Consider the following 57019-nt stretch of genomic DNA (forward strand, 5'->3'; position numbering starts at 1 on the left):
TAAAAAGATACGCAAAGCTACCTAGACTAGTCTCACCCAGTCCAGACCGCCAATCATCGCCCCTAAGAGCAACAACCGCGCCGCCAGCATATCCCTTCCAGATACTCTCATATTCTCTTGTCAAAGACCCGCCGGAGCAGCATCGCCGTCCGGTGAAGGGGCTTTTACGGATATAAGCCCCCCCTGTCAACGCTCCACTAAAAACGCCAAAAAGACAGAGAATTCAGCCATAAAACAGCAGTTCCATTCCCTATCCGAACCAAAAAACCGGAAGAAAAATGAAAAATAAATGAAAAAAGGAGGGGTAAGCCCCTCCTTTCTCCTGATCCGGTATGGATAGCCGTTATCAGTCGGCATCCACCTCGGTGCCATTGATGGTCAGGTGGTCGTCCCTGGCATCGACCGTAACCGTTTCCCCATCATGAATGGTGCCTTCCAGCAGCAGTCCGGCCAGCGGATTCTGCAAGGCGCGCTGGATCACGCGCTTGAGTGGACGGGCGCCATACACGGGGTCGTAGCCTTCGTTCGCCAGCCATTCCTCTCCCCCCTTGTCCAGACGGAGCTGGATGTTGCGCTCGGCCAGCAGCTTGCGCAGGCGCCCGATCTGGATTTCCACGATCTTGCCCATATCCGCCTTCTGCAGGCGGGAGAACAGGATGATCTCATCCAGACGGTTGAGAAACTCGGGCCGGAAGTGATTGCGCACGACCTGCATGACTTCGGGACGCACGGTCTCGACCGCTTCCCCATCCGGCAGATGGGCCAGCACTTCGGAGCCAAGGTTGCTGGTCAGCACGATCAGGGTATTGCGGAAGTCAACCGTCCGCCCCTGCCCGTCCGTCAGGCGGCCATCATCCAGCACCTGCAGAAGGATGTTGAAGACATCTTCATGCGCCTTCTCCACCTCATCGAACAGGATGACCTGATAGGGACGCCGGCGCACGGCCTCGGTCAGCACGCCACCTTCCTCATAGCCGACATAACCCGGAGGCGCGCCAACCAGACGGGAGACCGCATGCTTCTCCATGAACTCGCTCATGTCGATACGCAGCAGGGCTTTTTCGTCATCGAACAGGAAGCGGGCCAGCGCCTTGCACAGTTCCGTCTTGCCCACACCCGTCGGACCCAGGAACAGGAACGAACCGATAGGACGGTTGGGGTCCTGCAATCCGGCGCGGGCACGACGTACGGCGTTGGACACCGCTTTCAGCGCCGGTTCCTGACCCACCACGCTCTTGCGCAGTTCATCTTCCATGCGCAGCAGCTTGGCGCGTTCGCCTTCCAGCATCCGGTCCACCGGCACACCAGTCCAGCGCGACACGACAGCGGCGATACCCTGATCGGTCACGGTGTCGCTGACCATGCCGTCGCCCTTGCTGATCTGGTCCGCTTCTTCCTGCGCCTTGGCAATCTGGGCCTGAAGCTGCGGCAGGCGGCTGTACATCAGCTCCGATGCCCGGGCCAGATCACCCTTGCGCTGGGCAATCTCGATATCCGAGCGAATCTGGTCCATCTCTTCCTGCAGCTTCTGCACCGCGTTGACGCGATCCTTTTCCGCATGCCACGCCGCTGTCAGCGCATCGGACTTTTCCTGCAGTTCGGACAGTTCGGCTTCCAGCTTGCCCAGCCGTTCCCTGCTGGCCGCATCGTCTTCCTTGCGGATGGCTTCGCGTTCGATCTTGAGCTGGATCAGACGGCGGTCCAGTTCATCAAGTTCTTCGGGCTTGCTGTCGATCTGCATGCGCAGGCGGCTTGCGGCCTCATCCACAAGGTCGATGGCCTTGTCGGGCAGGAAACGGTCGGTGATGTAGCGGTTGGACAGGGTCGCCGCCGCCACCAGCGCGCCGTCGGAAATACGGATACCATGATGGAGTTCGTATTTCTCCTTGATGCCACGCAGGATGGAGATGGTGTCAGCCACCGTCGGCTCACCGACGTAGACCGGCTGGAACCGCCGGGCGAGGGCCGCATCCTTCTCGATATACTTGCGGTATTCATCCAGCGTGGTCGCACCGATGCAGTGCAGCACGCCGCGCGCCAGTTCGGGCTTGATGAGGTTGGATGCATCCATCGCGCCATCGCTACGCCCGGCACCGACCAGCGTGTGCATTTCATCAATAAAGAGGATGATCTGACCTTCGGCGGATTCGATTTCCTTCAGGACGGCTTTCAGCCGTTCCTCGAATTCACCACGGAATTTCGCACCAGCGACCAGCGCGCCCATGTCGAGGGAGAGCAGCTTCTTGTTTTTCAGCGCCTCCGGCACGTCGCCGTTGACGATACGCTGGGCCAGCCCTTCGACAATGGCGGTCTTGCCCACGCCCGGTTCACCAATCAGGACGGGATTGTTCTTGCTGCGGCGGGCGAGGACCTGAATGGCGCGACGGATTTCCTCGTCACGGCCGATCACCGGGTCCAGCTTGCCCTGCAGGGCAACTTCCGTCACATCGCGCGCATATTTCTTCAGCGCGTCGAAATTGGCTTCTGCGTTTTCACTTGTCACTGTGCGTCCCTTGCGGATGGCTGCAATCGCCTTGTCCAGCGCCTGCGGTGTGGCGCCCCCGCCCCGCATGGCCTGCCCCGCCGGCGTTTCGGACGCGGCGATGGCGGCCAGCAGGCGGTCCTGCGCCACGAATTCATCACCAGCCTTCTGGGCACCCTGTTCGGCGGCATCAAGCACGCGTACAAGATCGCCCGTTGCGGTCGGCTGGCCCGCACCGCTGCCCTGCACCTTCGGCAGCTTGGCAAGGGCGGCGTCATTTGCAGCCGTAATGGCGGGAACCTGCCCCCCCGCCGCACGGATAAGGGAAGCGGCAGCCCCCTGTTCATCATCCAGCAGGGCCTTGAGCAGATGTTCCGGCGTTAACTGCTGGTTGTAATCCCGCATCGCAATGGTCTGCGCAGCCTGCAGGAAACCGCGTGAGCGTTCCGTAAATTTCTCGATATTCATAAGTTCCTCGTCCCTTTCAATCAGGCGACATAACTGGTTGTGCCATGGTGCCGTCCCTCAACAGGCAACGGCATGGCGCTGGATTTCAGATGGGATCACCCGGATGTTATTACAAGATGCCAGAAGCTGATTCCCCCCCCATCCGACTGTCCCGCGCCGTTAACGGCTGACCCTTCCATAATGATGACAGGTGACCATTAGCACCGTGTTGGCAACCTTGATTCAGGTCAAGGGTGGCCTGCCGTGTCGGCGCAACGGCCATTCGCCCTACGCTGGCACCCGCCTGCCCCGACCGGGCACAGGCGGGAAACCGCACGGATCAGCCCTTTTTGGCGACAGCAGGCCCCAGCAGCAGCAGATCCGCCGCCGAGAGGCGATCCGAGGCCGTGCTGGCCTGATGCCAGTAGGGATAGATGAGCGGCGGCGCGCTGGCGGCATCAAGGCGGCTGATTTCCTCCGCCGTCAGGTCCAGTGATGCGGCCTTGAGGTTATCGGTCAGTTGCGCCTCGGTCCGCGCACCGATCACGACCGATGTAATGGCGGGACGCTGGGCCACCCACGCCAGCGCCACCTGCGCTGCGGAAATGTCCCGGGCTTCGGCAATGCTGACCAGCACTTCCACCACATCATACAGTTTTTCAATGTCATGAACCGGCGGCTCGCCCCAGTTCTCGATCTGCCGCGTGCCCGTAGGCTGCGGCTTGCCGCGCCGGTACTTGCCTGAGAGCAGCCCGCCCGCCAGCGGGCTCCATACCTGCACGCCAATGCCCTGATCGACTGCCAGGGGCAGCAGTTCGTATTCCGCGTCGCGTGCCTGCAGGGAATAATAGATCTGCTGGGACACCGGGGCGATCAGCCGGTTGCGTTCCGCCGTGCCCAGCGCCTTCATCAGGTGCCATGCGGAAAAGTTGGAAACCCCCGCATACCGGATCTTGCCCGCGCGCGTCAGGGTATCGAGTGCTTCCAGCGTTTCATCAAGGGGGGTCTGACCATCCCATTCATGCAGGTAGTACAGGTCGATATGGTCACGACCCAGACGTTTCAGGCTGGCTTCGCACGCGCTGACCAGATGGTAGCGCGACAGACCGGCGTCATTCGCCCCGGTGCCCATACGGAACCGGGCCTTGGTAGTGACCATGATGTCATCGCTACGCCCCTTGAGGGCAGCGCCGAGAATTTCTTCCGAAACACCGGTTGAATAGATATCGGCGGTATCGAACATGTTGATCCCGGCATCGATGCACAGGTCGATCTGACGGCGGGCGCCGGCAAGGTCGGTATTGCCGGTCTTGGCGAAATCGCCCTTGCCCCCGAATGTCATCGTGCCCAGCGTGAATGCCGAGATCCGCAGGCCGGAACGGCCAAGCTGACGATAATGCATGTCTTGCAATCCTTCTGCGCGAAGCGGCGTGCAAAGCCGCACACCCTCATGCCAACTATGGGCGTGCGGGCAGGGAGATGATAATCACCTTTACCCGGAAGCAGCTTGCACGAAGGAAATCAAATATATGCGTGACATCACCGAAATGGCGGTATTTGTCACCATTGTACGCCATGGCAGCCTGTCCGCCGCGGGGCGGGAACTGGGTCTGGCCACATCCGTCATAAGCGACCGGCTGGCGCGGCTGGAACGCCGCATGGGCACGCGCCTGCTGGTGCGCACCACGCGCCGCCATGCGCTGACGGCGGCGGGACAGCTTTACTACCACGAAGCCTGCGCCATTGTGGAAGCGACCGCACGGATGGAAGCCCGCACCCGCGCCATGGCCACGACACCGGCGGGGGAACTGCGGGTCACGGCCCCCATTCCGTTCGGGCGATGGTGGCTGACACCATTCATGACGCAGTTCGCCCATCGTCATCCCGATATCCGTATCAGCCTGACGCTGGAAGACAGGGTTGCGGATATCGTGGGCGAAGGCTTTGACATCGCCATCCGCGCGACCCCCGCCCTTGATACGATGCTGACCGGGCGGCGCATCATGGAAACACGGCGCGTGATCGTGGGCAGCCCCGCCTATCTGGCGCGCAAGGGGGTTCCGACGCATCCTTCGGAACTGGAAAACCATGACTGCCTGAGCCATGGCCCCACCCCCCACCTGCATACGCAGTGGCGGCTGGGGCGCGGCGCGCAGGTCCGCACGGAACGGGTGCGCGCGCGCCTGGCCTCCACCGATTCCGAAATGCCGGTGCACTGGGCGCTGGCCGGTCTGGGTCTGGTCCAGAAATCCCTGTGGGAAGTGGAAGGCTACGTGGCCGGGGGGCTGTTACAACCCGTCATGGAGGAATGGGAGCCGGAGCCCATATCCTTTTTCGCCATCCATCCGGTCAGTACGGCCCATTCGTGCAAGATCGCGCTGTTCATTGATGAACTGGCGCGCCATCCCGCCCCGACCGTGGCGGCACGTGTGCCGCATCCGGCCTAACCGGTATAGGTGACGTTAAGTTCGCCCACGCCCGCGCAGACACCATGCATCACATCGCCCCGCCTGACCGGCCCCACACCCGATGGCGTGCCCGTCATGATCAGGTCGCCCGGTTCAAGGGATACAAAGCGGCTGAGGCAGGAAATGATTTCCGCCACAGACCATATCAGGTCCGACAGGTCGCCTTTCTGCCGCAGTTCCCCATTGACCGTAAGCGTGATGGCGCCGGTGGCGGGATGGCCGCAGGCTGATACGGGCACGATGGGCGAAATGGGACAGGACTGGTCAAACCCCTTGGCCAGCGACCACGGGCGGCCTGCCTTCTTGGCCACGGCCTGAAGGTCGCGGCGCGTCATGTCGAACCCCACGGCATAGCCGTAAATATGGGAAAGGGCTTCTTCCTCTGCAATGTCATGCCCTGACCGCCCGATCGCGGCGACGAGTTCCACCTCATGATGCAGGTCGGACGTGCTGACGGGAAACGGCAGCAGTCCCCCCTGCGGCACCACGGCATCGCCCGGCTTGGAAAAGAAGAAGGGCTCGGAACGTTCGGGATTGCTGCCCATCTCACGCGCATGGGCGGCATAGTTCTGCCCCACACACCATATCCGCCGGACGGGAAAGGCACCTGCCGTCCCCTTCACGGGTACCACGGGCTGGGGACTGGGGGGAAACACGTAATCCGTCACGGTACGGCGCTCCTGCAATGCTGTCGGGCGCGCATGGTGGCACCCGTCAGGGGGTGTGTCACGGCAAATGCAGGGAAATACGGGCAAAGCGGACATAAAAAAAACGCCAGCCGGGACAGCCCGGCTGGCGCTGGAAAAAGGCGGGGCCGAAACCCTGCCCCCTGTGGCGTAGATCAGTTGCGGGACTTGTCGACCAGCTTGTTCTTGCCGATCCACGACATCATGCCGCGCAGCTTCTCGCCCACCTTTTCGATCTGGTGTTCGTTGTTGCGCGCACGGGTCGCCTTGAAGCCGATGTTGCCGGACTGGTTTTCCAGGATGAAGTTGCGCACGAAGGTGCCGTCCTGGATGTCGGTCAGGATCTTCTTCATCTCGACCTTGGTTTCCGGCGTGATCACGCGCGGGCCGGACACGTATTCACCATACTCCGCCGTGTTGGAGATGGAGTAGTTCATGTTCGCGATGCCGCCTTCATAGATCAGGTCGACGATCAGCTTCATTTCGTGCAGGCATTCGAAATACGCCATTTCCGGCGCGTAGCCCGCTTCGACCAGCGTTTCGAAACCGGCGCGGATCAGTTCGACCAGACCACCGCACAGGACAGCCTGCTCACCGAACAGGTCGGTTTCGACTTCTTCCTTGAAGGTGGTTTCGATGATGCCCGCACGGCCGCCGCCATTGGCGGAAGCGTAGGACAGCGCGATTTCAAGCGCATTGCCCGAAGCGTTCTGCGCCACGGCCACCAGCGACGGCACGCCGCCACCCTTCTGGTATTCGGAACGCACGGTGTGGCCCGGACCCTTGGGCGCGATCAGGAACACGTCCAGATCGGGGCGCGCTTCGATGATGCGGAAGTGGATCGCCAGACCATGGGCGAAGGCAAGGGCCGCACCCTGCTTCAGGTTCTTTTCCAGCGATTCCTTGTACAGCGCGCCCTGACCTTCATCGGGGGTCAGCACCATCACCACGTCGGCCCACTTGGCGGCGTCGGCGGGCGTCATCACCTTGAAACCGGCGGCTTCAGCCTTGGGCACAGCCGTCGACTCGGGACGCAGGCCGACCACAATGTCGGTCACGCCGGAATCCTTCAGGTTGTTGGCATGGGCATGACCCTGGCTGCCGTAGCCGATGATGGCCACTTTCTTGCCCTTGATCAGGTTCACATCGGCATCGCGATCGTAATAGACGCGCATGATCTCACTCCTTGGAGAAATAAAAACGTATGGAAAGGTAAAAACCGGAACCCTTTACAGGATCGCCGCGCCGCGGGCGATAGCGACGATGCCCGTGCGTGACACTTCGGCAAGGCCGAGCGGACGCATGAGGTCGATAAAGGCATCAAGCTTGTCAGTTGCACCCGTCAGTTCAAAGACGAACGAGGTGGCTGAAGCATCAACAGGATGGGCGCGGAACGCCTGCGCGATACGCAGCGCATCCGCACGGCGTTCGCCACTGGCGATGACCTTCACCAGCGCCATTTCACGCGCCACATGCGCGTCCTGCTTCGTCATGACCGAAACGCGGTACACCGGCACCAGCCGTTCAACCTGCGCGCGGATCTGTTCCAGCACGCGCGGGGTGGCGGTCGTGACGATATTGATGCGCGACTGGTGGCGGGTTTCATCAACCGGGGCCACGGTCAGGCTTTCGATATTATATCCGCGACCGGAAAACAGGCCGATGACACGCGCCAGCGCACCGCTTTCGTTTTCGACCTGAATGGCAATGACCGCGGAGACGGGGATCTCCTGCTGCGTGGTCATGATCGTAATTCCTGACTGCTGAAGGCGCCGCCATGGTGGCTGTATCTGCACACATGGCGGCAGGAAGGAAGAAAGGCTGCCGACAACACGGCGGCAGCGGGGATCAGACCAGCATGCGGCCTTCGGCGCTGATCTCGTCATCCTGACCGGGGCCGAGAAGCATCTGGTTATGCGGCGCGCCCGACGGGATCATGGGGTAGCAGTTTTCTTCCTGCGCCACACAGATATCCGCCACCACCGGGCCGGGGTGGGCCAGCATCTCGGTTATCACGCCATCCAGTTCGTCCACGCATGTCGCCCGCAGTCCCCGGCCGTGGAAGCTTTCTGCCAGCTTGACGAAATCAGGCAGTGCGGCGCTATAGCTTTCGGAATAGCGGGATTCATGCAGCAGTTCCTGCCACTGGCGCACCATGCCCATATACTGGTTGTTCAGGATGAACACCTTAACCGGCAGGCGGTACTGCGCGATGGTGGACAGTTCCTGAATGTTCATGAGTATCGAGGCTTCACCCGCGATATCGATCACCAGCGCATCGGGATGCGCGATCTGCGCGCCCACGGCGGCAGGCAGGCCGTAACCCATGGTGCCCAGCCCGCCCGATGTCAGCCAGCGGTTGGGCCTGTCGAAGCCGAAATGCTGGGCCGCCCACATCTGGTGCTGCCCCACCTCGGTCGAGACATAGGTGTCACGCCCCGTGGCGGTGGCCAGTTCATGCAGGCGACGGATAGCGTATTGCGGGCGGATGATCGCACCCGGCGTCATGTCCTGCGTGAAACCGAGGCTGTCGAGACCACGCCATTCACCAATCTGGTGCCACCACTGCGCAAGGTCGATGGGCTGGCGGGGATTGGCGGGGGTGCAGTCCCATTCCTCCAGCATCATTTCGATCACGCGGCGCACATCGCCCACTATACCTACGTCAACACGCACGATCTTGTTGATCTGGGAGGGATCAATATCCGCATGGATCTTGAAGGAACCGGGGGAGAACGCATCCAGCCGCCCCGTCACCCGGTCATCAAAACGCGAACCCAGCGCGATCAGCACGTCACAGTCATGCGTCGCCATGTTGGCTTCGTACGTGCCGTGCATGCCCAGCATGCCAAGGAAACGGCGGTCGTCCGACGGCATCGCCCCCAGCCCCATAAGGGTGGACGTGCAGGGAAAACCGGTTTTCTCGACCAGCCTGCGCAGGGCGACGGAGGCTTCGGGTCCGGCATTGATGACGCCACCGCCCGTATAGAACAGCGGCTTGCGCGCACCCTTCATCGCGGCCACGGCACGCGCGATCGCCTCACGTCCCGGTTCGGTCTGGGGCTGGTAGGACGGATGCGGCGCGCGCGGCGGCGCGGTGTACGGCGCGGGGCCGACCATCAGGTTCTTGGGCAGGTCCACCAGCACCGGGCCGGGGCGTCCGCTGCGCGCGATATGGAAGGCTTCATGCACGCTGGGCGCGATCTCGTCGGCGCGGCGGATCAGGTAATTGTATTTCGTGGCCGGGCGCGTGATGCCGGTGGTGTCGGCTTCCTGAAACGCGTCGGTCCCGATCAGCGGCACGCCGACCTGCCCGGAAAAACAGACCACCGGGATCGAATCCAGCATCGCATCCAGCAGGCCGGTCACCGTATTGGTGGCGCCGGGGCCACTTGTGACCAGCACCACCCCCACCTTGCCGGTGGAGCGGGCATAGGCTTCCGCCGCATGCACGGCCGCCTGTTCATGGCGGACCAGCACATGACGAATCGCGTTCTGGCGGAAAATGGCATCGTAAATGGGCAGGACCGCCCCGCCGGGATAGCCGAAAATGACTTCGACCCCCTGCTCGCTCAGTACGCGCAGAAGCACTTCCGCACCGGTCTGGACAACGGATGTATCCGTGCCGGCGGTGTGAGGCTTCAGGTCGGTCTGGTGCGGTGCTGCGTTCATGGTTCCTGCTCCTTCGCCCCGGCGACCGGGACAACCGGCCTGCCACCAAGGGCGAAATCCCGGGCCGGGTTTACGGAAACCCTTGGCCCGCGTCAATGCGGTTAATAACAAAAGAAATGATTTTGTTTGTCCATCTTTCCATTTGTTGCGCAGTGGCACAATTTTCAAACCGTTTTTCATACACAACACTGTCCGCCGGGGCGGCTAGTGGATGATGGGCGAACCATGTCGCCTGACGCTTTGTATATTGCCCGGTCAGGCGGATGGCCCGTTCGGCCGCCGCCTCCCGCGTCATGTCCCCGCGCAGGACGGCGGCCAGTTCCGGCACCCCATGGGCGCGCATGGCTGGCAGCGCGGGGGACAGATCCTGTTCCAGCAGGCGGCCAACTTCCTCAAGCGCGCCATGGCGCAGCATGTCATGGAAGCGACGCGCAATGGCGGCGCGCAGTTCCTCGCGGGGCGGGTGCAGGCGCATTGCGATGAAGCGGGCGTCCAGCGGCGGCAGCACCGCCTCCCGCCGCCACCAGGCCAGACCATGCCCGGTCGCCGCATGCACTTCCCATGCACGGGCGATACGCTGGCCATCCGTCGGGCGCAGGGTGGAGGCTGTTTCGGGGTCACGTTCATGCAGCAGGGCATGCACCGCCCCCGGCCCCAGACGGGCGACCATTTCGCGCGCCTGTTCGCGGATGGCGGGCGGGGGCTGGGGAATATCGGCCAGCCCGTGGATCAGCGCCTGATAATACATGCCGGTCCCGCCACAGAATACCGGTACGCGCCCCGCATCCCATGCCGCATGGGCCGCCGCGATCGCCTGCGTGCGCCACCATGCCACGCTGCCATTTTCCGCAGCGGGCAGAACACCATACAGGGCGTGGGGCACACTGGCTTCATCATGCGGGTCGGGACGGGCTGTCAGGATGCGCAGTTCGCGATATACCTGCATCGAATCCGTATTGATGATCGTGCCATTCACCTGCCGGGCAAGCACCATGGCCAGCGCGGACTTGCCCGAACAGGTCGGACCCGCCACGATCAGCGCCACGCGCCCCCGTCCCGCGGGGGCGTGTTTCATTGTCTCACCCCTGTCATATCCCGGACCTCATGGCTGATTCTTCTCCTTCCTTCTCCCATACCCTTGTATTGGTGGCCAATCGTGACGCCACATCCCTTACGCAGGTGGATATCCATGCGGCGCGTGATCTGGTGCACGGGGCGGCTCCCGTCACCCTTTCGGAAGGGGAAGCTGTCGAGATCGCGTGTCATGCCCCTTCCACATGGGATGCGCCAGATATCGCCGCGCTGCGCACGGTCTTTGCCGGGCGAGGAATGGACGTGCTGGTAACGCCGCGACACGGCCGCCGCAAGCGCCTGCTGGTGGCGGACATGGACAGCACGATCGTCAACTGCGAAACGCTGGACGACATCGCGGCCCATGCCGGGATTGGTGAGAAGATTGCGGAAATCACCACGCGGTCCATGAATGGCGAGATCGAATTCGAAGCCGCCCTGCGCGAGCGCGTCGCCCTGCTGCGCGGCCTGCCGGTCAACCTGCTGGACAAGGCGTGGAAGGATGTCCGCCTCAATCCCGGCGCGCTGGAACTGGTGCGCACCATGCGGGCGAATGGCGCGCATACGGCCCTTGTATCGGGTGGGTTCACGTTCTTCACCAGCCGCGTGGCCCAGCTATGTGGCTTCAACGAAAACCATGCCAACACGCTGCTGGAAGCAGATGAGCGGCTGACCGGGCATGTCGGCCTGCCCATTCTGGGGCCGGATGCGAAGCTGGAACACCTGCGCCGTCTGGTCGCGCATGGCGGGATCGACATGCACGACGCAATGGCGACGGGCGACGGGGCCAATGACCTCGCCATGCTGCGCGTGGCCGGTGCGGGCATCGCGTTTCATGCCAAGGCCGCCGTACGGCGTGAGATCAGCAATCAGGTGAACGAGACAACCCTGCGCACCTTGCTGTTCGCGCAGGGTTACCGCGCGGACGAATTCGTCACGGCGTAGGCGCACCTGCCCCGGTGGTGGCCACGCCCGCGGGCTGGGTGTGGCTGTCCTGTGCCTCCACAAATACACGCGTGACATCGGGGTAGTGCTGCTTGATCTGGCGTTCCAGTGCGCTGACCACCGTCTCGACCTGTCCTGCACTCATGTCATTGCGGAAATCGACGCTGATCGCCACCAGCACGTCATGCGGGCCGAAATGCATGGAACGGATCTCGTTCAGCCGTTCCACCCCCTCCGCCGCCAGCGCCATGCGCCGCAGGGCGACCAGAACTTCGGGGGCCACGCCTTCCCCCGTCAGCAGGGACTGGGATTCGCGGGCGAGGAACCCCGCCGTCACCGCAAGGATGCAGCCGATCACGATGGACGCCACGCCATCGAACACCGGCATGTCCAGACATTCGGCAAGGATATTGCCCACCAGCGCCACGGCCAGACCGGCCAGCGCCGCCGTATCCTCGAACAGGACGGTGAAGACGGTGGGGTCCTTGCTGACCTGCACCGCCTCGACCCAGCCGCGCTTGCCCTTGCCATCCTTGCGGAAAGCCCGCAGGGCGAACAGCCAGACAGACCCTTCGAAAACGATGCTGGCGACCAGCACGGCGTAATTGACGGCCACATGCGCCAGTGGCTGCGGGTGAAGGATGTGGACCACGCCTTCAAAAAAGGAAACGCCAGCCCCCAGCCCGAAAATCAGCAGCGCCACAACGAAGGTCCAGAAATACAGTTCCAGCCCGTGCCCGAACGGGTGCAGCGCCGTGGCGGGACGGGTCGCGCGCCGGATGCCGACCAGAAGCAGGCCCTGGTTGCCGGTATCGATAAGGGAATGGATGGCCTCGCTCAGCATCGAAGCGCTTCCCGTCACGATGGCCGCACCGAATTTCGTGGCGGCCACCAGCAGGTTACCCAGCAGGGCCGCGAAAATGACTGTTCGGGAAGAAGCGGAATGTGCCATTGATTTTCAACCTGAAATACATCCCCATCCTATGCCCCTTTCCCCCCTTTTGACAGACTGCGCGGCTCATCCCTGCCAGTTGCGGTTGGCGGGGTGCCTGTCCTATGGTCGGACGATAATGCCTGTGGAGGTCTCCGCCTTATGCGCACCACTGTGATCCAGATGGCGCCCGGCGCATCCGCGCCTGAAAATATCGACCGTGCCCGCGCACTGATCAATGCCGCCGTCAGTTCCGACAAGCCCGATCTTGTCATCCTGCCGGAAATGTGGAGTTGCCTCGGGGGCACGCGGGACATGAAGTTCGCCGCCGCCGAAAACCTGCCCGCCCCCGATGACAAGGGCGAAGCCGGACCGCTGTACGCGTTCCTGTCCGGCATCGCGCGCGAACATGGTATCATGCTGCATGGCGGTTCCATCGGGGAACGGCATGGCGGCAAGCTGTTCAATACATCCCTGTTCTTTGACGCCGAAGGGCATGAGCGCGCGCGCTACCGCAAGATCCATCTGTTTGATGTAACCACCCCCGGCGGCGAAGGCTACCGGGAAAGCGATACCTATGAACCCGGCTCCGATATCGTGACCGTGCCGCTTGACCACGGGCTGAAGGCCGGGCTGGCCATCTGTTACGATATCCGCTTCCCCGCCCTGTTCCACGCGCTGCGCGCACGCGGCGCCAATGTCCTGCTGGTTCCCGCCGCCTTCACGGTGGAAACCGGTCTTGCGCACTGGGAAACGCTGCTGCGCGCGCGCGCGATCGAAACCCAGTGCTGGATGGTCGCCTGCGGCACCACCGGCACCCACACGGACGAAAACGGCCAGAGCCGCCGCACCTATGGCCATTCCATGATCATCGACCCATGGGGGACGATCGTGGGCCAGGTATCGGACGGACCGGGCTGGAGCACCGCGCGCCTTGACCGCACGGTGACGGAGAGCATCCGCGAGCGCATGCCGGTCATGGCACATCATCGCCTGTCCATCCACACTCCATGAATGACGCGTCATACCCGGACTGGACTGACGGCACCCTTCCCACACGGCTGCATTTCGCCGCCGCCCCCAATGAAAGCGCCGAACTGTGGCTGGACCGTCTGGTCGGGCAGTACGGGCAGTGCCCGCCGGAAACGGCAGATGCCCTGATCTGCCTGGGTGGCGACGGCTTCATGCTGGAAACGCTGCATACGACACTGGGGCGCAGGCTGCCGGTTTATGGCGTCAACTGCGGAACCGTGGGTTTCCTCATGAATCCGGCGGTGCCGGACAACCTGCCGCAGCGTCTGGCGGCAGCACAGGCCGCAACCCTGCACCCGCTGCGCATGAAGGCCACGACACGCGGAGGGGAATGTATCCACGCCCTGGCGCTGAATGACGTGTTCCTGTTCCGCCAGACACGGCAGGCCGCGAAAATCCGCATTGAGGTGGACGCCCGCGTGCGCATGCCCGAACTGATCTGCGATGGCGTGCTGATCGCAACGCCTGCCGGTTCAACGGCCTATAACCTGTCCGCGCATGGACCGATCGTGCCCCTTTCGGCCAACCTGCTGCCGCTTACCCCCATCAGCGCGTTTCGCCCGCGGCGGTGGCGCGGCGCGTTGCTGCCCTCCACTGCAAGGGTGCGCTTCGACATTCTGGAAACGGACAAGCGCCCCGTCGCGGCGGTGGCCGATTTTACCGAAGTGCGCGATGTCGTTTCCGTCGAGATCAGCGAAGCACGCGAACTGCATACCACCGTGCTGTTCGATCCGGGCCAGAGCCTGTCGGAACGGATCATAGCCGAACAGTTCACCGCCTGATCCCGCTTCAGGCGGGCACCATGCGATGCAGGCTGGCCCCGTTGGCATGCAGCCATTTTTCCGCCTGACGGCGGTGCGGGGTCAGCCTGTCCACCAGCAGCCAGAAATCCGGGCCGTGATTCATATGGCGCAGATGCGCCAGTTCATGGGCGATGATGTAATGCTGTACTTCCTGCGGAGCCATGACCAGCCGCCAGCATAACATGATGGCGCCATCGGACGAGCAGCTTCCCCAGCGGCTTTTCGTATCGCGCAGCCTGACCTGCGTGGGGCGAAGGCCGCACTGCCCGGTCAGCAGGCGCAGCCGCGCGGGCAGCAGCACCTGCGCCTGCGCACGCAGATAGGCCGCCACACGACGGGCAATGAACTCCTCGGCCCCGCTTACGTGCAGTCGCCCGTCCTCCAGCCACACGCCGCGCCGCGCATCAGGACAGTGGCGGATTTCATGCCTCTGTCCGTCCAGCAGGACATATCCCCCGTCGCATAGTTCCGGCGTGGGCGGCAGGCGGGACAGTCCTGCCGCCACCCAGCCTGAATGCGCGCGCAGCAGGGACAGCCCGTCGGCCTTGCGCGCGCCGCGTGGCAGGGTGATGATGACATGCCCGCTACGGGGATCGATGCGCATGGAAATCCGCCGCGCCTGCCGCGAGGGCCGCCATTGCACCGTTACCTGACCGGAGGCGATGGGCACGGTTTCCACAGCCGCGACAGCGCCCGCCACCATCAGCGACGACGCGGCCGCTTACGGCAGAAAGCGCCGCGGGGCGCTTCCCCCGGCCAGTCGATCACATGGTCTTCCAGCATCCCTGCCTTCCGTTCGCTTATGACCCGGCCGCTTACGGATATTCCGGCCTCATGCACGGTCTCGCGCGTGCCCGATACCAGCGGATGCCACCATGGCAGCGGTTCACCATCACGCACCAGAATGTAGCCGCAGGTGGGGGGCAACCAGTCGATGTCAGCCACCATTTCCGCCGTCAGGCTGATGCAGTCCTGCACGCGGCGCTGACGGTTGGCGTAATCGGTGCACAGGCATGTATCGGTATCAAGCAGGCGACAGGCCACATCGGTGAACAGCACCTCGTCCGTGTCCTCCTCACGCAGCTTGTGCAGACAGCACCGGCCACACCCGTCACACAGCGACTCCCACTGTTCGCGCGACATCTGCTCCAGCGGGGTCGTTTCCCAGAATGGGGGCGTATCGTGCGTCATGCGCGTGATCCTGACGTATCCATGCGTAAAAAACCTTAAGACCGGGCAACCGCCACCATGGCGCACAGGGCGATCATGATGATGGAAAACGCCGTCACCCCCGCCACCGGCCCCCCAAGCAGCGGCAGCCACAGCAGCCGTATCCTTGCCTTCGTATCCGCGCCCAGCCCGCTGGCCGTACGCACAAGGCCGGGCGGAATCCGATCCAGCACACGCAGCAGCGGCCACATGGCGGCAGGGGCCAGACATATACCCTGCATGCCGCTACCTACCATACCCGCCATGCCCATATGGGCGGGCCACCACAGGGCAAGCCCCAGTCCCGGCAGCACAAGGGCCAGCATCAGCCCGCGCAGCAGGACACACCGTTCAGGCCATGCCCGGTACAGCACGGCCTGCACCGCCAGCACCAGCAGACAGCCCACCAGCAGCCCCGCAGCCGTACAGCCCATATCCAGCCCCAGCAGGCCGGCAGGCCGGAACGCAATTTCGGGTATCATCAGGTCGCGTTCCGCAGCCACGTATCAAACCGCCGCGACAGGGCGGCGTAGTGGGTCTGCCAGAACTGGACATCCACGGGTAGGACCCTGCCCTGATGGCCGGGGTCCGGCACGGACGCCGGATACAGGCCAAGGAAGGCCGCCTGCCGGTCAGGCTGGATAATAAAATGCAGCAGGTTGCGCGACTGGCCCAACTGCTCCGCCGACTGGCCAGCCACTACCCCCCATGACAGGCCATAGGACAGCGCCATATCCGCATTCACGCCAATCGTGTCCCTGCGGGCGGGGGCGATGGTCCGTACCGCGTCCCCCGGCGCGCTGCTCATCAGCACCTGTCCGTGTTCCAGGATGCTGGCGGCCTCCGCTGGGGTGGACCACCACGTTATGTAAGGACGCAACTGGCTCAGCTTGCGAAAGGCGCGGTCCACCCCCTGCGTGGTTGCAAGCTGGTTATAGACATCATCGGGGGGCACCCCATCGGCCATAAGCGCGATTTCAAGCGTGGTGCGGGGATCATGCCGCAACCCGCGCTTGCCGGGAAAGCGGACGATATCCCAGAAATCCGCCCAGCGCGGGGCGGTTCCGCTCCATGCCCGGTCCCATGCCACCACTACCTGTGTGGTCAGGCCCGGCACGCCACAGCCATCGGGGTTGGTCGTACTGCCCGCCAGATGCACGACCAGCCCCTGCACGCATGCGGCACGGATGGTGCTGTCATCGGTAAAGACCAGTGACCATGATCCCCTGCCATCCGCATGCAGGCCATGGGTATCGAGCTCCTGCACGGTGCCATGCCAGACCCTGTGGATCACCGGCTGCCCGGACATGCGGGCAAAGGGCTGGAAAAACGCAGCATTCTGCGCCTGTTCCAGCCGCGAATCCATGGTCGCCACCACCAGGGCCGGTTTATGGCGTGCCCTTGCCGCATGACCTGAAACGGGCAGCAGGGACAGCCCCCCCGTTGCCGCAAGCAGGCAGAGCAGGGCTGAACGGATGGACCAACGGGACACGAACTGAAACACGGACAGGAAACAGCCTTTTACGCAGATGCTGACGGATGCCGGACGCTACCCCATTTCGCCGCGGAACGGAAAGGCAATTGCCTGCGCCGGCTGCCAGGCCAGCATGGCCGTCTGTCCCGGCTTCACACGTTGCAGTCCCGGCGCGGGGGGACGGCGGGCAAGCAGTTCCTCCCCATTGGCCAGCCGGAAACGCAGCAGGACATGATCGCCCATCTGCCGCAGGTCGGTCAGCGTGGCTTCCAGCAGCGGCGGTTCATCGGGGTCGGCGCTGACCGCCATGCCGGGGCGGGTCGGAAAGATGACCGCGATACGGTCGGGACGGATGCACAGCGTGGCAAGCTGGTCCGCCGCCACGTCGGGTGCCGCCATGGCTTCGACCGGCAGGCCACCGGGCAGATGCGCCCGCGCCACGTCATCATCGATACTGGCCACGCGGACCGTCAGGCTGTTGGCATGGCCGAACCCGGTGGCAACCCGGTCACAGGCCGGGCGGTCGAACAGATCGAGCGCCGTGCCCGTCTGCACGATTTCCATGCCCGACATGTAGGCGATGGTATCACCCAGAAGCAGCGCATCCTCACGCTCCCGCGTCAGCAGGACCACACACAGCCCCCGCGCCTGCACAAGCCGCCCGACAAGGCGGCGCATGGCAACACGGCTGACCGGCGGCAGGGATGTGAACGGATCTTCCAGCACCAGCACGGCCGGGTCCAGCACCAGCACCCGACCGATCATGACGCGCAGCGTCTGCTCGCGCGTGAGGGAAAGGGGACTGGCGTTTTCGAGTCCGTCGAGTCCCAGCAGCGCCAGAACCGCGCGCACCCTTGCCGCCACCGCCTGCGTTCCCACGCCGCGTGCGCGCAGGGCAAAGGCCAGGTTGGCCTGAACATTCATATGGGCGAATAGCGGGTCCCGCCAGCCTGCCAGCACGCAGGGTCGCCTGCCTGCGGGCAGGGTCGTGATATCGACCCCGTCGACCTCGATCCGGCCCGCATGCACCGCCGTCTGCCCCACCAGCATGTCCGCCACGACCGACAGACATTCGGCGCGGTCATTCACAATGGCCAGACAGGACCCTGCGGATGCAGAAAACGACAGCGCGGACGCACCGGAAAAAGCCCTCAGTGCGTTGACAACCAGCCGTAAGGAGAAAGGAGACATGCGATAACAGAAACCTGACTGGGGAGATAACGCGTTATAAGCAATGGTTGCCTCCTTACCAGAGGATTATGGACTTTACCCTTCATAAAGGACCGGACAATGAGCAAGACAGACACCATCAAGCAGGTTACCCATGAAGACCTGCAGGCCCTGAAAAGCCAGATCGAAAACCTGCTGGGCGCACACGGCAAGCAGGCGCTGCATGATGTCGCGGGCAAGGCCGAGCATCTGGTCAGCAACGCACGCGAAACGATCGCGGAACACGCGCCCAAAAGCGGTGGCTCACGCGCTCGTTCGCTGGTGGCTATCGCCATTTTCTCGGTGATCGGCTACTTTCTTGGCCGCGCGACGAAATAAGGCGTTTTAGCCTGCTGCAACCAGAGGATATGCGAGCATCATGAGAATAGGCGAAATCGGCAGAACCATCATCGAAGGGGAACTGACCCTACGCAAACTGATGGCAATCCGTCTTGGTCGTCAGGCCGCATTTCTGGTTGTCGCAGCTATATTCGCTTTCTTTGCCGTCATTTCAGGGCACGGCCTGCTGTGGGCCTTCTGCTACCAGACGCTGGGCTTCAGCGCGCTGGGGGCGGCGGCCACGGTGTTCGCGGCCGATGTGCTTGTGGTTCTGATGGGGCTGGTCATGGGGCGGCGCTCCTACATGACCCCGGAAGAAATCCGCGTGCGATTCGCCCGCGAACATGCCCTGAACGAACTGCGGCAGACGGTGGCCCTGTCCGCCGTGGCCACCACGGTGGCGGGACCGCTGACACGTCACACGCTGCGTGCCGTGTGGGGCGTGCTGCAGACCCTGATGGGCCGCCGCAGATAAGCCAGCACCCCTGCGCCCGGACTATCTGGCAATGATCTACGTCATTGCCAGATAGTATCCATGCCGAAATTGCATTGGCTCACATTGTCGTTTTCTGGAAACGTGCAGCGGTTGGATATAATAAGCACGCAAATGGTTTGCATGCTTAATAACTGCATGTCCCCGCTGACGGAACACAATGCCCGATTTCGAGCGCAACGAGAAAGAACTGTCGTTCGGTCGTCGTCTTGCCCGGCTTGGCGCCGCATGGCGGCGGCAGGTCGACAATGACCTGCGCGACTATGGCCTGACCGAGGCGACATGGCGGCCCGTTCTGTATCTGGGGCTGCTGCCGCCACCCGTGCGCCAGACGGACCTTGTCCGCGCGCTTGAAATCGAAGCCCCTTCCGTCGGTCGCCTGCTTGACGTGCTTGAACGCCGCGGCCTCGTGTTCCGTTCCCCCGACCGGGCGGACAAACGCTCCAAGCTGGTCAGCCTGACTGACAAGGGCGAACATATCGCCCGGCAGGTCCGCCATGCGGTTGAAGCGGTATCGAGCCGCCTGCTGGACGGCATCTCCACCCCCGAACTTCAGGCCTGCTATTCGGTCTTCGAACGGATCGAGGCCAATCTGTATGACCGGACCGGCGCATCTGCCGAAGTGGCGGGGGGACCGTCATGAACTTCCCGGTCGCTCCCCTTCCCCCCGTTCGGGTCGGACAGGACACATCCATAATGGCACCCGATGCCGGATGGACCCGCCATGATGGCGGCAAAAGGCGGACATCTTTGCACTTTGGCGCCATTGCCGGTTTCTTCCGGTCGCCCGGTCCGCTACAGATAGCGGCGGACACGCGGGGCATCTGCCATCGTCTGTTCCCGCCTGCTTCTCCTTCAACGGGACCGTTCGGAATGAGAACCGCCTGATGCTGAGCGAATTCAATCTATTCGGTGTCTTCATGGCACCGATTGTGGTCTATGCCGTCGCGGCCCTGCCCGTCACCATGCTGTTGCGCTCGCTGTTATGGTGGTGTGGCATCATGAAATGGTTCTGGCATCTCGCCCTGTTCGAGGTCGCGCTATACACTTGCGTCCTCTGCCTCATGATCCTGTACATCTGACTGCCCCAAGAAGGTTCGAGAAATCCCCATGCCCCTCCTGCGCACCCTCATTCGTGTGGTCCTGACCCTGGCGGTCGTAACGATGGCCATCGTCATGGGAATCACCTTATGGGACACCTACATGATTGCCCCGTGGACGCGTGATGGACGTGTCCGTGTCTATGTTGTCGATGTGGCGCCGGAAGTATCGGGAACGGTGGTGCAACTGCCGGTGGTCGACAACCAGTACGTCCATCGTGGCGACCCGCTATTCGTGCTTGACCCCGTGCGTTTCCGTCTGGCCATCCGCGAGGCGCAGGCCCGTCTGGACGGCGCGCTGGAGGACCTGAAGCTCAAGCAGAATGACGCACGCCGCCGTATGGGGCTGGGTGGCATCGTGTCGGCGGAAGAGCAGGAAGTCTTCAACTCGAACGTCGCAACCCAGATCGCATCGGTGGACGCGGCCCGCGCGGCCCTTGATCTGGCCAAGCTGAACCTGCAGCGCTCCATCCTGTATTCCCCCGTCAACGGCAACATCACCAACCTGAACCTTCGGGTTGGTGATTACGTGACCGAGGGACATGCCCGGCTGGCGGTGATCGATGCGGATTCCTACTGGGTCAACGGCTATTTTGAAGAAACCAAGATGTGGGGCGTGCATGTGGGTGACGAAGCCCGCGTCAAGCTCATGGGTTACAAGGACATCATCCCCGGTCATGTCGTCAGCATCGCGCGCGGTATCAACGACCAGAACGGCAAGCCCGACGGGCTGGGCCTGCAGGATGTCAGCCCGATCTTTACATGGGTGCGACTGGCGCAGCGTATCCCGGTGCGTATCCATCTGGACCACGTGCCTGACAGCGTGACGCTGGCCGCCGGCATGACCGCCACGATCAGCGTCGGGCCCCAGTCCCGTACCCAACGCGGCCGTCTGACGACCTGGCTGCAAGACCATCTGTAAGGCGCCGGGCACGATCATGAACATCAATTCCGTTACCCGCAGGACCGGCCTGTTCCTGACCGCGGCCATCTTCCTGACCGGCTGCACGGTCGGGCCGCGGTACCAGCCGGACCGCATGAAACCCCCGGCCAAGTTCACCGAGGACGATCACGCCGCCACGCCGGAGGAGATCGAGGAAACCGACCGGGAACTGAAGCAGTGGTGGCATCTGTTCAAGGACCCTGAACTCGACAGGCTGGTCGACAAGGCGATTGCAGGCAATTACGACCTGCAGGCAGCCGGGCAGCACATCCTTGCGGAACGCGCCATCCGCGATGTGCAGGCATCGCAGTGGTATCCGCAGCTTGATGCCGATGCGGGCGGCGGCAACGTGCGGTATTCGATCAATATCGAAAACTGGCCCCTTCGCCCCGGCAACCCGGCCAACCACCCGGATGCGAACTACCTGACCTACGGCATGGCCGGAAGCTGGCAGCTTGACGTGTTCGGTCGCATCCGCCGCAGCGTGGAAGCGCAGAAATACGCGGTCGAGGCGACGATCGAGGAACGTCGCGCGCTGATGGTCATGATCCTGTCCGAAGTTGCAAGCGATTACATGATGCTGCGTGACCAGCAGTTGCGACTGGAAATCGCGAACAACAACATCCACGTCGCGCAGGATGCCTATGATCTGACCAACCGCCTGTATCTGGAAGGCGTGGGCAACACGATGCAGATCGCGCAAGCCAAGGCGGAACTGGATTCCCAGACCGCGGCGCGTGAACCGCTGAAGACCCATATCTCCCAGATCACGCATGCGCTTGATGTGCTGATGGGACAGATGCCGGGCACGTCGGAAATCGAACTGAAGGTAGCCAAACCGCTGCCCAAGGTGCCGGAATTCCCCGCGGCCCTGCCGTCGATCGTCCTTGCCAACCGTCCCGACATCCGCACAGCCGAACGCCAGTACGCCGAAGCCACGGCGCGAATCGGCATGGCGGTGGCGCAGCTTTATCCGAATTTCAGCATCCCCATCAGCTTCAACCCGAACGCATCCGTTATGTCCCAAATGACGGAAGCCGCCACGATGAGCTGGCAGTTCCTGATGATGGCATCGCTGCCGCTGATGCACGGCGGCAAGATGACATCGCAGGTCCGCGCAACGCAGGCGGCGGCGGAAGCCAGCCGCCTGAACTATCGCCAGACCGTGCTCAAGGGCTTCCGTGAAGTCGAAGATGCGATGGCCGCATGGCATGATGATGAAGAACACACGGAACTGCTGGCCAAGGCGGCGGAAGACAGTGCGCTGGCCAGCGAACGCGCCCGCAAGCTGTATGCCGCCGGTCTTGTCGGCTTCCTGGAAGTGCTGACGACGGAACGCACCACCCTGAACGCCCAGAATGCCGAAGCCATGGCGCGGCTGGAGCGCCTGCAGGATGCCATCAACCTGTACACCGCACTGGGCGCCGGGTGGCAGGGCATAGCCCTGACCAATACAACCCTGCCGGTATCACTTGAAAAGCAGAACATACTGGCCCGCGCATTCCAGCAGTAAGTTTTCCTGATACTGGCCTGCGCGGACGGGCGGGCCAGTATCAGAAACACGCCTCCATTCCTGCACCTATGCATGTCGGGTGGAGTCATCCGGCTGACAGCCCAATAAAATCCCTGCCTGACGATTGTCCTGCGCCCCACTTATGCTAAACAGGGCGGCATATGCGAGCTTGGCGGAATGGTAGACGCACGAGACTTAAAATCTTGCGCCCGCAACAGGGCGTGCGGGTTCGAGTCCCGCAGCTCGCAGACCATGACTGGTTATATATTATTAAGTAAAAACGTATGCTTTATATGTTTTTACTGTCGCGGCACGGGCAGCCTGCGGCAAGATGCCTCATATTACAGATCTGTATTCAACCGGGAGCATGCGCTCCTCAATTCTCCTGCTAAAATCGTAGCGCGTGCAGGTCGCGCCACAGCCTTTATTCATTAAAGGAAATATTTCTTCTCGATTGAATTATATAATATTAATTCAATCAATGTAGATGAAACGTAACCGGAAGCAATACATGTCTGCCATTCAGATTTGTTCCCGGTGCCGAACACTGCACCTTTGTGGCGGCAGCAAGGGCGGTGCTGTCCAGATCATCGTAGCCGGTGCCGGTTTTCAGGGTCGTCTGTAGCACCTGTCCCTGTTCCCCGAGTGTCAGATCCACCACTGCACTGCCTTCTTCGTGCATATGCCGCGCCATTGCGGGGTAACGCCATGAAGGCTGGGTGCAATGTGGTGCCGTAGAGGATGATGCCGTTGTCCCTGCTGTCGCGCCATTCTGTGGCGCAATGGCGGGATGGCTCGCGCTGCCTACCTGTTGTCCGCCCGGTGTAGCAACCGCGCCTGCGCTGCTGTGGCCAGATACAGCATGCGCCGGAACGGGCGGAGCCGCCGTGGGTGCCGGACGTACCACCGGCCGGCGTATTTCATCCTGCTGTCGCACCTTTGGCTGTGGCTGTGGCTGTGGCTGTGGCTGTGGCTGTGGCTGTGGCTGTGGCTGTGGCTGTGGCTGTGGCTGTGGCTGTGGCTGTGGCTGTGGCTGTGGCTGTGGCTGTGGCTGTGGCTGTGGCTGTGGCGTAGCCGATGTGGGCGCGGGCGCAACCTCCGGCCGGTCAAAAAAGACCTGTATGCTGTTTTTTTCGCCCGCCGGTTCATGCACCGGCGTCTGGCGCGGTAACAGCCATGCCCCGATCATGCCATGCACCAGTATCGCCAGAAGCACGGCCCAGCCGGCAGCCATGGCGCGCCAGCCCGGACGTTCGGGCATGGTGGAAAACGGTGTGGCAAGCCTGCCTGCGCGTCTGTCCTGCTGCTGCACGCTTCTATCCATTACGGTGGCAAGACCTTACCCAGATTTGACAAAAACGTAGGCGTATCCGAGAACACATACCCGTTACCGCCCTTATCTTACAGCCAGAAAGCACCCGTTCAAACATGGGCCACGCCCGCCACCCTTTCCTGCATGACATGCCTGCGATCCGCTGGATCATGGTGCTGTGCGCATGCCTGGGGCTGTGGGGGCAACTGCTGATTGAAAGCCGCAGCCTGCCGGGTGAACTGCCGCGTTCGACCATCATGCGGCTGACAGGCATCGACATCGCGCCGATGCCCCACATGGCGGACATGCCGCAGGCCGATGCCAGCCACGACACCATGATGGATGACATGGGGCCGGGACATACCGACCCCATGAGCCAGCCGGGCCATGACCATACCGAAGGCTGCCCGCTGTGCCCGCTGCTGCACCTGCCTGCGCTGGTCCTGACCGTCCTGCCCTTTGTCCCGCTGCCGCCCGTTACGTGGGCACGCCCCCGGCATGCAATCAGCCAGCCGCGCGCGCCGCCGCCCGTCATACTGGGGCTTCCCCCTGCGCAGGGGCCACCTTCCGTATCCTGAACCCCCATGCCGCCGCATGCCCCGTGGGCATGCGCTTTCCGGTCTCCTGTTCAGGACATGAAAAGTGACTTCCATAAAATCACCGGCCACGCTTATCGCGATGGCCGCTGGCGGCAGCATGCTGGCCGCTGGCCTGTGCCATGCCGCACGGGCTGAAACCACCGTAACCCTGCCCGGCCTGTCGATCGAGGACTCGGCCGAAGATACCCCAATGGGCGAACGCCTGCTGTCCGCCAGTTCGCCATCGCAGGCGGATACCACCGCCGCGCGCCTCAGCAGCCCCGACGCGGTCAGCCTGTTCCGTAACCAGCCGGGGGTCAGTGCCTATTCGGCGGGGGGGCTTGCCGCACTCCCCGCGCTCAACGGCATGGCCGATGACCGGGTGGCAACCGTGGTGGACGGGGTACGCATCCCCTCCGGCTGTCCGAACCATATGAATCCCGCCCTGTCCTTCATCGATTCCGACAGTGTGGAAACCGCCACCGCCATTGCGGGGATCACGCCCGTCAGCATGGGCGGGGACAGCACTGGCGGCACCATCGACGTGGAACGCCGTGACCCGCAGTTCGCACGGCATGGCAAGATACTGGTTACCGGCCACGTAACCGGCACCTATCGCAGCAATGGCGGCGGATATGGCGCATCGGGCAGCCTGACGGTGGCGAATGACATGTTCAGCCTGCGCTACAATGCTTCCTACAGTCAGGCGGGCGATTACAAGGGCGGCGGGGATGCCGGTCTGGTCCGTTCGACCAGCTACCTGACCTACAACCATGACGTGACCTTTGGCGTCCATAAGGACAATCACCTGCTCACCCTGACCTTCGGGCAGCAGGACACCCCGCATGAGGGATTCGCCAACCAGTACATGGACATGACCAACAACCGCTCCACTTATGTAAACGGCAAGTATGTCGGCACATTCGACTGGGGCGAACTGGAAGCGCGTGGCTACTGGCAGCGCGAGGACCACGCGATGGACTTCCTGCCCGACCGGCGGAAAACCACCCACATGCCCATGAACACCAATGCCCGCATGGCGGGCTACAGCATCAAGGCCACCATTGCGCTGGCGGAAAAACATACCCTGCGGCTGGGCAGTTCATTCGACCATTCCGGCCTGAACGACTGGTGGCCACCGGTCGCGGGCAGCATGATGATGGGGCCTGACACCTATCACAGCATCAATGACGGCCACCGTGACCGTCTGGGCCATTTCGTGGAATGGGAAGCCGCGTGGACACCACGCGTCTCGACCCTGCTGGGTTTCCGCAATGATCTGGTCATGATGAATACGGGACCGGTCGCCCCCTATTCCACCATGCCCTCCATGATGAGCAACGCGAACATCGCCGCCGCCAGCCAGTTCAACGCCACCGACCGGGGCCGGACGGATGTAAACTTCGATGTGACCGCCCTTGTCCGCTGGAAGCCACGCCGCGACCTGTCGATCGAAGGCGGCTATGCCCGCAAGACGCGCTCGCCCAATCTGTACGAACGCTACGCATGGGGGCGTTCGGCCATGGTCACCAGCATGATCAACTGGTTCGGGGACGGGAACGGCTATGTCGGCAATCCCGATCTCAAGCCGGAAGTCGCCAATACCGCCAGCATCACTGCTGACTGGCATGACCCCGACGGCGATCGCTGGGACCTGAAAATCCAGCCCTATTACACCTACACTCATAATTACGTGAACGTGCGGCGCATCGCGTCATCGGGGCAGTTCTCGACACTGGAATTCGTCAACCACAATGCCCAGAGCTATGGCATCAACGCATCGGGCAATTATCGCCTGTGGCACAATGCCCGTTTTGGCCATGGCGAGATCGTGACCAACATCAATTGGGTGCGCGGACAGGATCTGACCAATGGCGCGGGCCTGTATCACCAGATGCCGACCAACGGAAACGTGGCGCTGCATGAACAGTGGAAAAACTGGACCGGCCGTGTGGAAATGACCTTCGTCAAGGCTAAGGATACGGTGGACTGGGTGCGCAATGAACCCCGTACCCCCGGCTATGCGCTGCTTGGGCTGGGAGGACAGTACACCTGGCGTTACATGACGCTGGATGCCAGCATAGACAACGTACTGAACCAGAAATACAGCCTGCCGCTGGGCGGGTGGTCGCTGGCGGATTACGCCGCGACCGGATCGCTGCGCGCCCTGCCGGGCATGGGCCGGTCATTCAATGTCAGCCTGACCGCACGCTTCTGACCGCCCGCCACCCACCCGCCCGGCACAGGACAGGCCGCGCCCGGTCCGGGGCTGGCGGGTGGGTGATGCGCTTTCGCTTTGACGTGGGGGGCAGCGCGCGCTACGGCAGGAACATGCTTGCCGAACCTGTTGTCCGATACGGTCATCATTCCTACACGCGGGGGGCGTTGTGAACGGCGTTCTCGATTCTGTTGCCGGTCTGGGCAGGACGGTTCTGGACATCATCCGCACGGCCGGACGGGTGGCGCTGTTCGCCGCCGTCGCCCTGTCGCATGTGATCCGCCCCCCCTTCTACTGGCGCATCCTGCGGGGCACGCTGGTTGAAATCGGCTATTTTTCGCTGCCGGTCGTAGCCCTTACCGCCCTGTTTTCGGGTGGGGTGATCGCACTTCAGTCCTATACCGGCTTCGCCCAGTACCATGCACAGAACGCCATTGCCGGGATTGTCATCCTTGCGGTCACGCGCGAACTGGGGCCGGTTCTGGCCGGGCTTATGGTCGCAGGCCGGGTGGGGGCCGCGATGTCGGCTGAAATCGGAACCATGCGGGTGACGGACCAGATCGATGCGCTGAGCACGCTGTCCACCAATCCCATGAAATACCTCGTTACACCCCGGCTGGTCGCGGGCACGCTGGCGCTCCCCTTCCTTGTGCTGGTGGCCGATATCCTGGGCGTGCTGGGCGGCTTTACCGTATGCGTGATGAAGCTGGATTTTTCCGCATCCGCCTATATCGCGGCAACAGTGGCCTCCCTCAAGGTGATGGATGTGACCGTGGGACTGGTGAAGGCGGCCATCTTCGGCTTCCTGATCGCGCTTATGGGCTGTTACCATGGCTATAACAGCCGCGGCGGCGCGCAGGGCGTGGGGGCGGCCACGACCGCGGCAGTGGTTGCGGCATCGATCCTGCTGCTGACATTCGATTATCTCCTGACGGACGTATTCTTCTCGCAATGACCCAACAGACACCCAAGATCCGCATTCGCGGCCTGAAAAAGGCGTTCGGCCCCAAGGTGGTGCTTGATGGGGTGGACCTTGATGTCATGGGGGGCACATCGTTCGTGGTCATCGGCGGGTCCGGCACCGGCAAGTCGGTGCTGCTGCGCTGCATACTCGGGCTTATGGCGCCCGATTCCGGTTCCATCGAAATCGACGGCGTGGAAATGACCACCCTGTCCGCCCGGCAGCGCGAACCCTACATGGCCAGAATTGGCATGCTGTTCCAGAACGGCGCGCTGTTCGACAGTCTGAGCGTGTGGGAAAACGTGACCTTCGGCCTGATGGCGGCGGCACGCAACGGCCATGGCCCACGCCTGACCCGCGCGCAGGCCCGCGAACGCGCGGGCACATTGCTGGAACAGGTGGGCATGGACCCTGCCGTGGGCGGCCTGTCCCCTTCCGAACTGTCCGGCGGGATGCAGAAGCGCGTGGGACTGGCACGCGCGATCGCAGCCCGGCCTGAAATCCTGTTCTTTGATGAACCGACCACCGGCCTCGACCCGATCATGGGGGCCGTGATTGACGGGCTGATTGCCGATTGCGTGCGAAAGCTGGGTTCCACCGCCATCGCCATCACACATGACATGGCATCCGCCCAGCGGATCGGGGATCAGGTCGGCATGCTGTATGAAGGCAGGCTGATCTGGCAGGGTGCGCCGTCCACACTGTTCAACAGCGGCAACCCGGTCGTGGACCAGTTTACCCATGGTCGGCGCGAAGGCCCGATCAAGGTTGACGTGCCCACCTGATTCCGGGGCACCGCCACCCCATATGAAACCGGTCTGTTCTTGCGCAAGGAGCCATCATGGCGCGTCGGCCCGCCAATCGTTTTGTCTGTCAGTCCTGCGGGGCGGTCTTTCCCAAGTGGTCGGGCCGGTGTGACGCCTGTGGTGCATGGAACAGCATTGTAGAAGAATCGGTTGAACCCACCGCGACCGGTGGCACGAACGCGCGCAGGCGTAGCGGCGCGCGTATCAATCTTGTGGGGCTGGCGGGCGACACGCCTCCGCCACCCCGGATAGAAACGCGGATAAGCGAACTCGACCGCGTGCTGGGTGGCGGACTGGTGCCCGCATCCGTGGTGCTGGTGGGCGGCGATCCCGGCATCGGCAAGTCCACGCTGCTGTTGCAGGGGGCCTGCGCACTGGCGCGTCTGGGGCGCAAGGTCATGTATATCTCGGGCGAGGAGGCGGTTGACCAGATCCGCCTGCGTGCCCGCAGGCTGGGACTGGAAGCGCCCACGCTGGAACTGGCTGCCGCGATAAACGTGGCCGACATCGCCGCCACGCTGGAAGCGGAAAGCGATCTGGCGATGGTGGTAATCGACTCGATCCAGACCATGTGGATGGAAACGGTGGAAAGCGCGCCCGGCACCGTCAGTCAGGTCCGGTCCAGCGCGTTCGAGCTGATCCGTCTGGCCAAGCAGCGCGGTTTCAGCCTGATCCTTGTAGGACACGTCACCAAGGAAGGGGCGCTGGCCGGCCCCCGCGTTCTGGAACACATGGTTGATGCGGTGCTGTATTTCGAAGGCGATCGCGGCCACCAGTTCCGCATCCTGCGCGCGGCCAAGAACCGCTTTGGCGCGACCGATGAAATCGGTGTTTTCGCCATGACCGATCAGGGGCTGGAGGAAGTGCCCAACCCTTCCGCCCTGTTCCTTGCGGAACGGCGCGGTCATATCGCAGGCTCCGCCGTGTTCGCCGGTATGGAAGGCACCCGTCCCGTCCTTCTGGAAGTGCAGGCCCTGCTTTCACCCAAAGGGGGGGATGGCGCGCCACGCCGGGCGGTGGTCGGCTGGGATACCGGGCGGCTGAACATGCTGCTGGCGGTTCTGGAAGCGCGCTGCGGCATCAAGCTCAATGCAATGGATGTCCATCTGAATGTGGCGGGCGGCCTGCGCGTGATGGAACCGGCGGCGGACATGGCGGTGGCTGCCGCACTGGTTTCGGCGGCGACAGGCCAGCCCACCAGCGCGGGTTCCGTCTATTTCGGCGAAGTCGGCCTGTCGGGGGAAGTGCGGCAGGTCTCCCAGCCCGATACACGGCTGAAGGAAGCGCACAAACTGGGCTTCGAACACGCCTACCTGCCGCGCCGCATCGCGCGGGGCAACCGCCGCCCCACCGCGCCCGACGGGCTGGGCCTGCATGAAATCGGTCATCTGGGCGATCTGGTCAGCCTGTTCACCCAGGGGATGGAGGAGGCCCCGGCGTGAGTGCACCCGAGCGCTTCATGCTACAGGCCCCCGCCATGCTGGAGCGGGAAATAAAGAAAAGCATCTTTCTGGCGCAGGCCGCCCCCGTCGCCACCCCGCAGGAAGCCATGGCCTTCATCGCCGCCGTCAGCGATCCCGATGCGACCCATAACTGCTGGGCCTATCTGATCGGCCAGACCTACCGTAGCGATGATGCGGGTGAGCCGGGCGGCACGGCGGGACGCCCGATCCTTCAGGTGATCGAGGGGCAGGGCTTCGACCGGACGGTGGTGGTCGTGACCCGCTGGTTCGGCGGTACCAAGCTGGGCGCGGGCGGGCTGGTGCGCGCCTATGGCGGCACGGCGGCGGAATGCCTGCGTCTGGCCCCGCGTCAGCCCATTGTGGAAATGGTGGCCCTGACCTTTGGCTGCGGTTTTTCCGAACACGCCCTGCTGCGCGCCCGGCTGGAAAGCATGGACTGCCAGATCTCTGGGGAAGAATTCGGCGCGGCGGGCGTGACGCTGCATATAACGGTGCCCGTCATACGCGAAGCGGAGGTGCGCGCGCGCATTACCGACATAACCCGCGGGCAGGCCACGATCCGCGTGGTGGAGGAAGATGCGTCACAGGGTGTTGGAGAGTAAGGGCATTGCCGCTATGTCAGACAGCGTTTCACGTTCAGCATACGGAAAAGACCAGATATGACCGATACCCCGCCGGACCGTCTGTCCGTCAATCCCGCCAGCCCCTTTTATGACGAGGCCCTGCTCGATCGCGGCATTGGCGTGCGCTTCAAGGGCATTGAGAAAACCAATGTCGAGGAATACTGCATAAGCGAAGGCTGGGTGCGTCTGGCCGTGGGCCGTGGCACCGACCGTTTTGGCAACCCCATGGCCATGAAGGTCAAGGGGCCGGTGGAAGTCTGGTTCAAATCCTGAAACGCACCCCCCATTCATGAAAAAAGGCCGCATCCCCAAGGATGCGGCCTTTTTCATTTCATCCCCCCGAAAGGATCATTCCGCGTCGATCGACCGCTTGGGCAGCAGGGCCGGGACGAAAACAAGGGTCGCAACCAGCGTGCAGCCCAGCGACAGCAGCAGAAGCCGCCCCATGCTGGCCGTGCCCGGATGGTGCGATGCCGCCAGCGATCCGAAGGCCGTGCCCGTGGTCAGCGCCGAAAACAGTACCGCGCGCGCCGTCGGACTGGACAGCGGCAGCTTGATCCCCGCCCGCCAGTTCATGACGAAGTAGATGTTGAACGACACGCCCACCCCAAGCAGAAGCGGCAGGGCGATGATGTTGGCGAAATTGAGCTGTTCAGGCACCACGATGATCAGGATCACCGTCATCAGCGCCGAAAGCAGCAGGGGTGCGAGTACCAGCGCGGTATCCAGCAGCCTGCGCAGCGCGACCGACAGGATGATGGCGATCATGACAATGGCCGCACCCGCCGCCGTGACAAAGGCATGCACCATGGTTGCGGCACTCTGCACGATATCGATGGCGGACCCTGCCGCCATCGGCGCGACCTTGCGGATTTCATCGACATAGGTGTGCAGCGCGCGATTGCCCTGCATCTCATGGCTGGGATGGACTTCGACCAGCGCACGGCCATCAGGCAGCAGGTAATCATGTGCCAGTTGCGCGGGCACATCAGCAATTGTCACCGGCTTGGCCTGAAGCATGCCGCGCAGCATGTCGAGCTGCATGGGCAGGAAGCGGACCAGTGCCTCGTTCGTAGCCAGAACGCGCTGGTCATCGGCCTTGGACAGATGCGCAAGGGCCGACTGGATGCGCCGCAGCGGATCATTGGCGGGCAACTGGTCCAGCACGCCGCCCAGTGCGGCAGCGGTCCTGGCGGCAGCGGCGCGCAGTTCGGCCGCATCCGGCGCAGGCTTGGGATTGGGAACCACCAGCGTCGGCAGCAGCAGGCTGGCCGCATCCTGAATCAGCGGGAGCTTGGTCTTCTGGTCGGATGGCACAAGGGAGCCAAGCCACAGCGCGTCATGCACCAGCGGCAGGCCGGACAGGCGCTCCGACATGGCGGCGGCCTGATCCAGATTGGGCAGCAGCACATCCACGGTATAGGGCGAATACTGCGGCTCCGACATCAGCATGCCCAGCGTGACCATCCCCTCCGATTTGGGGTTCTTGGTATGCAGCGGGTCGGCATCGAATGTCAGGCGTGGCGTCAGCCCCAGTCCCACAAGCGCGATCACCACGAAAACGGCAAGGATCGGCCAGCGATGGCGGCGGATCGCGTGGTCCACGGGCCGGGCGAAGGTAAAGCCCATGCGGCCATGGCCTGCGGTCGGCCGGAACAGGCGCAGCAGCGCGGGCAGCAGCGTAAGCGTGCAGATGAAGGCGAACAGCATGCCGAAGCCGGCAATCAGCCCAAGCTGGGCCACGCCGACAAAAGCGGTGGGCGTAAACGCAAGGAAACCGGCGGATGTCGCCATGGCGGCGACAAGGATCTGGTGCCCCGTTTCATTCCCCGTGCGCTCAAGCGCGTCCAGCAGGCCGGGGGAAGAGCCGTCGGGCTGTGCCTGCGCCCGGAAGCGCACTGAAAACTGGATGGCGAAATCCACCGCAATGCCCACGAACAGGATGGCGAACGCCACCGAGATCAGGTTCAGCTTGCCCACCACGATGGCGGCGAAGCCCGTGGTCAGCAGCAGGCCGGATACCAGGGTGACGATAATGGGCACGATGATGCGCCATGTATGCACCGCCAGGATCAGCCACAGCGTAACCAGCACCAGCGAACCCAGAAGCCCCGCGACCATGCCTTCGGCCACGGTTGCGAATTCCTCATCCGCAATCTGCGTATCGCCGGTGATGTGGACATGCGCGCGTCCGTTCTTGACAAACGGCAGGTCATTGGCGGCGGCCCGGATCGCATCCGATGCCGCGCCGCCGGGCTGGAAGGAATCATAATCCAGCTTGGGCTGGGTCACGACAAACTGGAACTTGCCGCCCAGATCCGCCAGATCACCCGCCAGCAGCCGTTCCCATGACAGGGGTTCAGGACTGCCATCGACCGAATGCTGCAACGTGGTGGCGAAACCGTTCAGCGCCGCCTGAAAGTTGCCCAGATCCGCCTGCCCCTGACTGACGCCAAGCGCGATCAGGTCCAGCGCACTGAACAGCCCCCGCCCGGACGGGTCGGCTGCCAGTTCACTCAGGAACGGCTGGGCGGTGATGGTGGTGTTGAGCACACGCTCCAGCGCCGTCGGGTCAAGGAACATGAGACCGTTGCGCACAAGGTAGGGATCGGTCTGGGGCGTGGTGACGTAATTGAAGTGGGCATGGTCATCACGCAGCTTCGCGGCCAGCGCCAGCGCGGTCTGCTGCGCCTCCTCCGGCAGGGCCGCATCGATTACGGCGACAAGCTGGTCCTGCTTCTGCGGGAACAGCCGCCCCATTTCGTCCGACCGCTTCTTCCAGTCGAGCGAGGAGGAGAACATCGTGTCCGTATCGGTGGTCACGCCCAGCAGCATGTAACTGGCATAGGTCGCGCCCGCTATCAGCACGGCAAAAGCCAGCACGACCGCAATGGCACGACGGGAACAGAAAGCGACAAGACGCCCAAGCGGTACCGATAGCATGACGAGTATTCAGCCCTTCAGAAACCTACGGCGTACCGCGTGGCGCGCGGCAGTCCGTGAAGATGCCCGGTTTGGCCCATGATGCGGTCGTGATGCAAGGTGGTTCTTCATGACGCACGCCTACGCACGGAGCGTGGCGATATCATGATCGACCGGACAGATGTATTTCCTTCGCATGGGCGGGCTCGGGACGTATCCAGCGCATTTCCATCACCTGCCATGCCAGAAGCGATGGCAGGCCCCATGCGATTTCCCGCAGGCGCTTGATCAGGGAAAGCGCGATCCCCACCTGCGGCGACAGGCCGAACAGCCCACCGATCAGGATATACCCCCCTTCGGACACGCCCAGCGCGCCGGGTACGGCAAAGCCTGCGGACTTCGCGGCCTGTCCCACGCTCTCGATCACAAAGCTGTCAGCAAGCGAAAGGGGATGGCCCATCGCGTCGAGAACCAGAAAAACCTCGAACGTGCCCAGCGACCAGCCCAGCAGTTGCAACGCGCCCGCACGCAGCGAATTTTCATGGGTGCGGTAAAGGGTCAGGATTTCCTGATGCAGGCCACGGATATCCTCCACCCCGTCCCATCCCAGATGGGCCGCGATCCGCACCAGCAGCTTTTCCACAACCGACACCGCGCCCAGATACTGGCTGCCAAGGAAAACCGCACCCAGCGCCACGGCTGCGAGGGCACTTTCCATAAGTTCATCCGTAACGGCGGAACGATGGACCAGACAGAACAGCACCCCCAGCCCGATAAGGGTGAACGTCACCTGACTGAGCAGTTCGATGGTCAGGTCGCATATGGTCGCCGCCGCCGCGCGCCGCAGACCCACATGATGCCTGCGCGCCAGAAGGCGGGTGGTGATGACCTCGCCCCCCACCTGCGCCACGGGAAGAAGGTTGTTGATCCCTTCGCGCGCGCAGCGCAGGGCGAAGAAATCGCCAAAGCCCAGACGGGCGCGCCCGGTCTGGGCCAGCATGCGCCATGCCTGCGCCGAAGCGCAGACCTGTGTCGTATGGAAAAGGATGATGACAGGGATGCTCCATCCCCCGGCCGCCATCAGCCAGAGAATGTCATGCAGGCCAAAACGCCCCAGCATCCATATGGTCAGACCAATTCCGAATGCCCCGGCGATGAGGGTGAACTGCCGCATCCGCCATCCCTGTCCACAGATTGAAACAGGACCATAAAGGGCCGTTTTCAGCCATTTATGGTGTCCTGTGGCATCTTAGCAGCCTCTGATTTTCTGAAGCAATGCGAGACTTTCGACACAGGCCGCCACGGCCTCGCGTCCCTTGTTGTGCACGTCATCACGCGAACGGACCACGGCCTGTTCATCAGTATAGGTCGTCAGCACGCCAAAGGCGATCGGCACTTCCGTATTCAGCGATGCCTGCTGCAGGCCGATCGCCGTGCCAAGGCTTATGAATTCGAAATGCGCCGTATCGCCCTTGATCACGCAGCCAAGGCAGACCACACCGTCGTAACGGCCCGTGCGGGCCAGCGTCTGGGCCAGAAGGGGCAGTTCGTAGGCACCGGGCGCATACATGACGTCATCATCACGCATGGCGATCGCATGTTCCGCCAGCCACGCCAGCGCGCCATCACGCAGCCCATGGGTCACGTTTTCATTGAAACGGCTGACCACGATCGCAATGCGCGGCGGATGGGCGAAATCAAGTTGCGCGGGGGCGGAGGGGATGTTGGTGCTCATATCCAGCTTTTATCCGTGTCTGTCGTTATGATTCAGTGCGTATCCGCCGTTTCCGGCTGGCACAGGGCATGGCCCATGCGGGTACGCTTGGCTTCCAGATAGGCGCGGTTGAAGGGATTGGCCGCCACCGTCAGGGGAATGCGTTCGCGCACGTCAAAGCCGTGCTGCTGCAGGGCACGCACCTTGTCCGGGTTGTTCGTCAGCAGGTCGAGCCTGTTCACACCCAGCGCGTGCAGGATGGCGGACGCTGCCTGCCAGTCACGCGCATCGGTCTCGAAACCAAGGCGATGGTTCGCATCGACCGTATCCAGCCCTTCATCCTGCAATGCGTAGGCGCGGATCTTGTTGGCCAGGCCAATGCCGCGCCCTTCATGCCCGCGCACGTAAACCAGCACCCCGGCCTGCGCCTGCCCGATCTGCTGCAACGCGCCCTGCAACTGGGCGCCGCAGTCGCATCGCAGCGACCCCAGCGCATCCCCCGTCACACATTCCGAATGCAGCCGCACCAGCGGCACGGTACCCGCCCTGTCGGGCTGGCCCTTCACCATGGCGACATGTTCGGTGCCATCGGGCGCGCGGAAGGCATGGATCATCATGTCCGGGCCGCCAAAGCGGCTGGGCAGATGGGCACGGGCCACCTGTTCGATGCCCGGTGTCGCGTCCGCCGTCGCATCCAGCGGGTGCGATTCGAGCCAGCGGGCCAGTTCCGCGATGGACAGGATCTGCAGCCCGTGCCGTTCGGCATAGGGGCGCAGGTCATCCATGCGGGACATGGTGCCGTCCTCGTTCATGATCTCGCAGATCACGGCGGCGGGTATCAGCCCGGCCATGCGCGCCAGATCGACCGACGCTTCCGTATGGCCCGGCCGCGCCACCGTGCCGCCGGGCACCGCACGCAGCGGAAAGATATGCCCCGGCGAGACAAGATCCGCCGCCGTCGCATCAGGCTGCGCCGCCACCAGCACCGTACGGGCGCGGTCGGCTGCGGAAATGCCGGTTGTCACCCCTTCGCGCGCCTCGATCGAGACGGTGAAGGCCGTGCCGCGCGGGCAGGTGTTCACCTGCGTCATCATGGGCAGGTTGAGCTGCGTGATCCGTTCGGGCGACATGGGCATGCACACCAGACCACGCGCATGCGTGACCATGAAGTTCATCGCCTCCGGCGTCATGCACTCGGCGGCCATGACCAGATCGCCCTCGTTTTCGCGGTCCTCGTCATCCACAAGGATGATCATTCCGCCCCGGCGGATGGTGGCAACAGCCTGTGCCAGCGCGGGGGGCATCAACGATACTGACATATGCTCTCCACATATTTGGCGATGACATCGACTTCGACATTCACCGCATCCCCTGCCTTCAGGGTGCCAAGGGTGGTGTGATCCCATGTATGGGGAATGATCATGAGGGCGATGCGGAACGCATCGGGATCGCTGCCCTCCGCCCCCGGCGCACCAACCTCATTGAGCGTCAAGCTGATGCCGTCCAGCGTGATCGAGCCCTTTTCCACAAGGTAGCGCCGCAGCCGGGCGGGAACGGAAAAGACAATGCGCCGTCCCTCCCCCGTCTTTTCGACTTCCAGCAGACGCGCGGTCCCATCCACATGGCCCTGCACGATATGACCCGAAAGACGGGTACCGGCAGTGACCGCACGTTCAAGGTTGACGGTGCGCCCTACCGCGATCCGCCCAAGGGCCGTGCGGTCCAGCGTTTCCGAACTGATGAAGAAGGAGGCCTTACCCGCGGCGTCAAAGGCGGTGACGGTCAGACACACGCCATTGACGGCGACGCTTTCGCCCAGAGCCAGATCGGTAATGCCGGTTTCCACCGTTATTTCCAGATCCCGGTCCAGTCGCCGCGCGGCACTGACGTGCCCCTGGTACTCGATAATGCCAGAAAACATCTTTACTCCTTCATACCGGAGAGTTCGGGGAAAAGGCGCAGCGGGCTCACATCCCCTTCCCGCACACGGACATCGTAGCGATCCATGCCGCTGCCATCCGCCGTGATGGTCAGCCAGTCATGCCACAGGTTACGGGCCACGATTTCAGCCAGCAGCGCAGGCCCTGCCTCCACCATCGCCCAAGTCACGCCCGCCTGCCCCAGCATGTCCGGCAGGGCCGCGATATCGGTGCAGACCCGAACATCGAAACCACGCGCACGAGCGGCCAGCAGGTAGGCTTCGTCCACTTCCCCCATCCGGGTGCAGATGGCGAGGATACGCGGCGCACGACCGGGATGATCCGCCACACGGCGCACGGTCAGGGCAGGGCTGTCAGCGCGGATGGTGCCGCTGGCGGTAATCACCGCGTCCGTGGCCCGGCGCAGCTTATGCGCAAGGTCAAGGGAGGCCGGCGCGCTAAAGGTCGTCTGACCTGCGGGCGGCACCATGGAACCCGTGGCGTCCAGCGCCTGCTTGACCGTAATCCATGGCTGGCCGGTACGCATGAAATGCGCGAACGGGGCCAGCAGGCTGCGGCAGGCCGCAAGGGCCGCCGCATGCGTGGGAACGGGCTGGAGCACATGCACGCTGCATCCATGCTGGTGCAGGTAATCCGCGCCGCCACCTTCCACATGCGGGTTGGGGTCACGCAATCCGATCCATATCGTGCGCACCGGCGTTGCCAGCAGCGCCTGTGAACACGGACCCGTACGGCCGGTATGGTTGCACGGTTCCAGTGTCACCACCGCCGTATGCGCGCGGTCCAGCAGGCCGCGTTCACGGCACTGGTTTATGGCCTGTATTTCGGCATGGGGAGTACCGGCGCGGTGATGGCCACCAACGGCAAGGATGACGCCATCACGGTCCAGCAGCGCACAGCCGACAGGGGGATTGGGCGCCGTGGCGCCCACATGGCGCGCGGCCTCATCCACCGCGGCGCGAAAACCATGCGCAACCGCTTCAGGCAGGTCAGGAGCGGGAAAGGGCATGATGCCCCGTGGCAACGCGTCCAAGCAACAGTACTCCATCCATCTGGACGGACTCAGGGCGCGTAAAACCATCTGCCTGCCTTCCATGACGGAAGGCGGGTGTACAGTTCTCGTTCTCTCTCATCCGGACTGTAACCGTCGGTTCCGGAATCACACCGGATCTGCTTGACCCCGCCCGCATGACTGCGACCGGGCGCTCGCGGACTTATGCCCCTGCGGACAGGGAACACTCACCGCCGGTGGGGAATTTCGCCCCGCCCTGAGAACGCCTGCAAACCGGGTCTGGGACCCGATTCGCGTTTCTGGTTATGATATTGGGAATAATTTGCGCCGATTGCAAGTAGGCTGCCTGCCCATCACTGGCGGGGCGTCCCCTGCGCCCCCGCATGACGGCCCGGATGCAGCAGGGAAGGGATGCGGCCATGGTGGCCGAAATTGACCAGCCGCGCCTCCTCCACCTCGATACGTCCCAGCAGGCGCGAACGCAGCAGCCAGATCGCAAGTGCTGCCCCCATGAAGGGACCAAGCACATAAATCCAGAACGCCTGCCACTGTCCCGCCATCAGCGCCGGACCAAAACTGCGCGCCAGATTGGAGCTGTTACCCGACAGCCAGGCCGAAATCGGGTTGCATATGAAAAAGAACAGCCCGCCCGCCCATGGCGTCACCACTTTCCATGTCGGATGGGCGGCAAGGCAGCACAGCATCAGCACCAGCAGGGCGGTCAGCGCCACCTCCGTCACCAGCGGCCAGATAACCGCTACCCCTGAAAAGGGAACGGTCGCGGCATAGGCGGATTCGTGCACCATGCGCCCCCACCCCGGAAGCAGATGCCCGAAAAGGGCGAGGAGAAAGGTGGCGACACAGGCGCCCGCCATCTGCGCCGCAACGTAGCCGCACAGATCGACACCCCCCAGCCGTCCCGCGAGACTGAACGCCAGCGAGACGGACGGGCTGACATGCGCCCCGCTGACACGGCCAAACGGCGTATAGGCGGCCACAGTCCCCGACAGGCCAAAGAACAGGCCGCATAAGGCGGTCTGGAGCAGGGGATGGGGCGCAAGGTCCCTGCCGATGACACTGAAAGGGGCCGTCAGCACCGTCACGGAAATGATCCCGCAGAGCATCAGCACCACGGTGGCGACCATTTCGCATCCATACAGCTTCCAGTGAAAGGGATGGTCAGGATGCGGCATACCGGCCAGCGGTCGGTCCTCGATGGGACGGGAACCCGATTGCCGGGATTCGGTCATATCTCTCACTCCCATGTCAGTGCATGTAAAGGACTTGAGTTAACGGCAGAAATGTTATGAAATAAAGGAAATCATGCGAATATATGTCGTGCGTATGAATATTTAATGCATAACAGATAAACATTTTTTCTATATAAGATGCAATCCGTTCATGTATTACGCATGTTATGTTGCCGGCGAAAGAAAACAGACGGTATCTGCTGCCATCTGCACACAGCCGATATTATCCCGTGCCCGTACCCGGCACGGGTGGATTTTGTTAATCATGTATTCAGGGGCTGACGCGCCAGACTGATGGATTGCTGTTGTAAAGAAAGCTGCCTGTCCTGCACCGCAGGCAGGCAGGCCATCATGTGGGGCGGGGTTGCGGTGCTGCTGGGCGGCATGATCATGCCGGATTGCGCGCGGGCGGATGACATGGCGGAAATCCGTGCCATCCATGCCGAAATGCGACGGCTTGAAGCCAAGGTCCAGCAGATCGAGGCCCGCCACGGCGGGGCACAGAACGCGCAGCACATGCCAGCCAGCCGCACGCTGCGTTCCGGCGGGCGGGCCAGTACGGCGTGGACCGCCCCCTCGCCTTCCGGGCAGATCACCGCCATGCCCGACCTGTCGCGTCTGGTCATAGGTGGCCCTGCGCTGTCGGATGATGCGCAGGCCGCGGCAGCGGCGGAAAACACGATGACGGAAAGCATCATTCCCAGCCAGCCCAAGCTTGACCTTGATTCCTCCAGCCCGCTTGCCATTACCCAGACGGGCGTGGACAGCCTGCCCCCCGTGTTCCGCATTGGCGGGGTTTCGGTACGGCTGGGCGGCTTCATCGACTTTTCAAACATCTATCGCAGCAAGAACCTGACCAGCGGCCCCGCCACAAGCTGGGGCAGCTTCCCTTACGCCAACAGCCCCAACGCCCATACGGGCGAGTACCGCCCGTCCGCGCAGCTTACGCGCCTGAGCGTGCTGCTGCAGGGTTCGCCCACCAAGGATGAAACCCTGTCCGGCTATATCGAGACGGATTTCGGCGGCGCGGCAGGCACGGCCAACAGCTACCAGACCAACAGCTACACGCCGCGAATCCGGCAGGCGTACATGACCTACAGCAACACCAAATGGGGGTTCCATGTGCTGGCCGGGCAGGCATGGAGCCTGACCACGGGTTACACGCAGGGCCTGCTGTCACGTCATGAACAGCTACCGCCGGTAGTCGATAACAACCAGATACCCGGTATCGTCTTTACCCGCGTGCCACAGATCCGCTTCATCAAGGATTTCGGGCGCAAATGGTGGCTGGGGCTTTCGCTTGAAGCGCCGCAGGTGGCTTACGCGGCATCAGGCAGCAGCAGCGATCATCCGATGCTGAGCGGCACCGATGATGATATCCTCGCCTCATCCGGCACGCGCATACTCTACAGCAACGCTGGCTCGGGCATGCTCAATCCCAACGCCAAATACAGCATGGATGTCGCCCCTGACATCGTGCTGAAAGGGGCGCTGGACACCAAGCCCGCCCATTACGAGGTTTACGGTCTGGCGCGCTGGTTCAAGGCCATGTCGCAGTCCGCCACGGGTGGGCCGATCCGCGAACGGGTGTCCTTTGCGGGTGGCGTCGGCGGGGACGTGACGGTGCATGTCATTCCCCGCTTCCTGCAGTTTACCGGCAACGTGCTGGCGGGTGAGGGCATTGGCCGTTATGGCCCCGGCATGCTGCCCGACGCCACATTCAAGGCCAATGGCACGCCCGCGCCCATTCCTGAAATCATCGGCAGCATGGGGCTGATCGGCCACCCGACCCCCAACCTGCTGGTCTATCTGTATGGTGGCGTGGAACATGCCGGGCGGCGGACCTATACCGGCACGGATGGCTACCAGTATGGCTACGGCGTGAACGACCTGTCGCTGAGCAGTTGTAATGTGGAGATGATTACCGGCGGTAGCTGTGATGCCCAGACCCATACCCTTGCCGACCTGACGGTAGGCGGCTGGTGGCATGTGCTGCAGGGCGGCTATGGCGCGGTGATGACCGGCGTGCAGTACACCTATCTGCGCAAATTCGCCTATAAGGGCGGTGATGGGGCGTCCCCCACCACCGGTGGCAATACCGTCTACGTCACGTTCCGTTATCTGCCGTTTCAGTAGGCAGGCCAGCCGACAGGGCGGCAAGGCAGTCCGCATTCTGGTGGGCCAGATGGATGTCATGCACCGCACCGATGGCGCGGATGCTGTCCTGCCGCCAGCGCGCCGGCATGCCATGGGCGGTGCACAGCGCCCCCGCCCCCAGCAGCGCGCCATTGCCCGGATCAATTATGGACAGCACGGCATACGGATTACGCGGCAGGGCCTGACGCAGCGATGTGCGCAGGCGGCTGGCGGTTGCATCATCAGCATGAGTGATCAGGTCAGGCACCAGTTCGATCCACCCATCCCAGCCAGCGGCCACGGCGCGGCGCAGGCGGGGCCATGCCTTCTGTTCATCCAGCGCGTGGACGGTGGCCTGCGCGCCTTCTTCATGAATCTGGCGGGCAAGGGCGCGGGCGCTCAGGCTTGACGCGGTTTCGGTTGTGGCCGTGGTCGTGGGCAGACTGGCCGCGAGTGCTGTCAGCCCGGCGGTGGGACCAAGCAGGACCATGAGCAGCATCAGCCGGGGAAACGATCTTATACGCATGGTCGCTGTTCTCCCTTCTTACTGGTGTTGCGCCATGGTCGACAGAACGGGGTAATCGTGGCGCGGGCGGGGCAGGGATAAGGAAAATCATGGGCACGCCGGTTGCGGCGCGCGCCGCATGTGCCTATAGCCTGCGGCGATGCCCGTGTTCCGACGGGGCAGCCGCGCGATCCTGACCGGACCGGCCACGCGCGTTGACAAACGGGGCGTATCCGGTCCTGATCCTATTCCCGGCTGGTCCTGCCATTGTGGAGAACATACGTTTCATGGGTACCATGTCCTCTTCCGAGATTTCGCGTCTTCAGGTCTGCCTGCGTCGCCTGCTGGGCTCACCGGGTCTGACCGTCAATGCACCGCCGCGGGCGGGCCTGTCGGTTGAACTGGCCGTCAACGGCGAAGTGGTGGGTACGGTCCACCGCGATGAAGATGAAGGTGAAGTGTCCTACGCCGTGCACATGACGGTGCTTGAGGAAGACCTGCCTGCCCCGAAATAACCGGGTTTCTGCGCGGCGGGCGCATTATCCCGCCACCACGCGGCCTAGGGCTGCGTCACGCGCTGCGGAACCGGCCCGGCCGACGCCTCGATCAGGGGCTGCTGGCGCGGGGCGGGTAGTCCCACGCTATGAATCTTCCACTGAAAACCGTGGATGCGCATCTGAAGGCGCAGCGGCGTTTCATTTTCATGCCCGGGCATGATGACACTCGCCTCGAACACGCCGGGATGGGTGAAGTGCATGTGCACACGACCCAGCATGCCCACCATGGCGGGCACACCCATGGGCGCCGCAACCTGTTCATGGGGCATCAGGTGATCGACCAGATTGCCCAGCCTGTCGGGGCGCACTTCCTCATCAATCGCGTTGGACACGGCGGAGGACGCGAAGGACGAGCCGAATTCCGGCAGTTCATCATCCGCATGCGTGGGACCGATCAGGCCATCCACAACCTGATTTTTCAGGCTGCTGCGCACCGTGTCCCACTTGAGCGTGGTGTTCAGGCTGCCCATGTCGTGGGCGCGGATGGCGGATGTGATGGACCACAGCGTGAAAAAAGGCGACGCGGCATACAGCGACGTGGCGGCGGCCAGCGTCCCGGCACAGACCCAGCGCGCCTGCTGGCGACGCAGGGAGGACAGGCCGGATGGAATTTCCATACGGGAAAGATAAGACATTGATTTATACTCCCCCTAATGGTTTCACGCCGTAACTGGACTATACTGGAAACATATCCGGCATGCATTGGTTTCATGATTGCATGAAGAAATTATCACGTAATCGTGAACTCCCGCACGCGGCTTCCGGCTGCGTTGTGGCGCGGGCGGGGTGTATCCGCCATGAAGGGGCTGCGGGATCGTGCAGGAGACAGGGATGAATTTTTCCGAAGACGAGATCCAGCGCTACGCGCGCCACATCCTTCTGCCCGAAGTAGGCGGAACCGGGCAGGACGCCTTGAAAAAAGCCAGTATTCTGGTTGTGGGCGCGGGTGGCCTGGGGTCGCCCGTGGCGCTGTATCTGGCGGCGGCGGGTGTTGGCCGGATCGGGCTGGTGGATGACGATGTGGTCGAGCTGTCCAACCTGCAGCGCCAGATCGCGCATGTGACCGACCGGATCGGTCAGCCCAAGGTCGATTCGGCGGCACAGGCGCTGCGTGCGATCAATCCGGGAACGCAGGTCGATTGTCATAACGTCCGGCTGACGGCGGACAATGCGCGCGAACTGGTGCGTGATTACGACCTCGTCTGCGATGGCTGCGACAATTTCGCCACCCGCTATCTGGTGGCCGATGCCTGCGCGCTGGAAGGGCGCACCCTCATCTCCGCCGCCGTGCTGCGTTTTGAAGGCCAGCTTTCCACCTTCCGGCCCGGCGGTCCGTGCTATCGCTGCCTGTACCCCGAAGCTCCGCCCGCCGGTACCACCCCTTCCTGTGCCGAAGCGGGGGTCTTTGGCGCGGTAACCGGTGTCATGGGCACGCTTCAGGCAACGGAAGCCCTGAAGGAAATCCTGCAGATCGGCGAAAGCCTTGCCGGTCGCCTGCTGGTATGGGACGCATTGGCCATGCGCTTTCACACCATCGCCCTGCCTGCTGACCCCGACTGTGCCCTGTGCGGCGCGCATCCCACCATTCACGACCTGTCCACCCATCGCCACGCCACGGCCCCGACCTGCCGCATCCCGGCGGAGGCCACGCATGACGCATGATGACGGCGCGCTGGCCATCCTGTTATATGATGGCGCATATGCCCGCGCCCATTATGCCTTTGTCGTAGCCGCAGGGGCGCTGGCCATTGGCCGTCCCGTCACCCTGTTCGCGGCGGGGCGGGGCGTGCATGCGCTGGCGCGTGACTGGCATGGCCTGCACGATGCCGCCGATGACATGGAAGTGCGCGCACGCGGTGTTGCGGGCATGGATACGCTACGGGAGGCTGTGATCGAATTCGATGTGACCCTCATGGTATGTGAAGCCGCGCTGAAATTATGTGACCTTGACCCCGATCTCCTGCTTGATGGAGTACAGGTTGCGGGTATTCCCACCTTCCTCGAAGCCGCCCGGGGGCGGCAGATCATAACCCTGTAAGGATTGAAGAACGCGATGGCGCAGTGCGTGCGGCATGAATTCCTGGCGCGACCGGCCCCGGCGCCGTCCCGCGCCCCGGTACGGTGGGGATATCTGGCAGGCTGCGTGGCCGTGCTGGCCACAGGCATGGGGCACGGCTACGCAGCCGCCCCCGCGACCACCACCAAAACAGCGCATCACCATGCGCATCACGCGGGGCAGGCTGCGACCGCCCATAGCAGCACCCATGCGGCAGCCAGCAGTCTGGGCCATGCCCATGTCCACGCGGCCACCGAGAAAAAGGTGAAATCCCATACGCCCCGCCACCACCATGCCGCAGCCGTGGCGGCAGGCGTCGCCGCCGGTGCGGGGGCCGGTATCGTTGCGGCGAAAAGTGCGGCGCATACCCCGCCGCCGCCCGCACCAGCCACGCCGGATACCGCCACGATCCAGCCGGTGGACAACAGCAAGGGCAGCGTGACCGGCCTACCCCTGCCCCGCTTCGCCGCCTTCCGCGCTGATGAAGTCAACATGCGCACGGGGCCGGGCCAGCGCTATCCCATCGACTGGGTCTATCATCGCCGTGGACTGCCGGTCAGGATCGAGCGGGAATTCGATGTCTGGCGTCTGGTCGAGGACGCGGACGGACAGAAGGGATGGGTCCAGCAGGCAACCCTTGTGGGAACCCGCACGTTTGTCATCCCGGGACTGCCCCCACAGGGAGACGCGCAGCAGACCAACCAGCCATCTGCCAAGGAAACCGATGTGATCGGGCGCGCCGATACACGGGTGGTCGGCCATGTGGCGGATGTGGCCGAGGCGGGTCGGGTCAGGGGGGCGGTCATGCTGCGCGCGGATGCCAGCACGACATCCGCCGTGACCGCCGTGCTGCGCCCCGGTGTGGTGGGCACCCTGCGCCAGTGCCAGGCAGGATCGGCATGGTGCAAGGTTTCGGTCAAGCAGTACAGCGGCTGGCTGGAACGCAGCGCGTTTTGGGGACTGTTACCGCAGGAGGTCATATCGCCCTCCTGAGGGCAAAGATGAACAGAGCGGGAGAAAATGATGCCGGAAACACCGTATCGTGCCATGCGCCGGACCAAGATCGTATCCACATTGGGCCCGGCAACATCAGACCATGCGACCATACGCGCGCTGGCCGTGGCGGGAGTGGATGTATTCCGGCTCAATTTTTCCCACGGCACGCATGAGGATCATGCCGCGCGCCATGGCGTGATCCGCGATGTGGAAGCCGAACTGGGCCGCCCCATCGGCATTCTGGCCGATGTGCAGGGGCCGAAACTGCGTGTGGGCAATTTCGTCAACGGACGCACGCAACTGACCGCTGGGGCCCATTTCCGGCTTGATCTCGACCCCACGCCGGGAAACGAGGCGCGTGTCTGCCTGCCCCATCCCGAAATCCTTGCCGCCGCCGCGCAGGGCAGCACGCTGCTGCTTGATGACGGGCGTCTGGCGCTGCGGGTCTGTGAACGCGGCGACGATTTCCTGCTGACGGAAGTGGTGCTGGGCGGTGTCCTGTCCGATCACAAGGGCGTCAATGTCCCGGACGTGGTGCTGCCCATCCCGGCCCTGACGGACAAGGACCGTGCGGACATGGCCTTCGCGCTGGATCTGGGCATTGAATATGTGGGCCTGTCCTTCGTCCAGCGGCCCGAGGATGTGCGTGAAGCCCGTCAGTTGGCCGATGGCCGTGCGTGGATCATGACCAAGCTGGAAAAACCGCAGGCCATGGACAATCTGGAGGAGATCGTCGCCCTGTCCGATGCGGTGATGGTGGCGCGTGGCGATCTGGGCGTTGAACTGCCGCCCGAACGCGTGCCGCTGGCGCAGAAGCGCATCATCCGCGTGGCCCGGCGACTGGGCCGCCCGGTGGTGGTGGCCACCCAGATGCTGGAAAGCATGATCCATGCGCCCACACCGACCCGTGCGGAGGCATCGGATGTGGCGACCGCAGTGTTCGACGGGGCGGACGCGGTCATGCTGTCCGCCGAAACCGCCGTGGGGTCATACCCGCGTGAGGCCGTGGCCATCATGGACCGCATCGTACGCGGTGTGGAGGAGGACGAAGGGTGGCGGCGGCAGATGGAAACCTCCGCCCCGGAACCCGATCATGACGTGGCGGGCGCCATTGCCGCCGCCACGCGGCAGGTCGCGTCCACGGTGGGTGCCTCCGCCATTGCGGCCTTTACGCTTGCGGGACGCACGGCGCTGCGGATCGCACGCGAACGGCCGTCCTGCACCATCCTTGGCCTGACCCCGACCGATGACGCGGCCCGCAGGCTGGCCGTGGCATGGGGCGTGCAGGCCATATCCGTGGGGCAGGAAACGCCGGTGCATACGATCGAAAGCGTCGTGGATCAGGCGCTGTCCATCGCCCATATGGATGGTTATGGCGCGGTTGGCGATGCGGTGGTGATCGTGGCGGGGCTGCCCTTTGGCGTGGCGGGCAGCACCAATACGCTGCGGGTTGCGATCATTACCTGAACCACCCGAAAGCGTGGAACCGGCGTTACGCCTGCCGGTTCTCGATCAGGCTGCGCCGGATGGCGCGGCCCCGGTTGATCCGGCTTACGATCACATCTTCGTTGCCGGTGCGGATGGCGTTGCCCATCGCCTGCGCATCCGCAACGAAGCGGTCGAGCATGTCCAGCAGGGCTTCACGGTTATTGAGAAAGATGTCACGCCACATGACCGGGTCCGACGCCGCGATGCGCGTGAAGTCCCGAAAGCCTGATGCCGCGAAATCCAGCACTTCGGAGCGGGTTTCATCCGCCAGATCATCCGCCGTGCCGCAGATGGTGAAGGCCAGAAGGTGTGGCAGGTGACTGACAATGGCGCAGACACGGTCATGATGTTCAACGGTCATGCTGCGCACCCGCGCGCCCATCATTTCCCACAGGGCGGTAATGCGCGCGATGGCGGAAGCAGGCGTGTTTTCCGGCGGGGTCAGCAGGCACCACCTGTCCTCGAACAGGGTGGCGAATCCGGCATCCGGCCCGGAAAACTCGGTGCCCGCCATCGGATGCGCAGGCACGAAAGCAATATCGGGACAGGTAGCCAGAAGCGGTTCCATGGCGTCCATGACCGTTTTCTTGACCGATCCGACCTCGCTGAGGATCGCGCCGGGCTTCATGACCGGCATGACCTGCGCCGCCACCATGGCGATCGCCCCGACGGGCACGCACAGGATTACACAGTCAGCATCCCGCGCGGCGGCAACCGGATCGGCCTCGATCCCGTCGGCGATGCCCAGTTCAGCCACACGGGCGCGGACCTCGGGGCTTATGTCGCATGCGATCAGCCTGCGCGCGATACGCCGGTCATCCAGCGCGCGGCGCAGGATGGACGACCCGATCAGGCCCGGCCCGATAATGGTCAGCGTATCAAACAGGGGAACGGTGGGGTCCGTCGTCATGATGGGGATCTGTCTGGCTGAAGGTTCTTGAAAAAAAGCGCCCTCACTCGGGCGCGGCGTCGGTCTGCCGGGGCCGGTCATGCACGGAAACCGGGGCGGTGACCGGGGCTGCCCCCGCATCATCCAGCGGGGCCGGCCTGCGGCGCAGGCCCCGCATTTCCATGCCCTGCCACAGCAGCAGCATGGGAATGCCGATAACCAGTTCCCGCCCGCGCCGCAGCAGCGACAGCCCCAGCGAGACGGACGGCGCGATGCCAAAGGCCGAACCAAGCGCCATGTAAGCCGCTTCCTGCACCCCCAGCCCGGCGGGCACGAGGAACGAGACGGACATGATGCCGCAGGCCACGCCCTCGATCGCCACGGCGCCGCTGAAGCTCAGATGCGCGCCAAGGAAATAATAGGCGATCCAGATGGTGGCGGCGCTGCCCAGCCATCCGACGTAATGCAGCAGCGCACCCTGCGCGATGCGGCCCGGATGGGACCAGATCGCGTCGAAACGTTCCTGTATGCTGTCCGCGCTGCTCAGCATTGCGTCCTGCCACTGGGCGGCCATGTTGTGCCCCAGCTTGCGCCCCACGCCGCGGAGCAGGTCGCCGCCCCGGCGCTGGGTATAGATAAAGCCCGCGATGCCCAGCGTCAGCAGCCCCAGACCGATCAGCACCGGACGGGCGAACGGGCTGGACTGCTGGTGGGCCATAAGGCACAGCACGGCGGTCAGGATGAACAGGATCTGGCCCATGACCTCGGTGGTGATGTCCACAAGGTTGGCGCAGGCGGCCTCCCCCCCGTCCACATGACGGCCACGACGCCCGGCGAACAGGTCGCTTGATGATGTGGCGCGGATGCCCAGCACCATCCCGCCCAACTGCGAAAACGGCAGGCAGGACGCGGCTGCATCCCGAATCATGCGTGAAACCACAAGCTGGACGAACGGAATGTCCCGACAAGCTGCATGCCAGGCGAGACCCAGTATTGCATCGACTGCAAGCTGCGCCAGCACCGTCGCCATGAATCCGACGAAGCCGATGGAGACGATGGCCTTCATGACCGAACCGGCCCCGTACCACGCGGTAAAGCCTGTAAGCAGGGCCAGGCCAAGGATGGCCAGCAGGATCGTGAGCTTTCTCAAGAAAGGGTCCGTCTTCGTCTGTGGGCGTCGGAACGCCGGGTAAAATTCGTACCACAGCGGTCGACTGCGCCTGACTTACACTACAGCAGGGTCTGGCGCCACCGGGAGGTGTCGGGATAAATGGAACGCCCGCCGGTTGCGAGTCCGTGTCGCAATCATGAATTCTGTCCCCTGACGGAGTGATCGTTCAGACCATGACTGCCCCAACACTTGTAACCGGCGCGACCGGTTTTGTCGGCTCGGCCGTTGCCCGCAACCTGGTTGAACGGGGGCATACGCTCCGGCTCATGGTGCGCAAGGGTAGCGACCTGACCAATCTGCGCGATCTCCCCGCCGAACTGGTGGAAGGGGACCTGTCCACCCCCGGCAGCTTCGATGCGGCGGTCAGGGGCTGCCGCTACGTGTTCCATGTCGCGGCGGATTACCGGCTGTGGGTGCCCGATCCGGTACCCATGATGGTCGCCAATGTGGAAGGCACGCGCGCCCTCATGCTCGCGGCACAGAAGGCGGGGGTGGAGCGGATCGTGTACTGTTCCTCCGTCGCGGCGCTGGGACTGATCGGGGATGGCACCATTTCCGATGAGGAAACGCCGGTGCACGAACACGGCGTGATCGGCATCTACAAACGCTCCAAATACCGCGCAGAACAGGAAGTCCTGCGTCTGGTGCATGAACGCGCCCTGCCTGCCGTGATCGTAAACCCGTCCACCCCGGTTGGCCCGCGTGACATCAAGCCCACGCCCACGGGCCAGATGATCCTGGACTGTGCTGCGGGACGCATGCCGGCCTATGTCGATACCGGCGTGAACATCGTCCATGTGGATGACGTGGCGGAAGGGCATGCGCTGGCGCTGGAACGCGGCCGGATCGGGGAAAAATACATCCTTGGCGGCCAGAACTACCTGCTGCGCGACCTGTTCGCCATGACCGCCGAACTGGCCGGGGTCGCCCCGCCACGCATAAGCCTGCCGCAGGCGGTGATCTGGCCGGTGGCCGTGGCCAGCGAATGGCTGTCCCGCGCTTTTGGCATTGCGCCGCGCGTCACGCGCGAAATGCTGGCCATGTCGCACAAGAAGATGTTCTTTTCATCCGACAAGGCGATACGCGAACTGGGCTATGCCCCGCGTCCCGCGCGTGAAGCGGTGAAGGACGCCATTGACTGGTTCCGCCAGCACGGAATGCTGGACTGAGGTTCCCGTCATGCTGCTGCTTCCCCTTGCCGTCCTGAGCCTTGTCATCTGGCTGGGACTGATTTTCTGCCATGGGCGTTTCTGGCAGGCGGGGCCGGTACTCGCCCCCCTGCGCACGCCGCTCCGGGCTGCGGACTGCCCCGAAGTCTGCGTGGTGGTCCCCGCGCGGGACGAAGCCCCGTCCGTGGTGGAGTGCGTGCGTTCGCTGCTGGCGCAGGATTATCCCGGCCCGCTTCATGTCATTGTGGTGGATGACAACAGCACCGATGGCACCGGCAGGCTGGCGCGCGGCGTGCCGGACCCGCAGCGGCGGCTGACAGTGGTTACGGGCCGGACCCGCCCCCCGGGATGGAGCGGCAAGCTGTGGGCGGTATCGCAGGGCGTGACCCGCGCGCGCGAACTGGTGCCCGATTCCAGCGGTTTCGTGCTGCTGACCGATGCGGATATCACCCACGATCCGCGCCATGTCTCGACACTGGTGGCCAAGGCGCAGGCGGACCATCTGGATCAGGTATCCGAGATGGTGGAACTGAACTGCGCCAGTCAGGCCGAACGCATGCTGGTCCCGGCCTTCGTGTTCTTCTTCACCCTGCTCTACCCCTTTGCGCGCGTGAACAACCCGCGTAGCCGGGTGGCGGGGGCCGCTGGCGGCACGGTGCTGGTGCGGTGGTCGGCGCTGGCGCGTATCGGCGGGATCGAGAGCCTGCGCGGCGCGCTGATCGATGACTGCACGCTGGCCGCGCATGTGAAGCACAGCGGCGGCAGAATCTATCTGGGACATAGCTGTCTTGCCCGCTCGATCCGCCCCTATCCCCGCCCGATCGACATCTGGCGCATGGTGGCGCGCACGGCGTATGTGCAGCTTGACTATTCGCCCCTGCTGCTGCTGGCCACCGTGATCGGCATGGTGCTTGTATGGGTCATTCCGATGCAGCTTGCCCTGTTCACCCATGGCCTGCCCTGCCTGCTGGGGGCGGGGGCGTGGGTCATGTCCATGGCATCCTACACGCCCACGCTGCGCCGTTTCAGCCTGTCGCCCGCATGGGCGATGTTGCTGCCGGTCATCGCGGGGTTCTATACGCTGGCGACGATCGGTTCGGCGCTGGACCACCATCGGGGCCGGGGCGTGATATGGAAAAGCCGCGCCTATACCGATCCCGATGGCGCAATCTCGACACATAATGGCGCCAAGGGTGCCGCAACCGTAATAAACCACACCATGGGGGATGACGTAGGGTGAACACTGATGAGCGGAGCGTGTGGGGCAGCGAGGATGTCTCGTCGGGCAAGGACGCCGGGGACGAGAATTTTCCCGTAGGCTCCCTGCTGATAAGCCGCAGGCTGCGCCCGCATGTCCATGCCTATTACGATTTCGCCCGGGTGATCGACGATATTGTCGATACCGACCGGCTGGACGCAGAAGCCAAGATCGCGCGCCTCAACGCCATGGAGGACGTGGTGATGGGCCGCAGGCAGGCCCCCCAGCGCCGCGATGCGCAGACGGCGGTGCGCGTGGGCCGCACGCTGCGGCAGACCGGCGTTTCCCCCGCCACCGCAACAGACCTGATCGTTGCCTTCCGTCAGGATGCGGTCAAGAACCGTTATGATTCGTGGGAGGAGCTGGAGGAATACTGCCGCTATTCCGCCAATCCCGTGGGCCGGTTCCTGCTGGAACTGCATGGCGAGGACGCGCGCACATTCGGCCCGTCCGATGCGCTGTGCACGGCGTTGCAGGTTCTCAACCACCTGCAGGACTGCGCGGACGACCTGCGCAACCTTGACCGCTGCTACCTGCCCCGCCCGTGGCTGGAACGTGAGGGCGTGCAGGTGGATGACCTGCGCCGCACCCATACCGTGCCCGGCCTGCGGCTGGTGTTCGATGCGCTGCTGGACCGGGTGGACATGCTCAACCGGCAGGCGGCCACCCTGCCCGGCCTGATCCGCGACCGGCGCATGCGCATGGAAGCGGCGGTCATCGTCGGACTTTCAAAACGTCTGGCGGCGCGGCTGCGGGCGGAAGACCCCATCGCGGGGCGGGTCAAGCTGTCACGCGGGGATGTGCTGCTGGCCCTTGCCCGCGCTACACGCACGCTGCTCTGACAGGGCAGGTTTTGTCCTTGGTCGTGATTACCGCTAAGAACGGGCGGACTGTAACTGGTAAGTGAACGGAACACGCGGGAATGGGTTTTTTGCGCGCGCGACATGATGAAGCCCCGGCACTGGGCTGCGATCCCGCCGACCTGGCAGCGGTTGAGCGGGTCGTGGTGCAGTCGGGTACGTCCTTTGGCAAGGGAATGCGCATCCTGCCACCTGACCGGCGGTATGGGATGTACGCGGTCTATGCCTTCTGCCGTCTGGTCGATGACGTGGCGGATGACGCGGGCGAGGCGGAAGACAAATGCCGCAGGCTGGAAGAATGGCGCGCGCGCATTGCCCGGCTTTACGCCGGTGAGGCACGCGACGGCATCGACCGTGTCCTGCTGGCCACCATCCGCCGCTTCGACCTGCGGCAGGACGACTTCGCCGCCGTGATCGACGGCATGGAAATGGATGCCCGCGGCCCTGTCATCGCCCCGGATGAAGCCACGTTCGACCTGTATTGCGACCGGGTGGCCTCCGCCGTGGGGCGGCTTTCGGTGCGGGTGTTTGGTGATTCCTCCGCCGAGGCGGACAAGGTTGCCCACCATCTGGGCCGCGCCCTGCAGATCACGAACATCCTGCGCGACGTGGCGGAAGATGCCCGCCTTGGCCGCCTGTACCTGCCACGCGAACTGCTGGAACGCTTCGGGATTGCGCCCGAACCCGCCGCCGTGGTCCACGCCCCGGCGCTGGAACAGATCGGGCGTATCCTGGCAGGGCGCGCGCATGACCATTTCCGTGCCGCCGCCGCCGCCATGCGCCGGTGCGACCATACGGCCATGCGCCCGGCCCGCCTGATGGGGGCGACCTATGCCGCCATCCTCAGCGCGCAGGAACGTCAGGGCTGGGGCACGCCCGAACGCCGGGTCTCCCTTTCCCGCCCCCGCAAGGTGCTGATCGCCCTGCGCGCGCTGGTAAGCTGACACATGAGCGGACATGTCCATATCATCGGTGGCGGGCTGGCCGGGCTGTCGGCGGCGGTGGAACTGGCGGGCAGCAGCGAACGCGTTACGGTCTATGAAGCCGGTCCGGCCTGTGGCGGTCGGGCGCGATCCTATCTGGACCGGCATCTGGGCTGCCGGATCGATAATGGCAACCATCTCCTGCTGTCGGGCAACCCGGCGGTCTACCGCTATCTTGGCCTGATCGGCGCGCAGAAGACGCTGGTCGGCCCCGGCCGCCCGGTCTTCCCCTTCGTGGATCTGGCCGAACGGCTGCGCTGGACGCTGGACCTTTCACGCGGGCGGGTGCCGTTGTGGGTGCTTTCACGCCGCAGGCGCGTGCCGGGCATGCGGCTTGCGGAACTGCGCGGGCTGCTGGCCCTCATGGACGCCACGCCGGATATGGTGGTGAGCGACTGCCTGCAACCGGGCAGCCTGTCGCGGCGGCTGCTCGAACCCTTCGCCATATCCGTGCTCAACACCATGCCCGATACCGGCAGCGCGGCATTGCTGGGGGCCGTGGTGAAGGAAAGCCTTGCCCGCGGCGGACGCAACTGCCTGCCCCGCTTTCCCGAGCAGGGCCTGTCCGAAAGTTTCGTGGACCCAGCCCTTGCCCATCTGTCGGTGCTGAAGGCAACGGTACGCACGGGCAGCCGCGTCAGCGCGGTGGAAATGGATGGCGCCACCGTCACCGCCCTGCGACTGGGTGACGAACAGGTGGCCATCGGCGAACGCGATACGGTCATCATGGCGGTGCCCGCCCCCGTGGCATCGGGGCTTCTGGCCGCGCAACTGCCCGGTTTCAGCGCCCCGGATGCGTTCGAGTCGATCCTGAACGTGCATTTCCTGCTCCCCGCCGCACCGACCCTGACGGGCGGGCTGGCGCAGGCCCGCTTCATCGGGGTTGTGGGCGGAATCAGCGAATGGGTCTTCGTCAAGGACCGTATCCTGTCGGTCACGGTCAGCGCCGCCAACCGCTATGACGGGCGCGATACGGATGAACTCGCGGCCCTGATCTGGAACGAAGTGCGCGCCGCGATCGACCCCGCCGCCACGGCCCCGCTGCCCGTCGCCATGCCGCCGCTGCGCATCGTGCGCGAAAAGCGCGCGACCTTTGCCGCCACCCCCGCGCAGGACCGCCTGCGGCCGGGCACGCGGACCATGGCGGCCAACCTGCTGCTGGCAGGAGACTGGACGGCAACGGGATTGCCCGCCACTATTGAAGGTGCGATCAGGTCAGGTGCCGCGGCGGCGAAGGCTGTCCATGCCCGCAGGGGCACACCGGGCCGACCGGAATGAACATGATGTACGGATTTGGAATAGGCCCCCGTCATGACACGGGGAACGTGGAATAATGGCCAAGAGAACCGAGACAATCACCGCTCCCCGCAAGAAGACGCCCGCGTCCACCCGCTCCCGCGCGGCAGGACCGGCCCGCACGCCGCGTCCGGCCACGGATGCCCCGCTGGACCGGAACGAACTGGATCAGGCCGTAACCCGCGCCCATGGTGCGCTGGGCCGGCGGCAGGCCGATGACGGGCACTGGGTCTTCGACCTTGAAGCCGACGCCACCATCCCGGCCGAATACGTGCTGCTGGAACACTATCTGGACCGGATCAATCCGGAGCTGGAACAGCGCATCGGTGTCTATCTGCGTCGCATCCAGGGCGATCATGGCGGATGGCCGCTCTATCAGGACGGCAAGTTCGACCTGTCGGCTTCGGTCAAGGCCTATTTCGCGCTGAAGGCGCTTGGCGACAGCGTCAACGCGCCGCACATGGTGCGCGCCCGTCAGGCGATCCTTGATCATGGCGGCGCGGAACGGACCAACGTGTTCACCCGCATCCAGCTTGCCCTGTTTGGCGAAGTGCCGTGGGAAGCGGCCCCCGCCATGCCGGTGGAAATCATGCTGCTGCCGCGCACGGCCCTGTTCTCCGTATGGAACATGTCCTACTGGTCGCGCACGGTGATCGCGCCCCTGCTGGTGCTGGCCGCCCTGCGTCCCATCGCGATCAATCCGCGCGACATCCATGTGCAGGAACTGTTCGTCACGCCCCCGCGCAAGGTTCGTGACTGGATTCGCGGGCCGTACCGTTCCGTATGGGGCCGTGTGTTCAAGTATGTGGACGTGGTGCTGCGTCCCGTCGAACGCATGATCCCCGAAAAGACACGCCGCAAGGCCATCAGGGCCGCCGTGGACTTCATCGAACCCCGCCTGAACGGCGAGGACGGGCTTGGGGCCATCTACCCCGCCATGGCCAATACCGTCATGATGTTCCGCGCGCTGGGCATTCCCGACAGCGACCCGCGGGCGAAGACCGCATGGGACGCGGTGCAGCGCCTGCTGGTCAATCAGGGCGACGAAACCTACTGCCAGCCCTGCGTGTCCCCCATCTGGGATACCGGCCTTGCCGGCCACGCCATGATCGAGGCCGCATCCGGCCCCAACGGCATCGCCCCGGAAAAGACGAAGGAAAAACTGGCCGCCGCCAGCAAGTGGCTGCGTGAACGCCAGATTCTGGACGTAAAGGGCGACTGGGCCGTCAACTGCCCGGACCTGCGCCCCGGTGGCTGGGCCTTCCAGTATGCCAACGATTATTACCCCGATGTAGATGACACCGCCGTTGTCGGCATGCTGCTGCACCGTGAGGGCGACCCCGCCAATACGGAAGCCATCGAGCGCGCCCGCGAATGGATCATCGGCATGCAGAGTACGAATGGCGGCTGGGGCGCGTTCGACATCGACAACAACCTCGATCTGCTCAACCACATTCCCTTTGCCGATCACGGGGCGCTGCTTGACCCGCCGACGGCGGATGTGACGGCGCGCTGCATTTCCTTCCTCGCCCAGCTTGGCCACCCGGAGGACCAGCCGGTCATTGACCGGGGCATCGCCTACCTGCGGGATGAGCAGGAAAAGGACGGTTCGTGGTTCGGCCGCTGGGGCACCAATTACATCTACGGCACGTGGTCCGTCCTGTGCGCGCTGAACGCGGCGCAGATCGCGCATGATGACCCGATGATCATCCGCGCGACCGACTGGCTGCGCAGTCACCAGCGCGCCGATGGTGGCTGGGGCGAGGACTGCGCCAGCTACGAAGGGGCCGCACCGGGCGAATACAAGGAAAGCCTGCCATCACAGACCGCATGGGCCGTTCTGGGCATGATGGCGGCGGGCCTGCGTGACGATCCGGCGGTAAGCCGTGGCATCGCCTTCCTGGGCCGCACGCAGGGCGAGGACGGCGAATGGGCGGAAGAACCCTATAACGCCGTCGGTTTCCCCAAGGTGTTCTATCTGCGCTACCACGGCTATCGCCAGTTCTTCCCGCTTATGGCGCTGTCGCGCTACCGCAATC

At 63.8% G+C, this 57019-nt stretch carries 54 protein-coding genes, 1 tRNA gene and 1 riboswitch (1 of these 56 cut by a window edge); of the genes, 30 read left to right on the top strand and 25 right to left on the bottom strand.

All coding sequences use genetic code 11. The annotated features are described in order from the left end of the window. Nucleotides 1-346: 346 nt before the first annotated feature. Entirely contained in the window at nucleotides 347-2950 is a 2604-nt protein-coding gene (gene clpB / locus ACBR42_RS03905; RefSeq protein ID WP_110548237.1) for an ATP-dependent chaperone ClpB, read from the bottom strand. Between the two features lie 319 nt (nucleotides 2951-3269). After that, a complete protein-coding gene (locus tag ACBR42_RS03910) occupies nucleotides 3270-4331 on the bottom strand; it encodes an aldo/keto reductase (protein WP_102324867.1) in 1062 nt (353 codons plus the stop codon). Between the two features lie 127 nt (nucleotides 4332-4458). On the opposite strand from ACBR42_RS03910, the gene ACBR42_RS03915 reads away from it, so the two are divergent. Beyond that, entirely contained in the window at nucleotides 4459-5376 is a 918-nt protein-coding gene (locus ACBR42_RS03915; RefSeq protein WP_102324868.1) for a LysR family transcriptional regulator, read from the top strand. Here the strand turns inward: ACBR42_RS03915 and ACBR42_RS03920 are convergent. The 5 genes from ACBR42_RS03920 to miaA form a co-directional block, all read right to left on the bottom strand. After that, on the bottom strand, nucleotides 5373-6065 hold the full coding sequence (locus tag ACBR42_RS03920) for a fumarylacetoacetate hydrolase family protein (RefSeq protein WP_371207323.1): 693 nt from the start codon (nucleotides 6063-6065) through the stop codon (nucleotides 5373-5375). The genes ACBR42_RS03915 and ACBR42_RS03920 overlap by 4 nt on opposite strands. Nucleotides 6066-6238: 173 nt before the next feature. Continuing rightward, the gene (gene ilvC / locus ACBR42_RS03925; RefSeq protein WP_102324870.1) at nucleotides 6239-7258 is read right to left on the bottom strand and encodes a ketol-acid reductoisomerase; all 1020 of its coding nucleotides are present in this window, start codon (nucleotides 7256-7258) and stop codon (nucleotides 6239-6241) included. A gap of 54 nt (nucleotides 7259-7312) precedes the next feature. Next, a complete protein-coding gene (gene ilvN, locus ACBR42_RS03930; RefSeq protein WP_102324871.1) occupies nucleotides 7313-7828 on the bottom strand; it encodes an acetolactate synthase small subunit in 516 nt (171 codons plus the stop codon). Between the two features lie 103 nt (nucleotides 7829-7931). Continuing rightward, entirely contained in the window at nucleotides 7932-9755 is a 1824-nt protein-coding gene (gene ilvB / locus ACBR42_RS03935) for a biosynthetic-type acetolactate synthase large subunit (protein WP_371207324.1), read from the bottom strand. A gap of 70 nt (nucleotides 9756-9825) precedes the next feature. Further along, nucleotides 9826-10830 carry a tRNA (adenosine(37)-N6)-dimethylallyltransferase MiaA gene (gene miaA, locus ACBR42_RS03940; RefSeq protein WP_110548233.1) on the bottom strand — a complete coding sequence of 335 codons (1005 nt, stop codon included), beginning with the start codon at nucleotides 10828-10830 and terminating at the stop codon, nucleotides 9826-9828. A 29-nt stretch (nucleotides 10831-10859) separates the two neighbouring features. Here miaA and serB point away from each other — a divergent pair, with 29 nt between their 5' ends. Then, nucleotides 10860-11771 (top strand): phosphoserine phosphatase SerB, encoded by a 912-nt coding sequence (gene serB, locus ACBR42_RS03945; protein ID WP_371207325.1) that lies wholly within the window; start codon nucleotides 10860-10862, stop codon nucleotides 11769-11771. Here the strand turns inward: serB and ACBR42_RS03950 are convergent. Further along, nucleotides 11761-12723: a cation diffusion facilitator family transporter gene (locus ACBR42_RS03950; protein WP_102324875.1), complete on the bottom strand. Its 963-nt coding sequence runs from the start codon at nucleotides 12721-12723 to the stop codon at nucleotides 11761-11763. The genes serB and ACBR42_RS03950 overlap by 11 nt on opposite strands. A gap of 141 nt (nucleotides 12724-12864) precedes the next feature. On the opposite strand from ACBR42_RS03950, the gene ACBR42_RS03955 reads away from it, so the two are divergent. Together ACBR42_RS03955 and ACBR42_RS03960 are read left to right on the top strand one after the other, a co-directional pair. Then, complete coding sequence (locus ACBR42_RS03955; protein ID WP_102324876.1) at nucleotides 12865-13716, top strand: carbon-nitrogen hydrolase family protein; 852 nt, start codon at nucleotides 12865-12867, stop codon at nucleotides 13714-13716. Further along, the gene (locus ACBR42_RS03960) at nucleotides 13713-14516 is read left to right on the top strand and encodes an NAD kinase (RefSeq protein ID WP_371207326.1); all 804 of its coding nucleotides are present in this window, start codon (nucleotides 13713-13715) and stop codon (nucleotides 14514-14516) included. Before ACBR42_RS03955 ends, ACBR42_RS03960 begins: the two co-directional genes overlap by 4 nt. A 7-nt stretch (nucleotides 14517-14523) precedes the next feature. Here ACBR42_RS03960 and ACBR42_RS03965 read toward each other — a convergent pair whose 3' ends face one another. Genes ACBR42_RS03965 through ACBR42_RS03985 form a run of 5 tightly spaced genes read right to left on the bottom strand, consistent with a single transcriptional unit; the run spans nucleotide 14524 to nucleotide 18411 of the window. Further along, the gene (locus ACBR42_RS03965; protein WP_102324878.1) at nucleotides 14524-15240 is read right to left on the bottom strand and encodes a M48 family metallopeptidase; all 717 of its coding nucleotides are present in this window, start codon (nucleotides 15238-15240) and stop codon (nucleotides 14524-14526) included. After that, nucleotides 15240-15728, bottom strand: coding sequence for a YcgN family cysteine cluster protein (locus tag ACBR42_RS03970; RefSeq protein ID WP_102324879.1), 489 nt, complete (start codon nucleotides 15726-15728; stop codon nucleotides 15240-15242). Before ACBR42_RS03970 ends, ACBR42_RS03965 begins: the two co-directional genes overlap by 1 nt. Nucleotides 15729-15763: 35 nt before the next feature. Beyond that, on the bottom strand, nucleotides 15764-16228 hold the full coding sequence (locus tag ACBR42_RS03975; RefSeq protein ID WP_371207327.1) for a hypothetical protein: 465 nt from the start codon (nucleotides 16226-16228) through the stop codon (nucleotides 15764-15766). Continuing rightward, nucleotides 16228-17238: an extracellular solute-binding protein gene (locus tag ACBR42_RS03980; protein WP_371207328.1), complete on the bottom strand. Its 1011-nt coding sequence runs from the start codon at nucleotides 17236-17238 to the stop codon at nucleotides 16228-16230. Before ACBR42_RS03980 ends, ACBR42_RS03975 begins: the two co-directional genes overlap by 1 nt. Before the next feature lie 57 nt (nucleotides 17239-17295). Beyond that, a complete protein-coding gene (locus tag ACBR42_RS03985; RefSeq protein ID WP_371207329.1) occupies nucleotides 17296-18411 on the bottom strand; it encodes an ABC transporter ATP-binding protein in 1116 nt (371 codons plus the stop codon). 99 nt (nucleotides 18412-18510) lie between these two features. Here ACBR42_RS03985 and ACBR42_RS03990 point away from each other — a divergent pair, with 99 nt between their 5' ends. The 7 genes from ACBR42_RS03990 to ACBR42_RS04020 all read left to right on the top strand — a co-directional run bounded on the left by ACBR42_RS03990 (nucleotide 18511) and on the right by ACBR42_RS04020 (nucleotide 23065). Further along, the gene (locus tag ACBR42_RS03990; protein WP_102324882.1) at nucleotides 18511-18768 is read left to right on the top strand and encodes a hypothetical protein; all 258 of its coding nucleotides are present in this window, start codon (nucleotides 18511-18513) and stop codon (nucleotides 18766-18768) included. A gap of 40 nt (nucleotides 18769-18808) precedes the next feature. Then, the gene (locus ACBR42_RS03995) at nucleotides 18809-19243 is read left to right on the top strand and encodes a hypothetical protein (protein ID WP_118962688.1); all 435 of its coding nucleotides are present in this window, start codon (nucleotides 18809-18811) and stop codon (nucleotides 19241-19243) included. 178 nt (nucleotides 19244-19421) lie between these two features. Further along, the gene (locus ACBR42_RS04000) at nucleotides 19422-19904 is read left to right on the top strand and encodes a MarR family winged helix-turn-helix transcriptional regulator (RefSeq protein WP_102324884.1); all 483 of its coding nucleotides are present in this window, start codon (nucleotides 19422-19424) and stop codon (nucleotides 19902-19904) included. Between the two features lie 244 nt (nucleotides 19905-20148). Further along, complete coding sequence (locus ACBR42_RS04005) at nucleotides 20149-20343, top strand: DUF1656 domain-containing protein (protein ID WP_010510087.1); 195 nt, start codon at nucleotides 20149-20151, stop codon at nucleotides 20341-20343. Between the two features lie 28 nt (nucleotides 20344-20371). Continuing rightward, nucleotides 20372-21283 carry an HlyD family secretion protein gene (locus ACBR42_RS04010; protein WP_102324885.1) on the top strand — a complete coding sequence of 304 codons (912 nt, stop codon included), beginning with the start codon at nucleotides 20372-20374 and terminating at the stop codon, nucleotides 21281-21283. Nucleotides 21284-21299: 16 nt separating this feature from the next. Beyond that, nucleotides 21300-22817 (top strand): efflux transporter outer membrane subunit, encoded by a 1518-nt coding sequence (locus ACBR42_RS04015; protein ID WP_102324886.1) that lies wholly within the window; start codon nucleotides 21300-21302, stop codon nucleotides 22815-22817. Nucleotides 22818-22980: 163 nt separating this feature from the next. Further along, a tRNA-Leu gene (locus ACBR42_RS04020) sits at nucleotides 22981-23065 on the top strand. Nucleotides 23066-23295: 230 nt separating this feature from the next. Here the strand turns inward: ACBR42_RS04020 and ACBR42_RS04025 are convergent. Continuing rightward, nucleotides 23296-24141 carry an energy transducer TonB gene (locus ACBR42_RS04025; protein ID WP_371207330.1) on the bottom strand — a complete coding sequence of 282 codons (846 nt, stop codon included), beginning with the start codon at nucleotides 24139-24141 and terminating at the stop codon, nucleotides 23296-23298. Nucleotides 24142-24245: 104 nt separating this feature from the next. Between ACBR42_RS04025 and ACBR42_RS04030 the strand changes: the two genes are divergently transcribed. The 7 genes from ACBR42_RS04030 (at nucleotide 24246) to ACBR42_RS04060 (ending at nucleotide 31051) form a co-directional block, all read left to right on the top strand. Then, complete coding sequence (locus tag ACBR42_RS04030) at nucleotides 24246-24707, top strand: DUF2946 domain-containing protein (protein ID WP_371207331.1); 462 nt, start codon at nucleotides 24246-24248, stop codon at nucleotides 24705-24707. Nucleotides 24708-24825: 118 nt separating this feature from the next. Beyond that, nucleotides 24826-26925 (top strand): TonB-dependent receptor, encoded by a 2100-nt coding sequence (locus ACBR42_RS04035; protein ID WP_243705366.1) that lies wholly within the window; start codon nucleotides 24826-24828, stop codon nucleotides 26923-26925. A 169-nt stretch (nucleotides 26926-27094) separates the two neighbouring features. Continuing rightward, complete coding sequence (locus ACBR42_RS04040) at nucleotides 27095-27880, top strand: MlaE family ABC transporter permease (RefSeq protein ID WP_371207332.1); 786 nt, start codon at nucleotides 27095-27097, stop codon at nucleotides 27878-27880. Then, a complete protein-coding gene (locus ACBR42_RS04045) occupies nucleotides 27877-28671 on the top strand; it encodes an ABC transporter ATP-binding protein (protein WP_102324897.1) in 795 nt (264 codons plus the stop codon). The genes ACBR42_RS04040 and ACBR42_RS04045 overlap by 4 nt, the downstream gene beginning before the upstream one ends. A gap of 56 nt (nucleotides 28672-28727) precedes the next feature. Then, the gene (gene radA / locus ACBR42_RS04050) at nucleotides 28728-30134 is read left to right on the top strand and encodes a DNA repair protein RadA (protein ID WP_102324898.1); all 1407 of its coding nucleotides are present in this window, start codon (nucleotides 28728-28730) and stop codon (nucleotides 30132-30134) included. After that, nucleotides 30131-30757 (top strand): YigZ family protein, encoded by a 627-nt coding sequence (locus tag ACBR42_RS04055; protein WP_371207333.1) that lies wholly within the window; start codon nucleotides 30131-30133, stop codon nucleotides 30755-30757. The genes radA and ACBR42_RS04055 overlap by 4 nt, the downstream gene beginning before the upstream one ends. A 57-nt stretch (nucleotides 30758-30814) precedes the next feature. After that, on the top strand, nucleotides 30815-31051 hold the full coding sequence (locus tag ACBR42_RS04060; RefSeq protein WP_102324900.1) for a DUF3297 family protein: 237 nt from the start codon (nucleotides 30815-30817) through the stop codon (nucleotides 31049-31051). 75 nt (nucleotides 31052-31126) lie between these two features. Here the strand turns inward: ACBR42_RS04060 and ACBR42_RS04065 are convergent, their stop codons facing one another. The 7 genes from ACBR42_RS04065 to ACBR42_RS04095 form a co-directional block, all read right to left on the bottom strand. After that, nucleotides 31127-33721 carry an MMPL family transporter gene (locus ACBR42_RS04065; protein ID WP_282759089.1) on the bottom strand — a complete coding sequence of 865 codons (2595 nt, stop codon included), beginning with the start codon at nucleotides 33719-33721 and terminating at the stop codon, nucleotides 31127-31129. Nucleotides 33722-33863: 142 nt separating this feature from the next. Next, entirely contained in the window at nucleotides 33864-34874 is a 1011-nt protein-coding gene (locus ACBR42_RS04070) for a lysylphosphatidylglycerol synthase domain-containing protein (RefSeq protein WP_102324902.1), read from the bottom strand. Nucleotides 34875-34949: 75 nt separating this feature from the next. Next, nucleotides 34950-35435 carry a 6,7-dimethyl-8-ribityllumazine synthase gene (ribH, locus tag ACBR42_RS04075; RefSeq protein ID WP_102324903.1) on the bottom strand — a complete coding sequence of 162 codons (486 nt, stop codon included), beginning with the start codon at nucleotides 35433-35435 and terminating at the stop codon, nucleotides 34950-34952. Between the two features lie 32 nt (nucleotides 35436-35467). Next, nucleotides 35468-36718: a 3,4-dihydroxy-2-butanone-4-phosphate synthase gene (gene ribB / locus ACBR42_RS04080; protein ID WP_102324904.1), complete on the bottom strand. Its 1251-nt coding sequence runs from the start codon at nucleotides 36716-36718 to the stop codon at nucleotides 35468-35470. Then, nucleotides 36718-37335, bottom strand: a complete 618-nt coding sequence (locus ACBR42_RS04085) for a riboflavin synthase (RefSeq protein WP_102324905.1) — start codon at nucleotides 37333-37335, stop codon at nucleotides 36718-36720. Before ACBR42_RS04085 ends, ribB begins: the two co-directional genes overlap by 1 nt. Before the next feature lie 2 nt (nucleotides 37336-37337). Beyond that, a complete protein-coding gene (ribD, locus tag ACBR42_RS04090; protein ID WP_371207432.1) occupies nucleotides 37338-38342 on the bottom strand; it encodes a bifunctional diaminohydroxyphosphoribosylaminopyrimidine deaminase/5-amino-6-(5-phosphoribosylamino)uracil reductase RibD in 1005 nt (334 codons plus the stop codon). Between the two features lie 129 nt (nucleotides 38343-38471). Further along, nucleotides 38472-38634, bottom strand: a riboswitch (FMN riboswitch). Between the two features lie 85 nt (nucleotides 38635-38719). Then, a complete protein-coding gene (locus ACBR42_RS04095) occupies nucleotides 38720-39616 on the bottom strand; it encodes an MIP/aquaporin family protein (protein ID WP_243705175.1) in 897 nt (298 codons plus the stop codon). A gap of 351 nt (nucleotides 39617-39967) precedes the next feature. Here ACBR42_RS04095 and ACBR42_RS04100 point away from each other — a divergent pair, with 351 nt between their 5' ends. Further along, entirely contained in the window at nucleotides 39968-41752 is a 1785-nt protein-coding gene (locus ACBR42_RS04100; protein ID WP_371207334.1) for a hypothetical protein, read from the top strand. Here ACBR42_RS04100 and ACBR42_RS04105 read toward each other — a convergent pair. After that, on the bottom strand, nucleotides 41724-42278 hold the full coding sequence (locus ACBR42_RS04105; protein ID WP_371207335.1) for a hypothetical protein: 555 nt from the start codon (nucleotides 42276-42278) through the stop codon (nucleotides 41724-41726). The two genes, ACBR42_RS04100 and ACBR42_RS04105, sit on opposite strands and share 29 nt — an antisense overlap. A gap of 266 nt (nucleotides 42279-42544) precedes the next feature. On the opposite strand from ACBR42_RS04105, the gene ACBR42_RS04110 reads away from it, so the two are divergent. Then, nucleotides 42545-42772 (top strand): DUF3126 family protein, encoded by a 228-nt coding sequence (locus ACBR42_RS04110; RefSeq protein WP_102325267.1) that lies wholly within the window; start codon nucleotides 42545-42547, stop codon nucleotides 42770-42772. 44 nt (nucleotides 42773-42816) lie between these two features. On the opposite strand, the gene ACBR42_RS04115 is transcribed toward ACBR42_RS04110, so the two are convergent. Continuing rightward, nucleotides 42817-43449: a DUF2939 domain-containing protein gene (locus ACBR42_RS04115; RefSeq protein ID WP_102324908.1), complete on the bottom strand. Its 633-nt coding sequence runs from the start codon at nucleotides 43447-43449 to the stop codon at nucleotides 42817-42819. Nucleotides 43450-43645: 196 nt separating this feature from the next. On the opposite strand from ACBR42_RS04115, the gene ACBR42_RS04120 reads away from it, so the two are divergent. The 4 genes from ACBR42_RS04120 to pyk are packed head-to-tail and all read left to right on the top strand — an operon-like array spanning nucleotide 43646 to nucleotide 47333. Next, nucleotides 43646-44476, top strand: a complete 831-nt coding sequence (locus ACBR42_RS04120; RefSeq protein ID WP_371207336.1) for a ThiF family adenylyltransferase — start codon at nucleotides 43646-43648, stop codon at nucleotides 44474-44476. Next, entirely contained in the window at nucleotides 44466-44852 is a 387-nt protein-coding gene (locus ACBR42_RS04125; protein ID WP_371207337.1) for a DsrE family protein, read from the top strand. Before ACBR42_RS04120 ends, ACBR42_RS04125 begins: the two co-directional genes overlap by 11 nt. A 15-nt stretch (nucleotides 44853-44867) precedes the next feature. Continuing rightward, nucleotides 44868-45863 carry an SH3 domain-containing protein gene (locus ACBR42_RS04130; RefSeq protein WP_371207338.1) on the top strand — a complete coding sequence of 332 codons (996 nt, stop codon included), beginning with the start codon at nucleotides 44868-44870 and terminating at the stop codon, nucleotides 45861-45863. Nucleotides 45864-45893: 30 nt separating this feature from the next. Continuing rightward, a complete protein-coding gene (gene pyk / locus ACBR42_RS04135) occupies nucleotides 45894-47333 on the top strand; it encodes a pyruvate kinase (RefSeq protein ID WP_102325268.1) in 1440 nt (479 codons plus the stop codon). Nucleotides 47334-47358: 25 nt separating this feature from the next. On the opposite strand, the gene ACBR42_RS04140 is transcribed toward pyk, so the two are convergent. Further along, nucleotides 47359-48264 carry a prephenate dehydrogenase/arogenate dehydrogenase family protein gene (locus ACBR42_RS04140; protein WP_102324912.1) on the bottom strand — a complete coding sequence of 302 codons (906 nt, stop codon included), beginning with the start codon at nucleotides 48262-48264 and terminating at the stop codon, nucleotides 47359-47361. Nucleotides 48265-48307: 43 nt separating this feature from the next. Then, entirely contained in the window at nucleotides 48308-49393 is a 1086-nt protein-coding gene (locus ACBR42_RS04145) for a lysylphosphatidylglycerol synthase domain-containing protein (protein WP_371207339.1), read from the bottom strand. 194 nt (nucleotides 49394-49587) lie between these two features. On the opposite strand from ACBR42_RS04145, the gene hpnA reads away from it, so the two are divergent. The 6 genes from hpnA to shc form a co-directional block, all read left to right on the top strand. Next, a complete protein-coding gene (gene hpnA / locus ACBR42_RS04150) occupies nucleotides 49588-50583 on the top strand; it encodes a hopanoid-associated sugar epimerase (RefSeq protein ID WP_110546876.1) in 996 nt (331 codons plus the stop codon). Between the two features lie 10 nt (nucleotides 50584-50593). After that, nucleotides 50594-51823 carry a glycosyltransferase gene (locus ACBR42_RS04155; RefSeq protein ID WP_102324914.1) on the top strand — a complete coding sequence of 410 codons (1230 nt, stop codon included), beginning with the start codon at nucleotides 50594-50596 and terminating at the stop codon, nucleotides 51821-51823. Next, nucleotides 51820-52683 (top strand): squalene synthase HpnC, encoded by an 864-nt coding sequence (gene hpnC, locus ACBR42_RS04160; RefSeq protein ID WP_371207340.1) that lies wholly within the window; start codon nucleotides 51820-51822, stop codon nucleotides 52681-52683. Before ACBR42_RS04155 ends, hpnC begins: the two co-directional genes overlap by 4 nt. Nucleotides 52684-52763: 80 nt before the next feature. Then, complete coding sequence (hpnD, locus tag ACBR42_RS04165) at nucleotides 52764-53645, top strand: presqualene diphosphate synthase HpnD (protein WP_371207341.1); 882 nt, start codon at nucleotides 52764-52766, stop codon at nucleotides 53643-53645. Between the two features lie 3 nt (nucleotides 53646-53648). Next, complete coding sequence (hpnE, locus tag ACBR42_RS04170) at nucleotides 53649-54962, top strand: hydroxysqualene dehydroxylase HpnE (protein ID WP_371207342.1); 1314 nt, start codon at nucleotides 53649-53651, stop codon at nucleotides 54960-54962. Between the two features lie 55 nt (nucleotides 54963-55017). Next, a protein-coding gene (gene shc, locus ACBR42_RS04175) for a squalene--hopene cyclase (protein ID WP_371207343.1) crosses the window boundary here: on the top strand, nucleotides 55018-57019 show its 5' portion. It continues 41 nt past the right edge of the window; the window shows 2002 of its 2043 coding nt (coding positions 1-2002); it begins with the start codon at nucleotides 55018-55020; the stop codon falls past the right edge of the window.

This window comes from Komagataeibacter sp. SM21 (genome assembly GCF_041402665.1).
GTDB lineage: Bacteria > Pseudomonadota > Alphaproteobacteria > Acetobacterales > Acetobacteraceae > Komagataeibacter > Komagataeibacter saccharivorans.

Coding starts and splice junctions, on each gene's coding strand:
- clpB (WP_110548237.1), bottom strand. CDS start 2,950: ATGAATATCGAGAAATTTACGGAACGCTCACGCGGTTTCCTGCAGGCT.
- ACBR42_RS03910 (WP_102324867.1), bottom strand. CDS start 4,331: ATGCATTATCGTCAGCTTGGCCGTTCCGGCCTGCGGATCTCGGCATTC.
- ACBR42_RS03915 (WP_102324868.1), top strand. CDS start 4,459: ATGCGTGACATCACCGAAATGGCGGTATTTGTCACCATTGTACGCCAT.
- ilvC (WP_102324870.1), bottom strand. CDS start 7,258: ATGCGCGTCTATTACGATCGCGATGCCGATGTGAACCTGATCAAGGGC.
- ilvN (WP_102324871.1), bottom strand. CDS start 7,828: ATGACCACGCAGCAGGAGATCCCCGTCTCCGCGGTCATTGCCATTCAG.
- ilvB (WP_371207324.1), bottom strand. CDS start 9,755: ATGAACGCAGCACCGCACCAGACCGACCTGAAGCCTCACACCGCCGGC.
- miaA (WP_110548233.1), bottom strand. CDS start 10,830: ATGAAACACGCCCCCGCGGGACGGGGGCGCGTGGCGCTGATCGTGGCG.
- serB (WP_371207325.1), top strand. CDS start 10,860: ATGGCTGATTCTTCTCCTTCCTTCTCCCATACCCTTGTATTGGTGGCC.
- ACBR42_RS03950 (WP_102324875.1), bottom strand. CDS start 12,723: ATGGCACATTCCGCTTCTTCCCGAACAGTCATTTTCGCGGCCCTGCTG.
- ACBR42_RS03955 (WP_102324876.1), top strand. CDS start 12,865: ATGCGCACCACTGTGATCCAGATGGCGCCCGGCGCATCCGCGCCTGAA.
- ACBR42_RS03960 (WP_371207326.1), top strand. CDS start 13,713: ATGAATGACGCGTCATACCCGGACTGGACTGACGGCACCCTTCCCACA.
- ACBR42_RS03965 (WP_102324878.1), bottom strand. CDS start 15,240: ATGGTGGCGGGCGCTGTCGCGGCTGTGGAAACCGTGCCCATCGCCTCC.
- ACBR42_RS03970 (WP_102324879.1), bottom strand. CDS start 15,728: ATGACGCACGATACGCCCCCATTCTGGGAAACGACCCCGCTGGAGCAG.
- ACBR42_RS03975 (WP_371207327.1), bottom strand. CDS start 16,228: ATGATACCCGAAATTGCGTTCCGGCCTGCCGGCCTGCTGGGGCTGGAT.
- ACBR42_RS03985 (WP_371207329.1), bottom strand. CDS start 18,411: ATGTCTCCTTTCTCCTTACGGCTGGTTGTCAACGCACTGAGGGCTTTT.
- ACBR42_RS03990 (WP_102324882.1), top strand. CDS start 18,511: ATGAGCAAGACAGACACCATCAAGCAGGTTACCCATGAAGACCTGCAG.
- ACBR42_RS03995 (WP_118962688.1), top strand. CDS start 18,809: ATGAGAATAGGCGAAATCGGCAGAACCATCATCGAAGGGGAACTGACC.
- ACBR42_RS04000 (WP_102324884.1), top strand. CDS start 19,422: ATGCCCGATTTCGAGCGCAACGAGAAAGAACTGTCGTTCGGTCGTCGT.
- ACBR42_RS04005 (WP_010510087.1), top strand. CDS start 20,149: ATGCTGAGCGAATTCAATCTATTCGGTGTCTTCATGGCACCGATTGTG.
- ACBR42_RS04010 (WP_102324885.1), top strand. CDS start 20,372: ATGCCCCTCCTGCGCACCCTCATTCGTGTGGTCCTGACCCTGGCGGTC.
- ACBR42_RS04015 (WP_102324886.1), top strand. CDS start 21,300: ATGAACATCAATTCCGTTACCCGCAGGACCGGCCTGTTCCTGACCGCG.
- ACBR42_RS04025 (WP_371207330.1), bottom strand. CDS start 24,141: ATGGATAGAAGCGTGCAGCAGCAGGACAGACGCGCAGGCAGGCTTGCC.
- ACBR42_RS04030 (WP_371207331.1), top strand. CDS start 24,246: ATGGGCCACGCCCGCCACCCTTTCCTGCATGACATGCCTGCGATCCGC.
- ACBR42_RS04035 (WP_243705366.1), top strand. CDS start 24,826: ATGCTGGCCGCTGGCCTGTGCCATGCCGCACGGGCTGAAACCACCGTA.
- ACBR42_RS04045 (WP_102324897.1), top strand. CDS start 27,877: ATGACCCAACAGACACCCAAGATCCGCATTCGCGGCCTGAAAAAGGCG.
- radA (WP_102324898.1), top strand. CDS start 28,728: ATGGCGCGTCGGCCCGCCAATCGTTTTGTCTGTCAGTCCTGCGGGGCG.
- ACBR42_RS04060 (WP_102324900.1), top strand. CDS start 30,815: ATGACCGATACCCCGCCGGACCGTCTGTCCGTCAATCCCGCCAGCCCC.
- ACBR42_RS04065 (WP_282759089.1), bottom strand. CDS start 33,721: ATGCTATCGGTACCGCTTGGGCGTCTTGTCGCTTTCTGTTCCCGTCGT.
- ACBR42_RS04070 (WP_102324902.1), bottom strand. CDS start 34,874: ATGCGGCAGTTCACCCTCATCGCCGGGGCATTCGGAATTGGTCTGACC.
- ribH (WP_102324903.1), bottom strand. CDS start 35,435: ATGAGCACCAACATCCCCTCCGCCCCCGCGCAACTTGATTTCGCCCAT.
- ribB (WP_102324904.1), bottom strand. CDS start 36,718: ATGCCCCCCGCGCTGGCACAGGCTGTTGCCACCATCCGCCGGGGCGGA.
- ACBR42_RS04085 (WP_102324905.1), bottom strand. CDS start 37,335: ATGTTTTCTGGCATTATCGAGTACCAGGGGCACGTCAGTGCCGCGCGG.
- ACBR42_RS04095 (WP_243705175.1), bottom strand. CDS start 39,616: ATGACCGAATCCCGGCAATCGGGTTCCCGTCCCATCGAGGACCGACCG.
- ACBR42_RS04100 (WP_371207334.1), top strand. CDS start 39,968: ATGTGGGGCGGGGTTGCGGTGCTGCTGGGCGGCATGATCATGCCGGAT.
- ACBR42_RS04105 (WP_371207335.1), bottom strand. CDS start 42,278: ATGCGTATAAGATCGTTTCCCCGGCTGATGCTGCTCATGGTCCTGCTT.
- ACBR42_RS04110 (WP_102325267.1), top strand. CDS start 42,545: ATGGGTACCATGTCCTCTTCCGAGATTTCGCGTCTTCAGGTCTGCCTG.
- ACBR42_RS04115 (WP_102324908.1), bottom strand. CDS start 43,449: ATGTCTTATCTTTCCCGTATGGAAATTCCATCCGGCCTGTCCTCCCTG.
- ACBR42_RS04120 (WP_371207336.1), top strand. CDS start 43,646: ATGAATTTTTCCGAAGACGAGATCCAGCGCTACGCGCGCCACATCCTT.
- ACBR42_RS04125 (WP_371207337.1), top strand. CDS start 44,466: ATGACGCATGATGACGGCGCGCTGGCCATCCTGTTATATGATGGCGCA.
- ACBR42_RS04130 (WP_371207338.1), top strand. CDS start 44,868: ATGGCGCAGTGCGTGCGGCATGAATTCCTGGCGCGACCGGCCCCGGCG.
- pyk (WP_102325268.1), top strand. CDS start 45,894: ATGCCGGAAACACCGTATCGTGCCATGCGCCGGACCAAGATCGTATCC.
- ACBR42_RS04140 (WP_102324912.1), bottom strand. CDS start 48,264: ATGACGACGGACCCCACCGTTCCCCTGTTTGATACGCTGACCATTATC.
- hpnA (WP_110546876.1), top strand. CDS start 49,588: ATGACTGCCCCAACACTTGTAACCGGCGCGACCGGTTTTGTCGGCTCG.
- ACBR42_RS04155 (WP_102324914.1), top strand. CDS start 50,594: ATGCTGCTGCTTCCCCTTGCCGTCCTGAGCCTTGTCATCTGGCTGGGA.
- hpnD (WP_371207341.1), top strand. CDS start 52,764: ATGGGTTTTTTGCGCGCGCGACATGATGAAGCCCCGGCACTGGGCTGC.
- hpnE (WP_371207342.1), top strand. CDS start 53,649: ATGAGCGGACATGTCCATATCATCGGTGGCGGGCTGGCCGGGCTGTCG.